Genomic DNA, 57,671 nt, shown 5'->3' with positions numbered 1-57,671 from the left:
GGAGCACATCATCCTCGGCAACGACGGGGGTTTGTACGAGACATTCGACTTCGGGGAGAGCTGGCACTTCTTCTCCAACCTCCCCCTCACCCAGTTCTACAAGGTCGCGACCTCGAACGACGAGCCGTTCTACTACGTGTACGGGGGCACGCAGGACAACAACACGCTCGGCGGTCCCGCGCAGACGGCCGACAACGCGGGGATCCGGAACTCGGACTGGTACGTGACGCTGGGGGGCGACGGGTTCGACCCCGTCATCGATCCCGAGAACCCGGACATCATCTACTCGCAGCTCCAGAACGGCGTCCTGTCGCGCTTCGACCGGGTGTCGAAGGAACGGCTCGACATCCAGCCGCAGGAAGACGCGGACGGGCCGCCGCTGCGCTGGTACTGGGACGCGGCGCTCCACATGTCGCCGCACGACAACCACCGTCTCTACTACGGGGCCCAGGTCCTCTTCCAGTCGGACGACCAGGCCTCGACCTGGCGGCCGATTTCGGGCGACCTCACGCGCAACCTCGACCGCAACCAGCTCGAGGTGATGGGGCGGGTGTGGAGCGTGGACGCGGTGGGCAAGAACCGCTCGACGTCGGTGTTCGGGCACATCGTGGCGGTCTCCGAGTCGCCGTTCGTGGAGGGACTCATCTACGCGGGCACGGACGATGGGCTCGTGCAGGTGACGGAGGACGGGGGCGAGAACTGGCGCGCGGTGGAGAGCTTTCCGGGCGTGCCGGACACGAGCTTCGTGCACGACGTGGAGGCGTCGCTGCACGATCCGAACACCGTGTTCGCCGTCATCAACAACTTCAAGCGGGGCGACTTCCGGCCCTACGTTCTGAAGTCGACGGACCGCGGGGTGACGTGGACTTCGATCTCGGGGGACCTGCCGGAGAACGGACCCGCCTTCTCGATCGTGCAGGATCACGTGGAACCGAACCTGCTCTTCCTGGGGACGGAGTTCTCGGCCTTCACGTCGGTGAACGGCGGCGAGTCGTGGATGGAACTGGGGACGGGGCTGCCGACGATCCCGGTGCGCGAACTGGAGATCCAGAAGCGGGAGGATGACCTGGTGGCGGCGACCTTCGGGCGCTCGTTCTACGTGGTCGACGACTACACGCCGCTCCGGGAACTGGCGGCGCGGTCGGACGAGATCCTCGCCTCGGATGGGCACATCTTCGACGTGAAGGACGGGGAGATGTACCTGCGCTGGAGTCCCGGGGGGACGAGCGGGTCGAGCTTCTACACGGCGGACAACCCGGCGTTCGGGGTCACGTTCACCTACTACGTGGGCGAGACGCTGCGGACGCGGGAGGCGGCGCGGCAGGCGGAGGAGCGGCGGTTGCAGCGGCAGGGGGAGGACACGCCCTACCCGACGTGGGAGGAGCTGGAGGCGGAGGACCGGGAGGAGGCGCCGAGGGTGTTCCTGACGATCCGGGATGCGGACGGGAGCGTGGTGAACACGGTGAACGGCTCGGCCTCGCGGGGCATGCGCCGGGCGACGTGGAACTACCGGTACCCCGGCTACAACCCGGTCACGGGGGGCGGCGGTGGCGGCTTTGGCGGGTTCGGGGGCGGGGGCGGCAACGGGCCCATGGCGCTGCCCGGGAGCTACACGGTGTCGCTCTCGCGGCGCGTGGACGGCGAGGTGACCGAGCTGGCCGGGCCGGTGCCGTTCGAGATCGCGCCCATGGGGGGCTCGGCGATCCCGCTCCAGGACCGGGCGGCGGTGCTCGCCTTCCAGCGACAGACCGGGGAGCTGCTCCGCGCCGTCTCCGGGACGCAGCGTGTGGCGGGGGCCGCGATGGCCCGCATCTCGGCCATGAAGCAGGCCCTGGACCGCTGGCCGTCGGCCGACCCGGCCCTCCGGCAGGAGGCCCGCGCGCTGGAGCTGCGGCTCCTCGACCTGCAGGAGACGCTGAACGGCTCCCGCACGCGGGCCTCCCGCGCCGAGCCGGACATGCCGGGGATCGTGGCCCGCGTGAACCAGGTCGTGCGCGGCCACTGGAACGGCCTGCACGGCCCTACGCAGACGCACCGCGAGCAGTACCGGATCGCGAACGACGCCTTCACCGCGCTGTATCCGGACATGCGGCAGTTGATCGAGACGGACCTGCCGGCGCTCGAGGCGCGGCTGGAGGCGGCCGGCGTGCCGTGGACGACGGGCCGCGCGCTCCCGGACTGGCCGCCGAACGGGTAGGTGCCGGCTTTCACCCGCGGGGTCGGCTCCGGTAACCCGGCGGGCGTCCCCGCGTGAAGATCCTCTCGTACCTGTGGAAGACGATCGGGCCCCGGCGTGTGGGGCTCGTCGTCATGTGCGTGTACACCGCGTGGCTCGTCTTCTTCTACCGCTACCACTGGGTGGACGGGATCAACCTCCTCATCCACGAGGCCGGCCGCCTCATCTTCTCTCCGTTGGCCCGGGTCTCGGCCGGCGGAGAAACGCTTGCCGTCCTGGCCGGGCCCGCACTTCAACTCGCCGTGCCCCTCTACATCACGTACCGGCTGTGGCGGCGGGGGGAGTCGACTCCGGCGGCGGTGAGCGCTCTGTGGTCGGCCGAGAGCCTGATGTACGCGGCGGAGTCCATGGCCGGCGCGAACCGCCTCGCCCTCCCCGTGATCGGCGATCACTCGAACAACTGGCGCCTTCTCCTGGACCGCGCCGGCGCCTTGGAGTCCGCCGAGCAGATCGCCCTCGCCCTCCACCTCCTCGCGTCAATCGCAGCGGTCGCCGCGACCTGGCGGGCGATCCGCCTCGAATCGAAGGCCACCACTTGACCTAGGTAGCTACCAGTAGCTACCTACAGTGACATGAGATCCGTAGGCATCAAGACACTGAACAGCAAGCTGAGCGAGTACGTACGTCTCGCCGAAGCAGGTGAGACCGTACTCGTCACGGACCGCGACCGGGTCGTCGCCGAGATCCGTCCGCCGCGTGCATCGCGGAGCCCTGTCCTCGCTGACGCCATGCTTGCCGATGCGGTGCGGAAGGGTTGGCTGACTCCTGCACTCTCTCCGGGCTCCGAGCCCCCCAGAGGCGGACCGCCGGTGGCTACACTTGCCGAGTTGCTGCGTGAACTCGACGACCTTCGCAGCGATCGGTGATCTACGTCGACACCTCGGTCGCCCTGGCCCACCTGCTCGCCGAAGATCGCCGGCCGCCCACCCCTTTCTGGACGGAAAACCTTGTCTCCAGCCGCCTCCTGGAGTACGAGATCTGGACAACTCTGCACGCGCGGAAGTTGGCGCCATCGCGATCGGAGGCTGCACACGCCGTGATCGCCCGAATCTCGCTGGTGGAGTTGGCACCGCCCGTGCTGGCCCGTGCGCTCGATGCATTCCCGGTTACCGTTCGGACACTGGATGGGCTTCACCTGGCGTCGCTGGAGTTTCTGCGGGGGCGTGGCCAAGCCGTTGAACTTGCCAGCTACGATCGCCGTATGGCGAGCGCAGCAGAAGCCATGGGTATCCCGATTCTGGACCTGCCATGAACCGGCGCACCCTTGCTGTTCTGCGGTGTGCCCACGGGCTCCTGGCATGGTCCCTTGGTGCGGCAGTCGCTGCGGTCGAACTCGGCGGGCAGGGGGTCGATCCGGCCGGGTACGACCGCTTGGTCGAGCCGCGGATCGTGGAGCGGGTGGACGAGCGGGTGCTGGAGGTGCGGGCCATCGGCGATCCGGACGACATCGGCAGCGCTGCGTTCGGGCTTCTCTTCCAACTCTACTTCTCGAGCGGAGCGGCAACCGGCTTCACACCCCCGGTCGCCCGCGCGCGCTGGCAGGACGGGCTCGACGAGATTCCGCGCGGCGAATGGGTCGGCCGCTACGCGCTACCTGTCCCCGAGGCCGTGGAGTCGCTGCCGGAGCACACGCCGCCGGACGGCGTGACCACCTCAATCACGACGTGGGAGTATGGAACGGTGGCCGAGATCCTCCACATCGGCCGCTACGACGCCGAGCAGCCGACGATCGAGCGCCTCAAGGCGTTCGTCGAGGCCGGGGGCTACGAGACGTTCGGCGGACACGAGGAGGAGTACATCGTCGGCCCGAGCATGGCCGGCCCCGGCAACCCCGACGAATACCGCACGATCCTCAGATACCGCATTCGCAAAGCGGATCTGGGCCGTGGTGGTGGGCCGTCCGGTCAGAGAGGTTTCTCGGGCCGAGAGGGATAGCGTGCCACGCCCCGCTGAGCGATACCGAAGGCGGCGGCGGCGAGCAACGTGAAGATGGCCAGCGTGACCACTCCAATGGCGATGGGGGCGTAGGGATGCTCCAGGAATGACCGGAGTGCGGCGCCGATGCCTTCGCGTTGCAGTAGGCCGAGCACCCGCGGGGCGACCCAACCCACAAGAACAACCATCGCTGCGATCGACCAAGTGATGAGTCTGGTCAGTTCGCAAGCCGCAGCGGCCGTCAGGCACCAAGCCGCAAGCGTGAGCAGCGCCCAGTACCCCAGCGCGATCTGAAACGGCGCCACCCCCACAAGCACCCCCCACTCGGCGGGCGGCTCGACCAGCATGAGCGTCACGCCGGTGGCGATCACGCCGGGCAACAACCCCGCGGCCGCCGCAAGGAAACGGGCCGCAACGAGATCGGATACGGTCACCGGAAGGGACAGCAGGAACTCCAGTGTCCCATCGAGCCTGTCTCGCATGACGGCGAAGGGCACCACCACAAGCAATCCCAGCGTCACTCCCATGACGACCGCCAGAACGTTCTCGTCGGTGGCCCGTCCGAAGATGTAGAACAGGACGAGACCTGCCGCCCCGGCAAGATACAGGCGCACCAACAGAGGCTTGGCGCGCTGGATTTCCACGCGGGTCAGGTCGCCGACATGCCGCAGATTCAATGGGCGTCCAGAAGATCGTAGAGGGCATCCGCCAGCGACGCGTGGTCGGCGCGCATGAGTCGCACCGAACGGTCGGCGATCATGGTTCCGTCGACGAGGACCAGCACGCGTTCGGCCAGCCATTCGACATCCTCGAGGATATGAGTCGAGAACAGCAGGACTCTCCCCGGGTCTTCGTCGAGGCTCTCGACGACGACATCCATGAGGCGCCGGCGCATTACCGGGTCAAGGCCGGCCGTCGGCTCGTCGAGGAGCAGGACGCGGGGTCGGCACGCCTCCGCCGACACGAACGCAACCTTCGCCTTGGTACCGCTCGAGAGAGTTCCCAGATTCGCGGCGTCGGAAATCTCCAGCCGCTCCGTCAATCGCGCCTCGTAGTCGCGATCCCAGTTGTCGTAGAAGCGCGCAAGCAGGTCGAAGTGCTGCCGAACCGTCATTCCGGCGAATCCGAGGAGTCTCTCCGGCATCACGCGAACGTGATTGCGCAAGCCGGGCAGGAGCGTGCGCGTATCGACGCCTCCGAACCGCATGTCGCCTTCGTACTCCGGCAGCAACCCCGAGAGCGCTCGCAGGATCGTGGTCTTCCCCGCCCCGTTCGGACCGACGAGGGCCACACGCTCCCCCGCGGTCAATTCGATGCTGAGCGGTTCAAGCTCGAACAACGGGTACTTGACCGAGAAGGAGCGCAGCTCGATGTCGGGGTCTCGCGTAACGATCATCTCTTATGAACCTGGCGTTCCTCCATCCATTGCTCCTCGAGTTGCCGGAAGGTCTTGGTGAGTTCCGAGCGCAGTCTGGCGAACTGCTCGCGGCGATCGGGGCGGCCCTGCAGCCGCAGGAAGACGGCGGTGTCCTCTCGCACCTCGCGGGCGAGTTCCACCCACAGCATCGCCACGAAGCCGCACGCGGGGGGCACCACGGCCGCCACCGCGGCGACCGTCCATCCCCCCACGAGATAGCCCAGCACGGGCCCCAGGATCCAGGCCGCACACGTCCCGGCCAGGAGCGTCCCCAGCTTGACCGTCGCGGTGACCTCGAGCTCGGGTTTCACGAGCCTGACGACGAAGCCGGGCAGCCGGACTATGGGTGCCCAGAGCAGGGATCCGGTCACCGCGAAGGGAAGCCCAAGCGCCAGGAGCGTTCCGCGCACGACGACGTATTTCGCGACCGGGAGGAAGCTGTAGCGGGGAGGCACGTCCCCTTCCCCGGCACGGAGCTCGTCGCTCAGCCGGGCATACCGCGCCACCTTTTCCACCAGGCGGCGGTGCTCCTCGGGGTGCGCCCGGCGGATCCATTCCAGGCCCCGCGCGAAACGCTGCAGGCGGGGGAAGCGCGTCCCCAGCGGCTCCCGGGTCCGCCACGGCACCCACCGCAATTCACGGACGTAGAGCTGCTCCGCCACCTCGACGAGAATCCGGTCTCGGGGGCGGCCGAAGTTCAGCGTCTCGCGGCGCACCCCCCGCTCGATCCGCTCGGTGAGCCTGCGCCCCGCGGCGACGGGATCCTCCCGGTACGCCTCCTTCAGGTCCGCGCACCCGAACGCCTTGCCGAACCGCACGGCGACCTCGGTTCTGGCCAACTCCTTGGCAGCATAGGTGATCCCCACGGGCGCGATCGACAGCCCGAGCCCCCAGTCGGCGCCCTCCTCCGCCTGCAGCGCGATCCGCGCGGTCCCCGTGCGGAACTCCGCCAGGCGCGCCTCGGAGTGGCTCTTGCCCTCGGGATAGATCTGGATGGCGCCGCCCCCGTGGAGCACGTCGACCGCCGACCGGAACATCTCCTCGTTGCGGTGCATTGCCTCGGGATCGTCCTCCCTGCGGTGGACCGGTATGCCGCCCAGCGCCCGCAGCATCGGACCCAGAAGGAACCGGTCGAAGAGCGGTGCGCGACCCAGCGGCCGCGTGATCCGGTCGCTGCACCGGAAGATCAGCATGGCATCGACAAGGCTGTTGGGATGGTTGGCCGCCACGATCAACGGACCGTCCGGGAGCGGAGGCCCATGCCGGTCCACGCGATAGAAGAGCGCGGCCGCGGTTCCGGTGATGCCGGCGATCAGCCTCGGTATCCGGTCCAGGTTTCCGCCTCCATCCCCCGTCGTGGGTCGAGTGCGGCGGCCTCTTCGCCTCCCGTCAGCGGCGGGCCGCGCGCAGGTAGCGTCGCCCGAGGCGAGCCATGCGCTCGTCGCCGAGTCCCTCCGCCTCGCCGATCAGATCCTCGATGTGCGGCGCCAGGGCGGGGTCGCCCCAGCCGTAGCCGGTCGCGGTCTCGGCGCTCTGCGTGTTGCCGATGTGGGCACCCTCGAGCAGGGCCCGCGCGGCGGCCGCGTCGAAGCGCGGCGACTCGCGCGGCGGGAGCGCGTAGCGCGGCTCGGGTTCGTGCGTCGCGTCTTCGTTGACGAAGGCTCGGGACATCGGGTGGGACTAGTGGACGACCGCTCCGGCCCGCGCCTGCACCGGGGCTGCACCGCCCGTGCTCTTGATGTAGGCGTAGGGGTCGTGCTCGAGCGCGCCCTCCGGGAGGAACTCCCACAACGGCCCGAGATCGTGCTTCACCCGGTCGATGTAGAACTGCGGCAACTCCTGCGTCTCGCCCTCGAAGTAGTCGCGGAATTTCCGGTCTGACTTGAGCTTGTCGCGCACGGTCGTGTAGTACGCGATCCTCCCGTTCCCCTCCGACGAGAGGGCCCGCACGGCGTTCAGGAGCCTCGGAATGCCGCCGCGGTTCGCCCTGAGCCGGCGCCACACCGCCCGCTTCGAGAAGCTGTACTGCGTGAGGTCGATGACGTGGTCGTAGAACTCGATCCACTCGTAGTTCTTCGGCTTGAGGTTCATCGCGTGATTGTTGTTGAGGAAGTGGAACGGGAAGCCGAGCACCCGTCCTTCCTGCTGGTATTCGAGGTTGAGCGGGGCCGCTTCTCCGAACGACGTCAGCAGGGAATAGCCGGGGAAGGCGGCGGGCGAGGCATCGAGGAACCGCTTCGTGAGCTCGAAGGGTTCGGGGCCTTCATCGCAATCGAGACCCATCACGAAATTGGTCTGGAGATAGGGGATGTAGCTCGTGATGAGGTTGGAGTGGTCCGACACCTGGCGGACCTTCTCGATCCCGTGACGGTTCCGGGACTTCGACTTGTTCCCCAGCATGTACCACGACTCGACGCCGGGCAGGATCGCGCGGAAGCCGGCCTTCGCGAGTCGCTTGAGCCGCGGCTCCCCGAGGAGGGAGAGGCTGCTCTCGGCGATGAACTCGATCGTGCCGGGGGGGACGGCCTCCTCGATCGCCCCCAGCACGTCGTCGAACCGGACCCCGAAGTTGGGGTCGTGCCAGCCGACGATCGGCCGCTTCATCTTCTTCGCGAGGAAGCGGAGGTCGTCCCGCATCTCGTCGAAGTCGAGCGGCTGGTAGGGGATGACCGAATCGATGCAGAAGCTGCACGTGTACGGGCACCCGAGGCTGCCGAGCATGGGGACGATCTTGAACAGCGGCGCCTTCTGAAGCGTCGGCTCGATGAACTTCCAGCGCGCGCGCACGCCGGGCAGTGACACCGGCTGTGTCTCGGCGGTGACGTGGCGGCCCAGGGGCCGCTGCGGCTGGCAGTCGTCCAGGACTCCGTTGAGCACCGCCTTGTCCGTGAATCCGAACACGTAGTCGAAGTACTTCTGCGCGTCCTGGGGATAGCAGCGAGCGTGCGGGCCCCCGATGCAGGTGACGGCGCCCCGGCGGCGGAACATCTCGCTGATCGCGTAGGCAAGCTGGGCGCCCTGCGAGAAGGCGCTCACGAAGAGCAGGTCGATGTCCTGCGGGAGTTCCTCGACGAGGTCTTCGAAGCCGGTGTAGCAGACGAGGCTCACCTCGTGCCCGGCCTCCTCGCACCACGCGCCCAGAACCTGCGGCATGATGCTCGCGAGGTTTGCGTGCATCACCTTGGCGTACAGGGCCTTCGTGGGTCCCTTCGACACGAGGTCCACGATACCTACGCGGAGCTTGCGCAACGGCGATCCTCTCGGAATGGGTGCACGCGTAGCCGGGTCGAGCGCGTAGCGGAATCGAGCAACCTAGGTGCGGGCCACGCTCGGCGGCAATCGGTGCGGCAATCGGTTACGGGGTTTTGCCGCAGCCCGGGTGCAATCGGCCAGCAGGGACGGTTACCGGCAGGCTTCGGCGTTCACGCGCCGGTACTCGCGCACGAATTCGTCCATCATGCTGGCGACCAGGCTCGTGACGGGGCCCGCGTCGCGCCCGAGATAGAAGCCGATTCCCTGTTGCGGGGTTTCCCACGTCGGGGCCCAGTTCAACCACTCCGGCGCGGCGCCGGGGGAGTCCGCGGACCCGCCCCCGGCCTCTCCCGCCCGGGGATCGCTCTGGCGGTCGTAGAGGAGCTTCAGGAGGCGCAGCCGGATGACGTAGACCGTCACGGCGGCGGTTGGGGAGAGCCTCTGAGCGCTGACGAATACGGACAACTGGAGGGTGGACGCGCCCGGCCGGCCGGCGGGGGCGAGGATCCCGGCGGCCTGCAGCCGGCTCGTCGCCATGCCTTGCACGGCCGGCGTCGTGACTTCGGCCGGCCCGCCCATGTTGGTGACGAAGACCTCCACCGGAACGGGGCTGCAAGCGGCGAACAGAGCGAACCGATCCCGGTCCGAGACGGATCCCTGGGCGGTCGTGCCCACAGGGGAGAGGAGCCCGAGGAGGACCGCGGGAACGACCAGCTTTGCCGGATTCACGAGCGATTCAGGAACGGGGGAACTCCTTGCCCGATGAGTCGTTAATCATGTACGAATGGGACAACCTGATCCCGTCCAATCGTCTCGCGCCAGATTCCACGCCGGACGGCCGCGGATTATGCCGCAGATTTCGCCGCTGGTTTCGCCCCAGGTTTCGCCCCGGACACCGAGGAGAATCGGATGACCGCTTCCGCCGATCGAGAATGCCGCGTCACGAGAACGATCCCCGCGCCTCCGGAGGCGGTGTTCCGTGCCTGGACCGAACCGGATCGGATCCGGCACTGGTCCTGCCCCCCCGGCGGGACGATCCGCGACTCGCAGGTCGACCTCGTGCCCGGGGGAGCGTACCGCCTTCTCATCGAGGCTGAGGGCGGGACGCTCCATGCGGCGTTCGGCGTGTACCGGGAGATCGATGCCCCGAACCGGCTCGTGTACACCTGGGACTGGGAGGAGCCGGAATCCGCGATCGGCGAGACGATCGTCACGGTCGAGTTCATCGCCGACGGAGCGTCGACCGAGGTTGTCGTCGCGCATGAGGGCTTCCCCGCCCCCGAGGCCGCCGAGGGGCACCGCCTCGGGTGGACGTGGTCGCTGGAGCGCCTGGAAGCGCTGTTCAGCTGAGGTTCCGGAGAAGACACGGCTTCATGCCTTCCGAACCCGCGGCCCACGCGACAACGGACCTTTCCCCGCGCCGGATCTTCGCCTTTTGGGCTCCGCTGGCCGCCACGTGGCTGATGATGGCGGTCGAGGGGCCCTACCTGGCGGCGGTCGTGGCGCGGCTGCCGGATCCCACGCTGGGGCTGGCGGCCTACGGCGTGGCGATCGCGCTGGCGGTCCTGATGGAGGCGCCGGTCATCATGCTGCTGAGCGCCTCGACCGCCCTCGTGGAGGACGCCGTCTCCTACCGGCGGCTGCGGACGTTCGCGCACGGGCTGAACGCCTTCTCCACGCTGATGCTCCTCGCCGTGCTCGTGCCGCCGGTGCACCGCGGGCTCATGCTGGGGGTGCTCGGACTGCCGGAGGAGCTGGCGCGCCTGACGTACGGGGCGCTGTGGTGCTTCCTGCCCTGGCCGGCCGCCATCGGCTACCGGCGCTTCTGGCAGGGCGTGCTCATCCGGTCCGGACGCACGCGGCTCGTGGCGGGCGGGACCGTCGTGCGGCTCGTCTCGATGTCGGTCGCCGCGCTCGCGCTCGCCATCGCAACCGACCTGCCCGGCGCCGCCGTCGGGGCCGCCGCGCTCTCGTTCGGGGTGGTGATGGAGGCGGCGGTGGCGCGCTGGATGGCCCGGGACGCCATTCGCGCCCTGCTCGTACCGACGGGCCGGGGGGCGGACGCGGCCGACCCCGTGACCGTCTCTTCGGACCCCCACGACATCGCCGAGATCGGCCGCGTGGGCGTCTCGACCGCCGATCCGGCGGCGGGCGCGGGGACCGGCGGCGGCGAACTGGGCTTCGGTGAGATCGGGCGCTTCTACGTGCCCCTCATGCTCACGTCGCTGATCGGGATCGCGATCCAGCCGATGCTGACCTTCTTCATGGGTCGCGCGGCGTCACCGGTCGAGTCGCTCGCCGTGTTCCCGGTCGTGCACTCGCTCGGGTTCATCTTCCGCTCCGTCGGTCTCAGCTTCCAGGATGCGGTCATCGCGCTCCTGGGCCGGCGGAACGAGGGCTACGAGGAGATCCGCCGCTTCGCGATCGGTCTCGGCGCGACGCTCTCCGGCATCCTCGCGCTGCTCGCGTTCACCCCGCTCTCCCAACTCTGGTTCGTCCACGTGTCCGGCCTCACGCCCGAACTCGCCTCCTTCGCGATTCCGGCGGCGCGGGTGCTCACTCCCGTCCCCTTCCTGGGCGTCATTCTCTCGCTGCAGCGGGGCACGCTGATCCGGCACCGGACGACGGGGCCGATCATCGTCGGGACCGCCGCGGAGATCACGGCCGTGGCTATCGTGTTCGTCGCGGTCGGCTGGGGGCTGGGCTGGGTGGGAGCGACCGCCGCCTTCACCGGCTTTCTGCTCGGCCGCCTGACCGCCAATATCTATCTGACGCCCAAGGTGCGGGCGGCGAGGCATGAAGCGGGATCAGCGATCGAGGAGGTACGAAGATGATCCATCGAATTCGAGGCGGGACGCTGGCGGCGGCAGGATTTGCGGCGGCAGGGTTCGCGGCGTCGGCGTTCGTCGGCTCCGCGGAGGTTGAGGCGCAGGACCACACCGCGTCGACCGACGTGCTTACCATCGAGGAATGGACGGTGCCCTACCCCGACAGCCGTCCGCGCGACCCGTTCGTCGGACCGGACGGCCGCGTCTGGTTCGTGGGACAGGCCGCGCACTACGCCGCCGTGCTGGACCCCGCCACGGGGGAGTTCACGCGCTACGACATGGACGACGGCACGGGACCCCACAACCTGATCGTCGACGATGACGGGCTGGTCTACTACGCGGGCAACCGGGCGAATCACATCGGGATCATCGATCCCGCCACGGGCGAGATCGACAAGATCATGATGCCGGACGAGCGGGCGCGGGATCCGCACACGCTGATCTGGGACGACAACGGGGACATCTGGTTCTCCGTGCAGGGCGGGAACCTGGTCGGCTTCCTCGACAAGGAGTCGAGGGACGTGCGGCTGGTGGAGGCGCCGGAGGTCGAGACGCGTGGCGGCATGGGTTCGAGCCGCCCGTACGGGGTCAAGCTCGACTCGGCGAACCGGCCCTGGATCGCGCACTTCAACACGAACCTGATCGGGATGGTGGAGCCGTCCTCGTTCGAACTCATCGGCTACGACCTGCCCGAGGGGGCGCGGCCGCGCCGGCTGGTCATCGACTCGAAGGACCGCATCTGGTACGTCGACTACAGTCGGGGGAAGATCGGTCTCGTCGAAGAGGGCGGCGGATTCCAGCGGGAATACGACCTGCCGGCTGGCGAGGAGTCGCGGCCGTACGGGGTGGCGATCGACAAGTACGACGTGGTGTGGCTCGTCGAGACGGGAATCCAGCCGAACCGGTTCGTGGGCTTCGACACGGACTCGGAGGAATTCGTGGGCACGCTCGACGTGCCGAGCGGGGGCGGCACGATCCGGCACATGTACTACGATCCGGCCACGGACTCGATCTGGTTCGGGGCGGACGTGAACACGGTCGGGCGGGCGGTGGTGTCGCCGCGCTCGCGCTGATGTCCCCGCCGGGGCCCGCGGCCGCGCTCTGCGCCGCGGGCCTCCTCGCGCTGGCATCGGCGGCCGGAGTCCCCGCCGCGAGCCCGACCGCGGAAATCGAGGGGCCGCCTCCGGGCCACACGGGCGGCTTCGGGGAGCCGACCTGCGCCACCTGTCACTTCGGCGCTCCGCTCAACCAACCGGGGTCCACGCTGCAGGTGGTCGGACTCGACGGCGGCTACCGTCCGGGACAGCGCCACCCGGTGACGATCCGTTTCGAGAGCTTCGACATGCTCGCCGCCGGCTTCCAGGCGTCGTTCCGTTTCAACGAGGGAGAGCGCCGGGGGGCTGGGGCCGGTGAGATCCGACCGCTCGACGACCGCGTCACCGTCGTGCGAGGTGAGAACGGCACCGAATACGTCCAGCACACCCGAGCCGGCTCCACGCCGACGGACGGCGTCGCGGAGTGGACCTTCGAATGGCGCGCCCCCGACGCGGACGCCCCGGTCGTCCTCCACCTCGCCGCAAACTCCGGCGGCGGCGACGACTCCCCCCTCGACGACCTCGTCTACACCCTCTCGATCACACTCACCCCGAGGGTGCACTGAGATGCTGCGTGTGTCGGTAGCGTTTGTTTCGCTGGTCTGGGCGGCCTCGGCTGCCGCTCAGACCGGCGAGTTGCATCTGGTTCAGGAGTTACGTCTCGGACGCGTTGACGGGTCGGGACCCGACGTGTTCGCCGACATCCACGATCTCGCGATCGATTCCTTCGGTCGCATCTACGTGCTCGACCCCGGCTGGAAGGACGTGCGACTGTTCGACGGCGAGGGTCGTTTCATCCGTCGGCTCGCACCGGAGGGCGAGGGTCCCGGCGAGAGGCGACACAGGCCCCAATTCCCCGCTCGGGTGACCTGGGACGCGAGTCGCGCTCGGCTGTGGATTGACGACAGGAGGTTTCTGTCAGTGCTGGATTCGCTCGGTGCGGAGTATTCGCGGGATACGCATGTGCCGAGCTTTAGCGAACGGGGTTCTCCGACCGGTGTGGTAGTGGCTGTCGACAAGGAAGGTCGCGTGTACGAACAGCAGTACAGAGTTCCCGGCGATTCAGTGTACAGCTACGTGGCACGTGGCCGGGATACGACGGGTTATGTGGTATCGGGCGACACGCTCCATCTCGATACGCGGGCCCTGATTCAGAGAGGTTCGCCGCGGACCGACACATCGGGCGGGAACACTCTGACCATCAACTTCCTGGCACCTGAACGCGACCACATCGCCTGGTCGATCTCACCTGCGGGTACGGTATGGCTGGCCGATCCCAAGGAACCCCGGCTACATGAGGTGTCCATCGCAGGTGATACGCTCGGCACGTTCGATATCCCGCGGAAGGATCTGGCAGAACTGGACATTTCACCCGAGGGCTGGATCTGGGCGAGACGCGCCGCCGACCCCGACGAGTCGATCTGGGATGTACTGGACAACTGCGGTGTGTACCTCGGTGCCGCCTCCGTACCCTACGCTGTGACGGTGACCGAGGTCGGCTCTGCCGGCGTCATCCATGTAGTGGCGTCCGGCCACCTCGACATCGAGCACGTGGCGCGCCTGCGGCTCGATACAGAGACTTCCCCTTCCCGCCGAAGCTGCTGATCGGAACCTCTGGAGCAACGGCGACCCTGGCCGTTCTTCTCCTATGGCCTTGGGACGTTAGCCGGGGGGGAGGGCCTTGGGGCGCCAGAGGCCGGCGAGGCGGCCGCGGCGGGCCGAACCGAGTTCCGACCAGTCTTCGATGTCCAGTTCCACGGCGGCGAGGGCGGCGGTCGGCATGTACTCGCCTTCGCCCGTCAGGTGCCAGACGAGGGAGGTGATGCCCGGGTTGTGCCCGACGAGCATGAGGCGCTCCCCCGTTCCCCCCATCGCCTCCGCGACCTCGATGTAGCCGTCGGGAGAGGCGCCGTAGAGGTCGTGCGTCGTCTCGATCTCCACAGCCTCGCCGAACTCCGCCGCCGCGAGTTCCGCCGTGGTGCGCGCGCGGACGGCGGTCGAACTCACGATGCGGTCGGGCACGAGGTCCCGTTCCGCGAGGAAGCGTCCCATGCGGGGGGCGTCGCGGCGGCCGCGAGGGTTCAGCGGGCGGTCGTGGTCGCGGAGGCCGGGGTGGTCCCAGGAGGACTTCGCGTGCCGGAGGATGAGCAGGGTCTTCATGTGATCACGGGGGGCACGGGCGTTACGGGCTTCATGAGCGTCACCAGCGGATCGGGATCACGAGCATGGTCGCGACCCCGAGGAGGATCGTCGCCAGCCAGAGGAGGAAGGCGTAGCCGAAGATCTCGCCGAAGCGGCGCCGCGTCACGGCGAGGATGGGGAGCGCCCAGAACGGGTGGATGAGGTTGAAGGCGGAGTCCCCATACGCGTAGGCGAGGAGCACGGTCATGACGGAGACGTCGAGGGCCTCCCCGGCGGGGATCACGTACGGCGCCTCGATCATCCACTTGGAGCCCGCCGAGGGGATGAACATGCTCATGATCCCCGAATAGACGTAGACCACGAGGGGGTAGAGCCGCGTCGTGGCGACCGCGGCGAACTGCTCGCCGAGCCAGCCGCCGAGGTTCGTGTTCTGGATGAGGCCGAAGATGCCGGCGTAAAACGGGAACTGGAGGATGATCCCCCACGCGGCGCCCACGCCGTCGCGGCAGGCGCGCAGGAACGACGTCGGGCGGCCGTGGAGGACGATCGCGAGGACGAGGAACACCGTGTTGTAGGCGTTGATCGTCCAACTCGCGCCGAAGCCCCGCGTGAGGATGGAGTGGGCGAGCGGGTACGCGAACAGGAGGGCGGCGAGGAGCGACCAGCCGCGGAAGCGGTCGAGCCGCTCGGCGGGCGTCGTCCCGGCCTCAGCGCGCGGCGGGGGCGCGGGGAGGATCTCGTCGACCTCCGCCTCCGTGAGGGTGACGGCGTCGCGGTGCGGGTGGAGCGCCATGGCGGCGACGAGGCCGACGAGCAGCATGGCGGCGGCGTACGCGAGATTGAAGGGGTTGAAGAGCGTCTCGGTGACCGGATAGAGGCGGTCCACGACGGGCGCGCCGGTCCCCGGCTCAAGCAGGGGGTTGCCGGGGGTGGCCATGATGAGCGGGGCGGAGCTGGAGAGGCCGGACTGCCACACGGTCCCGATGCCCATGTAGGCGGCGGCGATCACGAGGCGCACGTCCGCGCGCGGGTTGCGCTTGAGTATGAACGGGACGAAGAGCGCGGAACCGACGAGCCCGAACGCCCAGTTTAGGTAGCCGACCGTCATGGAGAACCCGGCGGCGAGGGCGACGGCCTGGGCGGGGCGCTCCGGGTTCGGGCAGCCCGCGAGGCGGTCGAGCAACCGGTAGACCGGGGGCGACGAGGCGCACGCGTGGGCGGCAACCATGGCGATGGAGAACTGCATCGCGAGCTCGAGCAGCGTCCACACGCCCGCGCCCCACGCCAGCCCCGCCTCCGGGATCGAGGCGCCGCCGCCGGTGACCGCCAGGAGGAGTGCGACCACCGTCAGCGACATGAGGATCACCCAGGCGTCGGGCACCCAGCGTTCCGTGACACGGGAGAGCGCCGCGCCGCTCTCGCGCAGTCGGTCGAGCAGGCTCGCGCTCATGCCGTTCGGCCGGTCGGGCTACGCGTCCGGGGAGGGGGCTCCCGGCGGGCCGGCTTCCGGTCGGGAGGCTTCCGTTCGGGAAGCTTCCGGCGCAGCAGCTTCGGCCGCGTCGGCTTCCGGCCCGGGCGCCGCGTCGGCCTCCGGCACCGGTTCGACGGCATCGGCCCCGGCGGCCGACCCGCCGAACGCCGTGGCCGGCAGGACCTCGCGGAACGACTCGCCGTAGAGTTCCCACACGGTGATGAAGAGCGCCGCGACGATGGGGCCGATGAGCACGCCGGCCATGCCGAAGGCGATGAGTCCGCCGAGGGTGCCGAGCAGGATCATCAGATCCGGCATCCGGGTGTCGCGCCCGACCAGCCAGGGGCGCATGAGGTTGTCCAGCGTCCCCACCACGAGGCCGCACCACAGGATGAGCCCGATGCCGCCAGCGACCTGGTCCGCGGCGAGGAGGTAGATCGCGGCGGGCAGCCACACGAGCGCGGACCCGATCCCGGGCACGATCGAGAGGACCGCCATGACCGTGCCCCAGAAGGCGGCGGACGGAATCCCCACCACCCAGAAGGCGAGCCCGGCCAGCGCGCCCTGCACGATGCCGATGAGAAACGTCCCCTTCACCATCGCCCGCGTCACCGAGACGAAGCGGTCGAGCATGCGGCGTTCATCTTCGTCCGAGAGCGGGAGGTAGTAGAGGACCTTGTTCAGCACGCCGCGGCCGTCCTTCAGGAAGAAGAACATGGCGTACAGCATCAGCAACAGGAGGAAGACGACCCGCACGGTGGCCGTCGTGACGCCGGCGAGCCAGTCGACCGCGAGACTGCCGACGGACCCCGCGACTTCGCCCAGCCTCTGGAGGAGCTGCTCCTGGTACGGCCGCAGCGAATCCAGCCAGGGAATCCGGTCCAGCAGCTCGTCGAGCCCGCCCGGCTGCCGCAGCTGGGCCTGCATGTTCTCGATCCAGGGGCCCGCCGTCTGCGTGACGTGCACGGCCTGGTTCGCAACGATGCCGAGGAACGCCGTGACCGGCCCGATGAGGAGGATCACGAACAGTCCGACCGCGGCGAAGGAGGCCAGTCGCTCCCTCCCCCCGAACCAGCCGCACAGGGTCCGGTAGGCCGGGTACATGAGGCCGCTGAGGATCGCCCCCAGGAAGAGCGCCGTCAGGAACGTCCGGATCATCTGGAGGAAGAGGAGGCTGATCCCGACGACGAGCAGGAGAAGGAAGATGGCGCGGAAACGCCCCGGATGAAGGGGCGGACTCCCGCCCGCGTCAGCCATTCTGTACGTCGGCGCTGAGTGCGGAGTCGAGGTCGGCGCCGACATCGGCGCTGAGGTCGCTGAGGAGGCGACCCGTTGCGGTCACGCGGTGCGTCCAGAAATCCGCGACTTCCGGCGCAGTGGTCCCCCCGCGGTCGTGAAGACGCGTCCAGTCGCGCGCCTCGCACGCGAGCCAGTCCAGGGTCGCGCGCGGCCCCTGCGACATCATGGACCGCAGGATGTAGGCGCGCTCGCCCACGCGGAGACCGAAGCCGAGATCGCGCGCGGCTCTGGCGAGGTCGGCCCGCGTGAGGACAAGTCCGCTGCGGACCGGGCTCAGGAGGGCATTGAAGAAGCTGTCCCCATCGGTCCGGCGCGGGTCGGGCACCGGTTTCGCCTCGCGGAGCGCGAGCGGACGCCGCGTCGGCGGCCCGAGGCGGGCCGACTCGCCGAAGAGGAGGGCCTCGAGCGTGTCGGCCCACTCCCGGTAGAACGGGGGCGCGATCTGCCGCAGCTTCGTCAGAAAGGGGAGGACCCACGAGAGCAGGTGCTCCCAGAGGAAGGCGTGCCGCGCGTCGCGACAGGCCTGGGCGGACTTGCCGTTCCCCCGCTGCTGTGCTTCCACGAGCCAGGCGTAGCCGCCCAGCAGGGCGCGCAGGTGGTCCGGATCCTCGGGGGGCGTTGTCCCGAGCGCGCGCCAGAAGCCGGCGACGCGGTCGCGCGCCTCCCCGCCCATGCGGCCGTCCGTGCCCAGGAAGGCGGAGGCGTACGGGTAGAGCTGGAAGAGGAAGAGGTCGTTGTGCGTGGGCTCGTCCGGCACCGGGCCCAGTTCGAGGAGGTGGCCGATGAGCCGATTCTCCCCGCACGGACCATCGAGAAGCGCGCCGAGGGCGCGAAACAGCTCCATGGCCTAGGATCCCGCGCCGGCGGCGCGTGCGGCACTGTCCACGTTCACATCACGAAGTAGATGGGGGGCTCGATTTGCTGTCAAGTTGCGCCGCATCGGGTTCCTGCGAGCCCGCGTCCGGCGGCTTCGAGCCGGACGGTTCCGGGAGGTCGTACGCCGTGCGCACGGGACGCAGCGGGCGAATGAGCCAGTGCGGCCGGCGCGTCCCGTCGGGAGAGTGCCGGACGGCCCCGCGCGTCTTCGCAAGCCAGCTCCGGTACACCTCGTGCGACCGCTCCGTGTCGACGTGAATATCCCCGTGCCGGTCGCGCCGCGAGGCCTTGACCACGCGCACTGCCTGGTGCCAGCAGTGCATCCCGGACACCGGGTCGGGATGCACCGGGAAGGTGAGGTTCTGATGGACGCCCACGTCCGTCCACCAGATCCGCGACGTGTCCGGATCGTCGGTCTCGTACGGCGCCGCGCCCTGCTTGCGTGACAGCTTCCAGTCGCCGTCCTTCCCCGTGAGGGAGACCGTCGCCATGAGTTGCCGCTGGCCCGCCATCTTTTCCCGCTCGCCGCGGCCGGCCGTCCCCGGTTCCCCCGCCTCCGCGCCCGAGCCCGGGGCGTCCGCCAGCTTCCAGCGCCCCATGTGGTGGCTGCACGCGACGACGCCCGGCTTGATCCCCTCCGTCACCCATGCCTTGAGGACGAAGTAGCCGATCTCGGTTTCGACCCGCACGAGATCTCCCGTCCTCACCCCCTTCCGCGCCGCGTCGGACGGATGCAGCCAGAGCGGGTTCGTGTGGGCGATCTCGTCCAGCCACTTGGAGTTGGCCGAACGCGTGTGGATCTGCACCGGGAGCCGGAAGGTGGAGATGAGGCACATCTGATCCGGCTCCATCGCGGCCGGATGGACATGGCTCCGGATGTAGGCGGGCACGGCGTACTCGGGCCAGCCCCAGCGGACCAGCGTGGGGGAATAGAACTCCAGCTTGCCGCTCGGGGTCGGAAACCCGCGCCGAATCGTGTCGTCCACGCGAACGCCCACCGGGCGCCGCCCCTCGGGATCCGGGTCGGGGGCGCCCATGGGGGCGAGGTTCACGGCGGCCGAGGCGGGGGCCCGCGTGTAGACGCGGCCGAACTCGTCTTCCCGCGCGTCCTCGAGTTCCTCGGGCGGAACGAGCCGCTCGTGAAGCGGGCCGATGTCGCGCGCGACCTCGAAGGCGCCGTAGCGGCGCATGTAGTCCAGCGGCGAGCGTCCGTCCGCCGCCGCCGCCTCGGGCAGGCCGGGAACCGAGTGCTCGAACATCCAGGCGTAGTACTCGTCCACCGTGAGGCGCTGCCCGGGATTCTCCTTCGACTCCACGAACTCGCGGATGCCGCGGCTGCCGTCCGGGTCGATGCGCCAGGAGAGCTCGAGCCAGAACTCGTTCTCCTCCCACACTTCACCAGGGTTCGTGTGGCGCGTGTCCGCCACCCGCTCGCCGAGACGCTCCCGGGCGGAGCGCAGCACCGGCTGGCGGAAGCCGATCCACTGGCCGTCGTGGGTCTCGTAGGAGTGGAGGTCGTGCCGCTCGGGCCCGTGTCCCATGGGAAGGACGTAGTCCGCGAAGTAGGCGGACTCGTTCCAGGTCGGCGTGAGCGCGACATGGAGGCCGACCTTCTCCTCATCGGTCAGGGCCTCGATCCACGCGAAGCCGTCCGGGTTCGTCCACACCGGGTTGTACACGCGCGTGAAGTAGACGTCGAGCTTGCCGCGCCCCTCCCTGAGGAGGTGCGGGAGGAGGAAGGAGACCTCGTACATCGCCAGCGGAAACTCGTCGGGCCACGTGAGTTCGTTCCAGTGCTCCGGGTGCCGCGGCATGCGGATCGGCTTCGGGATGAACTTGTTCCACGTGCTCGGATAGGTGCCGCCGGGGGTCGCCACGGAACCCGTGAGGGCGTTGAGAAAGAAGAGGGTCCGGGCCACCTGCCAGCCGCCCTCGTTGCCGGACGCGGCGCTCCGCCAGTTGTGCGTGGAGAGGCGGGACCCGGCCCGGGCCACGAGTTCGGCGACCTCGCGGATCTGCGCCGCATCGATGCCGGACTCCTCCGCCGCCCACTCAAAGGTGCACGCCTCGTACAGCTCGAGGAGGGCGGCCTCGAACGACTCGAAGGTGCGCGGGAGGTCCGGCTTCTCGGCGGCGAGGTACTCCTCCCAGTTGAACCAGCGCCGGACGAAGTCGCGGTTCCAGGCCCCCGTCGCGATCAGGTGGTTCGCGATCGCGAGGAGGACGGCGGCCTCGGACCCGGGTTGCGTGGGGAGCCAGTGATCCGCGTGTGTCGCCGTGTTCGAGAGGCGCGTATCGAAGACGATGAGCCGCGCCCCCTTCTTGACCCCGTCCAGGATGCGCTGGGCGTGAGGGTTGAAGTAGTGCCCCGCCTCGAGGTGCGAACTCACGAGGAGGATGACGTCGGCGCGGGCGTGGTCGGGGCTGGGGCGGTCCATGCCGAGCCAGAACTGGTAGCCGGCGCGCGCGCTCGACGAGCAGATGTTCGTGTGCGAGTTGTGGCCGTCGACACCCCACGCGGCGATCAGCCGTTCCGTGAACCCGTCCTCGCCCGGACGCCCCACGTGGTACATGACCTCGCGCTGGCGCCCCTCGTCGATGGCCGTGCGGATCCGCGCCGAGATGTCGTTGAGCGCTTCCTCCCAGGAGACGCGCACCCACTTCCCCTCCCCGCGCTCGCCGGCGCGCTTCAGCGGGTAGAGGACGCGGTCGGGGTCGACGATCTGGTTCAGCGTGGCCGGGCCCTTGGCGCAGTTCCTGCCGCGGGAGCCGGGATGCTCGGGGTTCCCCTCGAACTTCTGCACCTGGAGGGTGTCGCGGTCGACGTAGGCCAGGAGCCCGCACGCGGACTCGCAGTTGAAACAGGTCGTGGGCACGAGCATGTAGCGCCGTTCGCGACGCTCGGGCCACGCCTTCGAGTCGAGTTCGACCCAGTCGTCCCAGCGTTCCCGCGGGGGGAAAGCCGCGAGTTGGTTGCGGCTGGGGCCTGGATAGAAGGTCTCGCCGCGGGCCTCGGTTGCCGAACGCGCCGCGCTCACCCGCTCGCTGAGTTCGTGCAGTCGCCGCGAGACGCCATCCGGGCCGGAGCCGTTGCCGCCCGCGCCGGCGCCGTTGCGGCCCGGGCCGCCCGGATCGCTCATGCGAGGGGCACGGACTGTCCGGCCTGAACGTAGGCGTGCTCGTGCGCGAGGAGCCCGGCGAGGGCGGAGGCGCCGATCAGCGGGGCGACCCAGGCGCCGGCGAGCGGCGCCACGGTGAGGGCGGCCGCGAGCGTCACGAGCAGGATGCCGCTCCAGAACCATGGGGCGTAGCGGCCGCGCACCATGTTCCGGGCGGCGAGGGCGGCGTGGGCCGTCGCGTGCGTGAGCGTGAGTTCGGCGAGCACGAGCAGCAGGTGCGCGGCGGCCGTGAGCCCCACGAGCCGGCCCAGCGCGGCGGAGCCGCCGAGCGACGGGAAGAGCATCAGGGCCGCGCCGCCGGCCAGCAGCGCCTGGACGAGGAAGTGCGGCGGCAGGAGCGGATTCTGCCACAGATCGCGCGCCCGGGCCTGCGCGAAGAGATAAGCCGTGTAGACCGCGGTCATGCCGGCCAGGGGCGCCCCCGCCCACGCCATCCAGCGCGTCGTCTCGGCGGCCCCGGCGCCGCCGACCAGCCCCGCCGCGAGGTGCGCGGTCAGCGCCGCGCCGTAGCCCGCGATCACGAACGCCCCCCGCACGAGCCAGCTCTTCATGTGGGGTCTCGTGAAGATGAGCAGGAAGCGCTTCGGGTGCTCGAGATCCCAGATCAGCAGCCCGCCGGTGAGCGCGAGCGCGGCGAGACCGAGGAGCGGCGTGAGGGTGAGCCAGGTCCCGCTCTGCCACGCGAGCCCGCCCAGCAGGCAGAGGAGGAGCACGGCGAGGTACACGCCGGCGGAGACCCCCTTGGTGAGCGTGTACAGGCTCACCCGCCAGTCCCAGGGCGCGGTGTGCGAGATGTCGTAGGAGAGAATCGCGGCGGCCGAGGAGTTCGGGCCGTGCCGTCCGTCCGTTCCCATCGGGTGCGGCTGGCCCGCGCCGACCTCGTGCGGGCCCTCGGGCTGCTCGCTCCACATGTACAGCCCGCCTCCGGGACGGGCCGCCGCCAGCGGGTCAAGCGTGGCCTGGTGCGCCCCCTTGTAGAACAGCTTCGGGTGGGTCTCCTTCTCCGGCCTCCGGACGCTGACCGGGTCGCGCCCGACGTACTGCGAGACCTTCGATTCCGGGTCGTCGAGATCGCCGACGATGATCGCCTCCGTCGGGCACACCGTGACGCAGGCCGGCTCCAGCCCCATGTCGATGCGGTGGGCGCAGAAGTTGCACTTCTCCGCGGAGTGGTCGTCCGGGTTGATGAAGATCGCGTCGTAGGGACAGGCGGCGATGCACGCCTTGCAGCCGATGCAGATCGACTTGTCGAAGTCCACGATCCCGTCGGGGCGGCGGAACATGGCCTGCGTCGGGCACGCGGTCGTGCACGGCGCGTCGTCACACTGGTTGCAGCGCGTGACCTGGAAGGCGCGCCGCGCGGCCGGGAAGGTTCCCACGTCGGCGTACTTCACGTAGGTGCGGGTGACGCCGAGCGGGACCTCGTTCTCGGACTTGCAGGCCGTCGTGCAGGCGTGACAGCCGATACAGCGGGTGTGATCGATGACTTTCGCCCAACGGGCCGTCTCAGGCCCCGTCCCCGCGGACTCCGGCATGCACGCTCCCCGTGAGAGGGTTGGGCGGTCGTGGCCTCGCGCTCGCGCGGACCGGCGGTCTCCGGTTACGTCGCGCTGCTGGCAGGCCGTGGCCTGCTATGTTCCATCGTCGTGCCGGGCCGGGCAAGCCCGCCCGTCGGTCGGCCCGTCGGTCCGTCAGTCGGTCAGGATGATTCCGTCAATCGGTCAGGATGATTGAGAGGCCCGGGAGATCCACGCCCTTCGCCTCCACCCGCCACATGTCGCCGGGGGACAGCGGCTCGAGCGGGGTCAGTGTCCCCGTGCTCACGACCAGGCCATGTTCCGGGATCCCGGCATCGGAGAAACGCGGCCACAGCCGCGGCACGACCTCCAGCGCCTCGAGCGGATGCCCGAGGACATCGCTTCCCCGCCCACGCGCCACGAGGGTCTCGTTGCGGAGGAGGCTGACCTCGAGCCGGTCGAGCCGGGCCACCCGCTCGTCGAAGTCCGGCACGTCCCGGTTGACCGGCAGGCCGACGACGAGCGCGCCGTGGAGCCCGAAGTCGGCCACCGAATCCGCCGGCGTGAGATGCCAGTCCGGATAGTGGCAGTCGACGATCTCGAATCCGAGCGCGATCCAGCCCGGCCGGCCGCCGGTGGGCGCGTCACCGTCCGGCGACCCACCGTTGGGCGCCTCACTGTTGGGCGCCCCACCCTCCGGTTCGATGCCGAAGACGACCTCGACTTCGATCATCGGGGCGCGGAACTTCGCCAGAGAGACCTCCGCCACCGGTCTCGCCACGCGCAGGGTTCGAGCGTAGATGGGAGCGAGGATCGGCTCGTCGAGCCCGAATTCCGGCCAGATCGCGCGGTTCGTGAACCCGACCTTGCAGCCCAGCAGACCGTATCCCTCTTGCTGCAGGCTGCGGTCGAGCGCGGCCCCGACGCGATAGGCCCGGTCGAGACCGAACTCTCCGGTGCGTTGCGTCGGCGGCCGAACCGTTTCGCGCCTGTCGCGGGCGGCAAGCAACTCCCGGGCGAGATCCGCCTCGAAAGCGTCCGCGGCAGCGGAGGCGTCGGCCACAGCGTCGGCCAGAGTGTCGGCCAGAGCGTCGGCTTCGGTCATGTACGGCTCCGGGGCTGGTCCAGCCGGGGCTTGCGGGTCGCGCGCCGAAACCGGACGATTTCGCTAGTTTGGGCGGTGCAATGGTAACGTCTCGTGAGAGAGAACGAGATGCCTTTCGAGAGCATAGACCCGACCACGGAAGAACGGCTCGCGTCGTTCCCCGCCCTCGATGCGGACGGGATCGGCGGGGCGCTGGAACGGGCCCGCGCGGGGTTCGACGTGTGGCGGCGGGTGCCGGTGGCCGAGAGGGCGGAACGTCTCCTCGCGCTGGCGGAACTCGTCGAGCGGGGCAAGGCGGCCTACGGCCTGCTGATGACGCGCGAGATGGGCAAGCCGCTCGCCAGCGCGGTCGCGGAGGCCGAAAAATGCGCCTGGGTGTGCCGGTACTACGCCGAGCACGGGCCCGCGCACCTGGCGCCCGAGCGCTTCGAGTCGACCGGAACGCACTGCTGGGTCGAGTACCATCCCCTGGGCGCGGTGCTCGGGATCATGCCGTGGAACTTCCCGTTCTGGCAGGCCATGCGCTCCGCGGTGCCGACGGTGCTGGCGGGCAACGCCTTCCTGCTCAAGCACTCGCCCAACGTGCCGCAGTGCGCGGTCGCGCTCGAGGGACTGTTCTCGCGCGCCGGATTCCCCGAGGGCGTGTTCCAGAACGTCTTCGTCGAGGTCGGGGACATCCCCCGCGTGCTCGACGACCCGACGGTGCAGGCCGCCTCCCTCACCGGCTCCGTCGCGGCCGGCTCCGCCCTCGCGGCCGAGGCCGGACGCCGCATCAAGACGACCGTGCTCGAACTCGGCGGCAGCGATCCCTTCATCGTCATGGAGAGCGCGGATCTCGAGCGGGCCGTCGCGACCGCCGTCGACGCGCGCATGTGGAACAACGGCCAGTCGTGCATCGCCGCCAAGCGGATGCTCGTCCAGCGTTCGATCGCCGACGAGTTCACCGAGCGGCTCGTCGAACGCGTGTCGGCGCTCCGCGTCGGCGACCCGAGGGAGTCCGAGGTCGAAATCGGACCGCTGGCCCGCCGCGACCTGAGAGATCACGTCGCGGAGCAGGTGGAGGCCACGGTGGCGGCCGGCGCCCGCGTGGCCGCGGGCGGCCGCGTCCCCGACCGCCGCGGATGGTTCTACGAGCCGACCGTGCTCACCGACGTCCCGGACGGATCCCCGGCCACGGACGACGAGATCTTCGGTCCGGTGGCCAGCGTCTTCCCGGTCGCCGACATGGACGAGGCCATCGGGCGCGCCAACGCGACCGAGTTCGGCCTCTGCTCCGCCATCTGGACGAACGATCCCGAGGAACGGGCCCGCGCCGTCCGCGACCTGGAGGCCGGCGGCGTCTTCATCAACGGGATGTCCGCTTCGGATCCTCGCGTCCCCTTCGGCGGCGTCAAACGCTCGGGCTACGGGCGGGAACTCGGCCCCCACGCGATCCGCGAGTTCGTGAACGTGAAGACGGTGTGGGTCGGCGACTGACCCGCCACAATCAAACAGGCCAGGCCCTCACGGGGTCAAGGGCGATCGGTGTCCTTCGCGGGAGAGAAAACCCAGGTAGCGCGAGAACGCCGCATCGACCTCGTCGCGCGTCAGACCGAAGTCGGCAAGGTCGTACTTGTGCCGCTCTTCTCTTTGCCGCTGTTCGGCCTGTACCTCGAGCCATGCATCCATGTCGGCCACCGCCTCCTCCTCCAGCCGCCAGCCGAAATGGTCGTAGATGCGGGCCACCATGGCCATCGGGTCTTCTACAAAATCGTAGAAGCTGACGTCCATCCACCGGTCTTCGAGTTCGGGGTGGGCGGTGCGAAACTCCACCGCGCAATCGAGCATGCGGCTCATGAACTCGAGCTGTTCCGCCCCGAGATCTCCTGACGGGCGGGGCTGGCAGGAGAGACTGCGAACGCGGTCGACGAGGCTGCACCAGGATCCCATGAACTGCGCGGGTTCGCGATGGGTCTGAATGAACAGGGCATCGGGGTACGTCGCGATCAGCGCCTCCAGTTCGAAGAGGTGGAAGGGCGCCTTCAGAACCCACTGCCCCTCCCCGCCGCGTCGCCGCTGCCGCCGCTGATGCGTGTAGCTCTGCATCGCGCGGCGGTGAAAGGCGTAACTCGCCGACATGTCCTTGCCGGCAAGCCAGCGGGCGAAGTCTGGGATGTCGAACCAGACGGTGGCGCCCCAGGCCGTAAACCCCAACCTGAGGAGTCCGAGATCCTCCTCCGGTTCGTTCACGTCGAAGTGATGCACCCCCTTGAACATGTCGACGATTCCCGACGCGTTCAGAAGTTCTTCCGCGAAGGCTCGCCGCGGATCTTCGGCCGAGCCGGCCGGACTGGCGTCGTTGCCTCCCGCCGGGACCGGCTCGACATACTCGTAGCCGCGCAGCGTCCAGAACCGCGGGTCGCGAGACATCAGGCGGTGCAGGAACGTCGTGCCGGTCCGGTTGACCCCGACGATGAAGACCGGCCGCCTGACCTCCTGTTCCGCGATCTGCGGGTAGCGGCGGCGCTCGGCTTCCAGAGACGCGTTGTTGCGCAACCGGCGGGTGAGATCGAAGGCGATGTAGTCGTGTCTCTCGGTGCGGACGCCGGCCTCCGGGGCGTTCACCGCCCGGACGAGCTGCCTGAGCCCCTCAAGTTTCCAGGCGGGGAACGCCACGTCGAACGGAACATCGTATTCGCGCGCGAACGATTCGGCTCGACCCAGAAGGTGGTCGTAGTCGAGGCGGCTCTCGGGTATGCGGTAGGGCCAACGCTCGCGATGGGCCCGCAACCAGTCGAGAGAGCGCCGGAGCATGGCGTACGCGCTCGGCCACGGAATCGGGTCCGGACAATCGGCTTCCAGCGCGCGGCTGCAGACGCGATGGGACGGAGCAGTCGCGTCCCCGCTGAACCAGTAGGGCGCACCGTGATCGATCAGGTTCCAGAAGCCGTGGAGAGGCGACCGTTCTCCCCGGGACAGACAGGCCCGCTTGAACTCATCGTAGGTGACGGTCTTGTAGTACAGTCCGAAGTCCGCGAGCTGCATCTCGTGCCCCAGCGGCGGGTCTTCGGAGTAGTGGTAGATCGTGAAGCGCCGATCCGGATTCAGCGAGATGGCCGCCATGGTGTCGGCAACGACATCGGCCGCCGCCTGGCTCCATTGCAACGTGAACCCTTCGGGCATCCGCCCCGCATCCACTACCGCGGCCACTGTTCGCACCGCGACATCGTCGGCATTGCCGAATCCGGTACTCGCGACGTTCGCGTGCGGCAGTCGGAACAGAGCCACGGGCACCCCGGCCCGTGTCGCATGAAGCAGGGCCTGCTCGACCACCACCTTGGTCCACGGATACCCGAGCATGCCGAGGGGGAAGACGCGTTTCATGCTCCCGGTGTCCGGCTGCATCTGGTGCGTGATGCGGCTGCCGGAATACTCCTTCGCGAAACCGCAGAAGTACTCGGGGAAAACCCCCATGGTCGACGCGAAGAAGATGTGTTTCAGGCGCGTGGTCAGGCACAGGTCGAGCACGGCGCGGATGCTGAACACGTTGGTCCTGCGCAGGGCGACGTAGGGCGTCGCTACGCTCAGGCTCGCGGCAAGATGGTAGACGGCGTCGATCCGCTGGCAGAGTTCCGCGAATTGGGGCGGCTCGAGGCCGAAACGCGGAAGATGGATGTCTCCCGCCAGCGCACGGATGCGCGGCGCGAGTTCGTCATCCTGGACTTCCGCCTCTTTCAGGGAGGCCTGGATACGCGCCAGCGCATGGTCGGAATCATCCGCGCGTACGATGCAGGTCACCGTCAGGTTCGGGTTCCGCCGCAGGAGATCTCTCAGAAGAAAGCGGCCGAGGAAGCCGGTCGCTCCGGTCAGCAGCACCTCCCGGAAGTCCGCGGGATCGGCGGGGGGGGCCGCCCCGGCGCGACCGGACGCCTCGTCGATGAACCGGCGCAGCGCATCGAGATCGTGCCGGCACTGAGGCGGCAGGGTGCCCGTGAGCGGGGGGACTTCGCTGCGCAGAGTGTTCGTTTCAGGCACGGCCCGCTCCACCGGGATCCCGGGTCTCGCCCACAACCGGCAAGCTCCCACGGGTCGCCGGGGTTGGGTGGATCTCGGGATTCAGCGCGAGTTGAAAGGCCGCGACGGCTTCGGAGATCCCGTCTCCGGCGTAGCGGAATTCCTCCGGGATGGCCCTCCGCCGGGCATTGGCCCGGCTGAGCGCCGCCTTTCTGAGCCCAGTCTCCGCGCCCCGTCTCGGCTTCGACCGCGGTCGCGTATCGCGGACGGTCGCCAGTTCCGAGTTCAGGTACTCCTTGAATTCGCGGATGACGGTCTGCTGACGGGTGAACTTCTCGCAGTGATGACCCGTCGCGGCGAGTCGAATCGCCAGGGGCATCATGCGGGGATGGTCTTTGGAGACCTTCGCGACGTACCGTGAGAACGCCGGAAGCTGGTCCGCGGTCAGGCGCCGCCGGATCCCCATGATCCCCGCATAGAGCGCGTGCTCGCTCACCGGCTTGTGGATGTGCGGCACGGGGTTGAGGTGTTTCAGCAAAGTCAGACAGCGTTCAAAATAGTTCTCGAGCGTCGAATCGTAGATCGTCCCGATGACCCGCAGATACCCCTCCACCAATGTCGCGGGATCCATCTGCGGCCTGAAGTTCAGCGAGGTCGCGTTGATCTCGATGGGCTTGTCCAGCAGTCGGCCTTCCTGCTCGAGACGCGCCCAAAGGTTGGTGTCCTTGAGTGCGGTCAGCAGGCCGACCAGCGCGATCGGGATTCCGGTTTCCTGAATGAAGTCGATCTGGGCATCGAACGCGCTCTCGTCATCCTCATCGAGGCCGAGGATGAAGCCGCCCTGCACCTGCATCCCCTTCTGCTGGATCTTGCGCACGGCGGTGAACAGGTAGTTGTCGTCGCGCACGTTGATGTTCTGAGGCTTCTTCATCTTCTTGAGAGCCTTTGGATTGGGCGTCTCGATACCCAGGAAGACGGTGTCGAAGCCGGCCTCGATCATGACGTCCATGAGGTCGTTCATGCGGACCAGGTTCACGCTGGCCTCGGTAGACAGCGTAAACGGATACCCGCGCTCCTTCTGCCACTCGGCGATCGCCGGCAGGAGACGCGTCACCTCGCGCTTGTTGCCGATGAAGTTGTCATCGACGAGGAAGAGCGGGCCGCGCCAGCCCAGTTCGTGCAGGTGATCGAACTCGGCCACCATCTGCTCGGGCGTCTTCGTGCGCGACACGCGGCCGTACAGCTTGGTAATGTCGCAGAACTCGCAGTCGAAGGGGCAGCCCCGCGAGAACTGGAGGCACATGGAGTAGTAGTCGTTCATGTCGATGAGGTCGAAGCGCGGAAGCGGCGTGACGGTCACATCCGGCTTTCGCGGCGCTCGATAGACCTCCTTCGCGGTGCCGTTTTCCAGGTCGTGCAGGAAGGCGGGGAAGGTCTCCTCGACCTCGTCGAGGACGAAGTGGTCGATGCCCTCCATTTCGCGGTGGAAGGTCGTGGGGTGAGGTCCGCCGGCGATGACCGGAATCCCGGCCCGGTTGCAGCGCTCCACGACCTGCTCGAGCGATGGGCGCTGGACGATCATGGTCGACGTGAAGGCGAGATCCGCCCACTCCAGATCGCGGTCCTCGAGCGAGGTGACGTTGAGGTCGACCACGCGGAGGTTGTACCGGGACGGGAACATCGCTGCCACGGTGAGCAGGCCGAGCGGTGGAAAGGCGGCCCGGATGCCCAGAAGGTCCAGGGCGAAGTTGTTGCCCCAGTAGGTGGGAGGGTGCCTGGGGTAGAGGAGGAGCGCGTTCGGCATGGCTCAGGTCGCCCCTTCCAGGAAGTGATCCTCCGGGGCGTTCGCGAACGCGGACGGGGTGCGGCGGGCCCGTGGCCGGGAGACCTCGGCGGTGCGGCCGGATCCGTCCCCGTCCGTCTCGGCTTCATCCTCCCCGGCGGCTTCCTTGCCGTGAATGATGCCCTCCGCCAGCGACAGGGACGAGGCGGTGGTCATGAGCTCGAGCGCGCTGACGCGGTAGTTGAATTCGGCCTGAATGAACGTCCCGAGTTCGGCCACGGAGATGGAGGTCAACCCGAAACTCGACAGTGGTTCGTCCACCTCGCCGTCCTCGTGGCCGCAGAGTTCGGCGACCTTGGCGGCGATCTGCTCCACGACGCTCTCGAGTGTGAGTTCTCCGCCGGAGCCCGCTTCGAAGGCATCGTGATTGTGCATCACCCGCCCGATCCGCATGTAGTCCGGGAAGTCGACCGTCCACGCGGGACGCTCGAAGAGCGAGGTGACGAGGTGGGGTCGGTCGGAGAGCGTGCGTAATGCGTAGTCGAGGTTGGCGATGGCGAGGTCGGAGCTCACCGGCGGCATCCCCGCGGCGCGCATCATGCGCAGTACCGGAAGACTACGCGCGGCCATGCCCGCGTCGGCCACGGCGGGCATGTTGTACGTCAGGCAGGGCAGGCCCTGCCGGTGGCGCGCCCCGGCCAGGCCGTCCAGGAAGCCGTTGGCCCCGCTGTAGTTGATCTGCCCCGGATTGCCCAGCATCGAGGCGGTGGACGAGAAGAGGACGAAGTGGTCGAGTTCGAGGCCGGCGGTGGCCTCGTGAAGATGAAGCGCGCCGGAGGCCTTGGGCGCAAACACTCTCTGCAGCGACTCCATCGACATGTCGTCGAGCAGGCGGTCATCCAGTGCGCCGGCGAGATGGAAGACGCCCTTGAGCGGCCGCTTGAGCTGCCGGACACAGTGTTGAACGTCGGCCTCCACGGCCACGTCCCCGGGCACGATGTCGATTTCGGCTTCGGCTTCCATGTAGACGAGCGCACTCGCGCGCCGGACCCACTCGGCGTCTCGGCGACGCTGGGGGTCGCGGTCCATCAGCGTGAGGTGCCGCGCGCCGGACGCGACCAGGTAGGGGATCAGGCGCAGCCCGAAACCGCCCAGGCCGCCCGTCACGAGATAGGTCGCTTCGGGGTCGAAGAGAGGGCGGATGTCCGCGATGGGAAATCCGGGATCCGTGCTGTCTTGCGGCGCTTTGAGCACCAGCTTGCCCTGATGCCCGCCGGTCGTCATCAGGCGCAACGCCTTGCCGTAGTCCCGGTAGGGAAAAACGGTGACGGGGAGCGGCGGCAGCGCACCCCGCCCCAGCAGGTCCATGCAGGTTTCGGAGATCTCGCGCGTCAGGTCGGGATCGTCCAGCATCAGACGGTCCACGTCGATGGCCGCGAAGCGGAGGTTCTTCCGGAAGATCCGTAGCCCGAGGTCGTTGTCGGCGTAGATGTCGATCTTTCCGATTTCGCAGTGCCAGCCGCCCGGACGGAGCGCCCGCAGACACAGTTCGATGTGCCTCCCGGCCAGGGAGTTCAGCACGACATCCACCCCCTCGCCGCCGGTCGCCGCCATCAGGTCGTCGTACCAGTCATAGCTGTGCGAATCGAAGGCGCCTCGCACTCCCATCGCCAGGAGTTGCTCACGTTTGCTCGCGCTGCCGGCCGTCGCGTAGATCTCGGCGCCAACGTGCCTGGCCAGGGCGATCGCGGCCTGTCCGACCCCACCCATCGCGGAGTGTATCAGGACACGCTGGCCCTCCCGGAGGCGGGCCAGGTGAATCAGCGAGTAGTACGCCGTGACGTAGACCGACAGCGTCGACGCGGCCTCCTCCGTGCTGAGCCGATCCGGCTTGGCGAAGACGAGGTATTCGGGGACAACCGCGTGGTTGGCAATGCAACCGCCGGCGATGAACGCGACCCGGTCGCCGACCGCACAGTGCCGCACCTCCGAGCCGATCCGCCGAACCGTGCCGCTCCCCTCCATCCCCACCTCGCGTCCGAGTGCCGAACGCTCGTATGCGAGGGCGGGCAGCAGCCCCAGCGTGACCATCACGTCGCGGAAGTTGAGCGCCGCGGCCTCGACGTCGATGTGCACATCGTTCGGCCCGAGGGGAGGGAGTTCGTACGTCTTCATCTGGAGGCCGGCGATCTGACCCGGGTTGTCCAGCGTCAGCCGATACTCCGCGTCGTCGCCCGCGGCGACCTGGGAGTACCGCTTCCTGATGCTGGAAATGCGCGGCACCCACAGCCGGTTCTCCCGCACGGCCAGTTCCCGCTCGCGCAGGTCGCGCCGCGCCAGCCGGGCGAGCGTCCGGAGATCATCCGCGTCGCCAAGGTCCACCAGGCGAAAATCGAGCTTCGCCTCGTCGCCGACCTCCATGGCCATGCTGCGCACGGCGCCCCACAGCGCACTTCCCCGCGGGTGTTCCACGTCGAGGGCCGCACGGCAGGTGACCACGCTGAGACGACAGACATGATTTGCGTCGGCCCGACGGGTGGACACGAGCGCCTGGACGAACCCGATGAAGTGCGCGGCCGCCCTTTCGCCCGTCGGATCCTCGGGGTCGGTGCCGCAGAAGTAGTCGACCGCACGCAGGTCGGCCGCCTGCGACCAGGCCTCGAGCGTCTCGAAATGTCCCCTGACGACCGCCTCGTGCGGAATGGGTCGCACGGTGTCGGGGGCGTCCAGCAGCGCGGTCCAGCCGGACGCCCAGCTTGACGGCTCCCCCAGCACCCAACGCGGTCCCGGAAGCGGGCGGTCCGCGGTTTCGGCGTCGTAGGCGTGCGGAGCCTGCAACAGCGTGGTACGCCGACCGGCCCTGACGATCGTCCACCCCTCTCCGGGCTCGATGCTGTCGCCGTCTGTGTGACGGACCAAGGCCAACCCTCCCTCGACGCTCAGGCGTTGCAGGAACTGCCAGCCGTCCGAGCCGGGGAAGTCGTCCGACCCGTGCAGGAACATGATCTCGACGCTGCCGGGGCGAAGGAGCCCCTCGTCTGTTGAGGACCCGCATGCCGGGTCGAGACCCTGGAAGCGCAGCGCCGCATCCTGCTGGTTGAAGGCGTCATAGTGGACCCGGGCCGTCTCCTCGCTGTCGCTCACGAGCCAGAACTCGGATCGGGCGTCCGGGCGCGTCAAGTGGTCCAGACAGTCGGCGAGCATGGTCCGGTCGGGTTCGCGGGATCCGGAAAACTCGACCGCATGACAACTGTATCCTCCGTCCCCGTCCGCCCGTTCGAGCGCCGCGATCAGGGCGGCCGGCTCGATCTCTCCATCGGGCAGCCAGTCCTGCAGTGCCTTGCCTCGGGGGACGAACTTCGGTTGCCACGCAATTTCGTGCTTGCTCTTCGGCAGGTCGTTCCAGCGCGGATTCGAGGTGAAGTACGTGTACTGTCCGATGTGGGCGATGAGATGCCCGGTGTCGCTGTCGTAGAAGCTGATCGCGCCGGCGGCGCGCTCGCCACGCTGAACCGAGTACTGCCCGCGCTCGTTCGCATCCATCCAGTCTTCGCTCGGCCTGGTCACGTGGCAGGTGATCCGCGGACCGGTGGGCGGGCGCAGGAACGTCGCCCGCTCCGCGCGCTGAGGGATGGCGAAGAGGTGGGAAGCGGTCAGGAGGTGCGACAGGAAGATCTGCAGCCCTCCGTCGAGCAGTGGCGGGCACCCGACGTAACCCTCTTCCCGGCCCGTCGCCCAGAGTTCTTCGTCCATCTCGATGTCGACGATCAGGGCCCTGGATTCAGGGTTGAGTTCGAACAGCCGGATGGTCTGGAAATAGGGACCGTACTGGAAGGTCTCGCTGAGAACCGCCTCGATCCGTTCGTAGAAGTCACTCCGCCGGGCGAAGACGGTCTCGCAGGAGGAGCGGTCGATTTCCTCCAGGCGGGCCGGGACGCCGGCGGGGTGCTCGTCCTCGATCAGGGCCACCCGGCCACGGCAATGGATCTCGCTCGTGGCGTCCACATCGTACGACCGGGACGAGATCGTGAAGGTGAACTCGTCGGGCGCGGTGGGAACCGGATGGAGGGCCGTCTGCAGCCGCACCGGCGTCCCGGGCACCGGGCACGGCTGCAGGAATTCGAGGACCTCGAAGTGAACGGGAACGCCCCCCAGCGCCTGAAGGACGAGTTCGATGTAACCTGCGGCCGGCATGATTGCGGCGTGGTGAACGCGATGGTCCGTCAGCCAGGGAAAGTCCTTCTCGGACAGCCGCGCCTCGAAGAGCAGGTGGTCGCTCGGCACCCGGTGGCCCACCAAAGGGCCGTGAGAGTACTCGCCCTGCCGGACGAAGAACTCGTTGTCGGTCAGGGGATCGATCAGCGCCTGCTCGTCGCGGGGATGGCCGGGAAGGAGGTGGGCGATCGGCTGTGGCCGCGGATACTGAACCGCGAAATCGAGAGCGACGCCGGACCTGAACAGCGACGCGAGAGCCTGCTGAAAACCAAGCCGGTCGTCCGAGTCGCGCTGGAGGCTCGGAATGCTGACCGGCATCGGCGAGATCCGTTCCAGACACTGGACCACCGCCGATTGGAGCGCGCTGTGGGGGGCGATTTCCAGGAACAAGTCCGGACGAAACTCGCGCACGATCGTGTCGATCGCGCGCGCGAAGTGCACGGGTTCGCGGATATTCGTCCACCAGTAGGCGCCATCCAGGCGTTCCGTGCGATCGCCGGTCACGGACGACACGAAGGGGACCCCGGCGTCGAACGCGCAGTCATCCAGGAACGCCAGGGCCTCGCGCGCGTCCTCCCGGATGGGATCCATGGCTGAGGAATGGAACGCGATATTCCCCGCAAGCAGCTGGTTCTGCACGTTGCGGCGATCCAGCTCCGCCATGACCGGTCTCAACTCCGCCTCGGGACCGCAGGCGACGACGCTGGCCGGTGCGTTCTCGCAGGCAATCTCCACCTGCATCGGTCGATCCCCGCCGGGCCGAAACGCGATGTCGAGCGAGTCGAGCACGTCCTCCACGCCAGTGAGATCGAGGCCGATCGCCAGCATCCTGCCCGAACCGGCCCTGCGCTGCTGCAACGTCGCGCGGTGGTAGACGAGCCGCGTCGCTTCGGCGAGCGAGAGGGCCCCGGACGCGTAGGCAGCCGCGACCTCGCCCGAACTGTGCCCGACGACGCATTCCGGATGCACGCCCCAGGTCTTGAAGAGTTCGAAGAGGGCGCACTGGATCATGAAGATCGCGGGCTGGGCGAGCCGGACCTCGTTGAGCTCCTCCTGGGGTGCGTTGAAGCAGGCGTCGCGCAGCGAAGTGTCCGAGTGTGTTCGCCAGTGGTCTTCGACGGCGTCGATCGCCCTGCGGAAGACGGGGTCGGCGTCGTAGAGTGCACGGCCGCAACCCGCCCATTGGGTCCCCTGGCCCGCAAACACCATCGCAATTCGGCGTTCACCATCGTCGGTCGTGCTGACGTTCGAGGGGTTTTCGGCGAATTCGTCGAGCGACGCGAGCAATTCCTCCCGATTTCGCACCGCAAAGGCGGTTCGGGCGGCGAAGTGCGTGCGACGGCGGCTGAGATTGCCCGCCACCGTATAGAGGTCGGTGCCGTTCTCGGCCAGTTGTTGCCGCAGCCGCCGGGCACCCTGCGCCAATGCGCCGGCGGTGCGGGCCGAAAGCGGGATCATGAACCCGCCGCGCGAAGCCGGATGCGACGACCAGACGCGCGGCTGCGGGGGCTGGTATTCCCGGACCACGCAATGGCCGTTGGCGCCGCCAAAGCCGAACGAATTGATGCCAACCACGACCGGCCGGTCCGGGAACGGTTCGCATTCCGCCTGCACCTGCATCCGGCCGCTATCGAAGTCGATCTCGGGATTCGGGACGACGAAGTTCCTTGAAGTCGGCGCGAAGGTGCGCCGCTGCATCATCAGAATGACTTTCAGCAGCGCACAGTGGAATGCCGCCGCCTCCATGTGCCCCAGATTGCTCTTCACGCTGGAGACCCGCAGCGGCACGTCGCGGTCGGCCGCCCCGAAGGCCTCCAGGATCGCGTTGCCCTCGATGCGATCTCCGACCACCGTGCCCGTCGCGTGCGCCTCGATGTAGTCGAACTCCGCCGGCGTGCGCCCGGCGCGCGCGCAGGCCGTGCGCATCAGGTCTACCTGCGCGTGACGGGTGGGGGCGGTGATGTACCGGCCCTGCGCGAGCCCGGAACTCCCATCGGCCGCACCGGCTGCGTTGACGGCGGTCCCTTCGATCACGGCATGGATGTGATCCCCGTCCCTCTCGGCCGCCACCAGGGGTTTGAGTGCGAAGATGAACGCTCCCTCCGAACGGATGTAACCATTTGCGTCGGCATCGAAGGAATGGCACTTGCCATCGGGGCTGATGACGCCCAAGGCATTGAACGAAGCGCTGAGCCGCGACGTCCCGAGGTAGTTCACCGACCCCACGACAGCCTGTTCACAGTCGCCGCAACGCAGCGCGGTCATGGCCGAATGGAGGGCGGTCAGGCTCGCCGAGCAGGCCGTGCAGTACGTGATCGACGGCCCCATCAAGTTGAAGTGGTACGACACCCGGTTGGCCAGCATGGCGAGACTGATCGTCGTGACATCGAACGGCCCCGCGCCGTGCATGGGGCGCCAGCTGGCCACGGCCGGGACCTGCGCCCCGATGAAGACGCCAGTGGAGCTGTTGCGCAGTGAGTGAAAGTCCCAGCCGACACGCTCGAAGGTCTCCCAGGAGCAGTTCAGCAACATGCGCACCTGCGGATCCATCGACAGCACTTCGTCCTGCGACAGGCCGAAGAGCTTGGGATCGATCAGCTTCTCGCCGTCCTCACGAATGAGACCTTCGTGAGGACTCGCAAATCGCCCCGGACCGGAGAAACGGCCAACCGGCCGATAGCCTCTGCCGTACCTTTCGGCAACGGGCTCCTGGACGATCTCGCGTTCGCGCAGCAACCGCCAGAAGTCGGAATCCGTCCGGATCCCGCCCGGCATTCGATAGCTGTACCCCACGATTGCAACGGGGGACTCCCGCGACGTAGGGGTCATCCTGCTGCCGCGACCGCTTCGGGCAGCTCCCGGTCAAAGCCTGCCGTTTGCATGGATTTCATCCGCCGACTGCCGGGTGCGAAACGTGCCGGGAACGACCCGGTCGCCTGGGCCTGCTACGGACCGCTACACCGGCTCCGGAACCGGACTTCGTCGTTGAATCAGGAGTCCGCGACGTAGTCCCGCACCGCCTCGTCGGCGGTGTCGAACAGCTGCTTGCGCATTTCCTTCCGCCGATTCCTGAACGCCTTCACCATCTCCCACAACGCGTCGCGCACGCGTTCCACCGCTGCCTCCCGCGCTTCCTCGGGCAGAGTGGTGCCGCTCGTGAACTCGTACTTCTCGATGGCGAAGTCGGCGATGTCCAGGATGTTGTCTCCGACGATGCCGAAATCGACCGCGTTCCTCATTGCAGGGGCCGGGCGTGGCTCGCTCATCCGCTGCATCCTCGCTGAATGGGGGTTGGGGTTGCTGCTGGCTTACGCCACAGGATGTACGAAGCAGCCATCGCGGTCAACTGTGCCAGGCACGGTTCACGTGCACGGTCAGCACATCGGCGTTGTGGTACTGGTGATGTTTGACGGACGAGGCGTGGTGCCGCAGGAGCGCCAGCGACAGGTCGCGTTCGCTCGTCGGGTCGGGGCGGTCGCCGAGCAGGGCCAGCTGGTTCTCCAAGTTCCCCTCGTTGGTGGCCGCGGTGAACTCCAGCCCGGCGCCGAAGCGGAGGTTCCGGGCCACGACGCGCAGCCGGCGCTCCGCGCGGGCGGGGGCCTGTTCCCCCTCTTCCTCGCGCAGGAGACTCAGGAGCGCCTCTTCGGCCGCCGCCCGCAGGCGGTCCGTGGCCTTGCCGCTCCACTTGTACCTGGCCGCGAAGTCCTCGAGGAAGCTGTCGAGTTCCGCGAGGCTCTCCGGGCGCAACGCCAGTTCGATCCTGTGGCGGCGGGGCCCGGTCACGTCGAGAAACAGGTTCAGCAGCAGGATGGACAGCCCACCCACGGTGAGGCCGTTCGCCAGCATGCGGCCCATGGGCGTGGCGAGGTAGGCTGGGAAGATCGCCTGGAACTGGATCCCGGCGCCGATCCAGAACGCCAGCCCCGCGATCAGCGAGTACTGCCGGTCGATCCCCTCCTGGAAGAGGATCCGCATGCCCTGCACGAAGATGAGGCCGAAGACGACCATAATGTAGGCGCCCAGTACCGGTGCCGGGATCGACAGGATCACGGCCGTGAGCTTCGGCACGAAGGCGAGGGCGATGAAGCCGGCCCCGATGACGACGCCGATTCTCCGGGCGGCGACGCCGAGACCACTCGCCAGGGCGATCCCGGCGACGTACGGCCACGGCGGCAGCACGCCCGCGAGCCCGGACAGGAGCGTGCCGGCCCCGCAGGCGGCGACGGACCCCTGGACCCGGCGGAAGTCCACCGCCCGCGGCTCGCGCCGCGAGAGGTGCTGCATGCGGACGTTGTCGCTGACCTGCCGGATCGTGATCACGAACGACACGAAGAGGAACCCGGGCAGGAGCAGCCAGAAGCTCGCGTCGAAGCTCAGGTCCAGGCCGGCGGCCGGGGGGCTGGGGATCCCGATCCAGCGGGCCTCCGCCACGCGACCGAAGTCGAGAATCCCGAACAGGGCGGCGGTCACGCAGCCCGCGGCGATTCCGATGATGGCGTTCCAGGCCCGCACCCAGCGTTTGCCCCGGAGCAGCAGGCCGACGACGCACAGCATGGTGACCGCGGCGACGGTGGGGGCCGCGGCCGGCGGCGCGTTTTCCGGCACCCGCGTGAGCATGGCGAAGGCCAGCGGCATGATCGTCACGGCCACGAGCGCCGTCAGCGTGCCCGACACGACCGGCGTGATGATGCGCCGGAGCAGCGCCAGGCGGGCCGCCAGCGCCAGTTGGCACAGCCCCGCGGCGAGCACCAGCACCCCCAGCAGCGCCGGGCCGCCCGCCACGAGCGCGAGCGCGCCGACTCCGATCGAAGCCCCCGAGGCGCCCATGACGGTCAGCGTTCCCCCGCCGATGCCGGCCACGCGCCTGGACTGGACGATCGTGAGCAGGCCGCCGATCACCATGCTCGCGAAGATCGCCCAGCGGAGGTAGTCGGCGCTCTGGTCCGCGACGCGCGCGACGATCGTCGTGACCACCACCAGGGGCAGGCAGACGAGGATCGCCGTCTGCGCGCCGATCACGAGGCTCATCGCCCGCGGGGGGCGTTCGTCGGCCGCGAACCGCAGCTTCGCGACGTCCAAGAGAGGTCCGTTCGCCATCAGCGATCCTCCGTCACTGAATTCCGGAACTCGCGATCGAGTTTATCCGTCAACAGCTCCACGCACTCCGCCGGGGAGAGTTCCTCCGTATCCAGGCGCAGGTCGGGGTGTTCGGGCCGTTCGTAGGGACTGTCGACTCCCGTGAAATTCCTGATCTCTCCCCTTAGCGCCTTGGCGTAAAGTCCCTTCGGGTCGCGCTCCGCGCACGCCTCCAGAGACGCGTCCACAAAAACTTCCATGAAGTCGCCGGGCGCGAACAGGCTTCGGGCGTAGTTGCGTTCCGACCGGAACGGGCTGATGAAGGCGACGATGACGATCAGCCCCGCATCGACCATGAGGCGGGCCACCTCCGCCACTCGGCGGATGTTCTCCACCCGATCCGCCTCCGTGAAACCCAGGTCCCGGCACAGGCCGTGGCGCACGTTGTCGCCGTCCAGAAGGTACGTATGCCGCCCTTCGATGGTGAGGCGGCGGTCGAGCAGGTTGGCGATGGTGGACTTCCCCGAAGCGGACATCCCGGTCAGCCATACACACTGGGCGCGCTGGAGCTTGAGCCGCGAGCGGACATCCTTCGAGACGTCCAGCTCCTGCCATTTCACGTTCGCCGCCCGCATGAGCGGGAAGAGGATCGTGCCGGCGGCGGCCGTCGCGTTCGTGGCGCGGTCGATCAGGATGAAGCCGCCCAGTGCGCGCGACTCGTCGAAGGGAGCGAAGGGGACGCGGCGGTCGGTCGCGAGGTTCACGGTGCCGAGGTCGTTCAGGCGCAGCACGGAAGCGGCCAGCTCGTTGCCGTTGGACACATCCAGCCGGTGCCGGATCCGGGTGACGGCGGCGCCCACTTCCCTCGAGTGGAGCTTCATCGCGTACCGGCGGCCCACGGCGAGCGGCTCTTCGTGCATCCAGACGAGACGCGCCTGGAACTGGTCCGCCGCCTCGACGGGTTCGTCGGCGTCCGCGACGACGTCGCCCCGGGTGACATCGACACCGGGAGCGAGGGTCAACGTCACGGAGTCGCCGCGGGCGGCGCGGTCGCGGGTCCCTTCCCCCACCACGATCGATGCCACGCGGCTCTCGGTCCCGGCGGGCGAGATGCGGACGGCATCACCCACCGCCACCGCGCCCGCGGCCACGCGCCCGCAGTAACCCCGGAAGTCGGTGTGCGGCCGATTCACATACTGGACCGGCATCCGAAACGGCCCGTCGGCGCCGGCCCCCTCGACATCCACGGTCTCGAGGTGGGCGAGGAGGGTCGGGCCGTCGTACCACGGCGCCGACGTGCCGTGTCGGGTGAGGTTGGCCCCGGTCAGCGCCGAGACCGGAATCGCCTCGACCGCGGCCAGGCCGATCTCGTCGGCGATCGCGCGCCAGGAGGCGCGGATCGATTCGAAGACGTCCCGGTCCCATTCGACGAGATCCATCTTGTTCACCGCGAGAACCGCGTGGCGGACGCCGAACATGGCCGCGATCCGGGTGTGCCGCGCCGTCTGCGGCAGAACTCCCTTGCGCGCGTCCACCAGGACGACGGCCAGGTCGGCGGTCGAGGCGCCGGTGGCCATGTTGCGCGTGTACTGCTCGTGGCCGGGCGCGTCGGCCACGATGAATCTGCGGCGCGGCGTCTCGAAGCTGCGGTACGCGACGTCGATCGTGATGCCCTGTTCGCGCTCGTCCCGCAGTCCGTCGACGAGCAGGGCGAAGTCGGTCGCCTTCCCCTGCGTGCCGTAGCGGGCCGAGTCGTGTTCGACGCGCGTCAGCTCGTCCGAGAAAACCTGGCGACAGTCGTACAGCAGCCGGCCGATGACGGTGCTCTTGCCGTCGTCGACGCTGCCGCAGAGCACGAAGCGCAGGGTCGGCGGCATCAGAAGTAGCCCTGCTTCTTCTTGCGTTCCATCGAGCCGTCGCGGTCATGGTCGATGAGACGCCCCGCCCGTTCCGAGCGGTCCGTGCAGAGCGTCTCGGCGATGACCGCGTCGAGCGTATCCGCGTCGCTCTCGACGGCGGCGGTCAGCGGGTAGCAACCCAGCGTCCGGAAGCGGATGCGCCGTTGCCGCGGCGCCTCGCCCGGGAGCAGCGGCAGTCGGTCGTCGTCGACCATGATCCACCCGCCATCCCGCTCGACGACGGGACGTTCGGCGGCGTAGTAGAGCGGTACGATCGGGATCTCTTCCGCGCGGATGTACCGCCAGACATCCGCCTCGGTCCAGTTGGAGAGCGGCGACACGCGCAGGGATTCTCCGGGCCCCAGCCGGGTGTTGTACAGGTTCCACGGCTCCGGACGCTGCGTCTTCGGATCCCATTGGTGGGCCGCGTCGCGCAGCGAGAACACGCGTTCCTTGGCGCGCGACCTCTCCTCATCCCGCCGCGCGCCGACGAAGATGATGTCGTACCCGCCCTCGTCGAGCGCCTGCCGCAGCGCGACTGTCTTCATGACGTCGGTGTAGCGTTCCGATCCGTGGTCGAACGGATTGACGCCTTCGCGCAGCCCGTCCTCGTTGGTGTGAACGCGGAGTTCCACGCCCGCTTCCGCTGCGGTGTGGTCCCGGAACGCGATCATCTCCCGGAACTTCCACGTCGTGTCGATGTGGAGCAGCGGGAAGGGCGGCGCGGCCGGCCAGAACGCCTTCCGGGCGAGGTGCAGGAGCACCGAGGAGTCCTTCCCGATCGAATACAGCATCACGGGCCGCGACGCCGCCGCGAGGCCCTCCCGGAGGATTTCGATCGCCTCGGACTCCAGCGACGCCAGCCAGGCGCCCGAGAGATCGCTCAGCGCTCGACCCCTCCCGCGGCCAAGCCGAGTCGGGGCTTTCGCCGCCAGCGAACGAAGGCCCGCTTCGCCCGCATCGTGAACGTGTAGTTCATCATCGCCAGAGCCGGCACGGCGAGCATGATGATGAAGGTCGCGAACAGAATCCCGAACCCGAGGCTCACCGCCATGGGCGAGAGGAACTGCGCCTGCGTGCTGCGCTCCAGGATGATCGGCGAGACCCCCAGGAAGGTGGTCACGGAGGTCAGCATGATGGGCCGGAAACGGACCTTCGCCCCCTGCACGATGGCCTCCGACATCGGAAGCCCCGACCGATGGCGTTCGTTGATGAAGTCGATGAGGACGAGCGAGTCGTTCACGACCACGCCCGACAGGCCCACGAGCCCGAACATGGAGAGCATGCCGAGGTCGAGCCCCATGATCAGGTGTCCGATCGCGGCGCCGACGAGCCCCAGCGGGATCGAGGCCATGACGACGAGCGGCTGCAGGTACGAGCGGAAGGGGATGGCGAGGAGCGCGTAGATCGCCAGCAGGGCGAGCAGGAAACCGCGGGCGATCCCCTCGAAGGCCAGCGTCTGCTGGCGCTGCTCGCCGCCGAACCCGTAGCGGAGGCCCGGGTATCGGGCCTGCAGTTCCGGCAGGATCGCGGAGGTGATCTCCGTGTTCACCTCCTGTCCCGTGATCACGGCCGCGTCCACATCCGCCGTGACCGTCACGATGCGGCGCCCATCGATCCGGTTGATGGTCGATGAGGCGACCCCGAAGGACACATCCGCGACCTCCGACAGCGGCGCCTCACCGCCCGTCGGCGTGCGGATCCGGTAGTCCTGGAGGTCGGCGAGCGTGTTGCGCTCCGATTCCGGGAGCCGCACGTAGACGCGCACCTCGTCGCGGCCCCGCTGCAGGCGGTAGACCTCGTTTCCGAAGAACGCCCCGCGCACCTGGCGCGCCAGGTCGTCGAGCGTGATCCCGAGGGTGCGGGCGGCGGGCCTGAGTTCCAACTCAAGCTCGCGCTTGCCCTGGCCCCGGTCGTCGCGGACCTCCGTCACGCCCGCGATGCGCACCAGGCGGTCCGTGAAGGCCGGCACCGCCGCGTTCAGCATCGCCGTATCCGGATGGGAAAGCTCCACCTGCACGGGCGAACCGAGATCGATGAGGATGGAGCTGAACGTGAGTTCCCGCGCGCCGGCGACCGGCCCGACGCGCTCCCGCCAGGCCCGCTCCACCTCGGTGGCCGGCAGGTCCCGGATCTCCGGGTCGGTCAGCCGCAGGCTCACCTCGGCGATGTTCGACCGGACGAAGCTCGCTTCGGCAGCCATGCCGGGCCCACCCGCCTGGGAGGGACGCTGCCCGACGCTCGTGAAGACCGCTTCGACCAGGGGCGGCTCGTCATCCGGCAACTGCGCCTCGAGTTCCGCGATCGCCGCGTATCCCTGCCCCTCCACGTAGCTGGCGACTTCCGCGGTGCGCTCGCTCGTCGTCCCCTCCGCCATCTCGATGTAGGCGACGACCTCCTCGCCCTCGATCACGGGCAGAAGGCTGAACCGCAGATGCCGCCCCGCCACCAGCCCCCCAACGATCATCAGGGAAGAGACGGCTCCGAGCACGGTCAGCCCCGGGCGCCGCACCGCGAAGCGCACGGAGCGCTCCAGCGGACCGTCGATGAAGCGCTGCAGGTTCGTCTGGACGAGCGTCTGCAGGCGGTAGACGGGCCCGAGCAGGCCTCCCTTCCCGCGGCTCGCGCCCGGCGCCGGGAGGTGCGAGAGGTGGTAGGGAAGGATGAACAGGACCTCGACGAGCGAGAGGAGCAGCACGGAGATCACGATCGCGGGGATCACGTAGAGGAACTTCCCGAGGCTGCCCGGCACGAACAGCAGCGGGGTGAACGCCGCCACCGTCGTGAGCACGGCGAAGATCACGGGCACGGACACGCGTCTCGTGCCCTTGATCGCCGCCCGCAAGGCGGCCGTTCCTTTCTCCCGTTCGGCGAAGATGTTCTCTCCCACCACGATCGCGTCGTCCACCACGATCCCGATCGCGAGGATGAAACCGAACAGCGCCATCATGTTGATGGAGATGCCGGCCCACGCCATCACCGCGAACACGCCGGCGAAGGAGAGGAAGATCCCGACCGCGGTCCAGAACGCGAGGCGCAGGTCGAGGAAGAGGGCCAGCGCGATGAGGACCAGGATCAGACCCAGCCGGCCGTTCTTGATGAGAAGGTCGATGCGGCTCTGCAGGTACGAGGCTTCGCTGCGCCAGATGCTGTAGTCGACGCCCCGCGGCAGGGAGCCGGCCAACTCCTCCTCCAGGTAGCGCTCGACTTCGTCGGAGATCTCCAGCACACGCTCATCGCCCGTCCGCAGGACCTGGACGAAGGCCGTCGGTTGCCCGTTGTAGGCGTTGATGAGGTCGACGTCCTCGAAACCGTCCCGGATGTCCGCAACGTCGGAGAGGCGGAGCATCGACCCGTCGACGTTCGCCCGCACGACGATGTCTGCGAAATCCGCCCGGGTGTAGTTCTGGCCCCGGATGTGAACGAGAATCTCCTCGCGGTCCGTCTCGACGCTCCCGCCGGGAAGGTCGAGGCTGCCCCGCCGCACCGCCGCGGACACTTCGTCGAGGGTCAGACCGTGCGCGCGCAGGGCCGCCTTCGACACTTCGATCGAGATCTCGTACTGCCGGACGCCGGACACGCGGACGAGCGAGATCGTCGGCAGCGAGGTGAGGTCATCCTTGACCCGGTTCGCGATCTCCTTGAGCGTCCGCTCGGGAACGTCGCCGAAAACCGCGATCTCCATGACGCGGCCCTCCGCGGTCAGCGCGACCACCTCCGGCTCCTCCGCGTCGACCGGAAAGCTGGTGATCCGGTCGATGGCGGACTTGATCTCGTCCAGCGTCTTCGACTCGTCCGTGCCCAGCGACAGTTCGGCGAGCACGATGCCGACACCCTCCGAGGCGGCGCCCGTCACGCGGTCGACGCCCTGGATGCCCGTGATCCGCTCCTCGACCCGCCGCACGATCGCCTGCTCGACTTCGTCGGGGGACGCTCCGGGGTACTGGACCTGTACCTGGATCGTGTCGAGGGAGATCTCGGGGAACGTCTCCTGGGGCAGACTGATGAGGCTCACGAATCCCGCCAGGATGATCAGCACCATCAGCAGGTTCGCGGCGACGCCGTGCTTGGCCATCCACCCGATCGCCCGCCTCATGAGCCGTCTCCTTCCCGCTCGTCGCCGTTGGCGCCGCGCTCCCACGGCTCGGCGCTCTCCAGCAATTGAACCGGCCGCACCGTCATGCCCTCGGTGACGAAGAGGAGCATCGAGACGATGACCGGGGTGCCGTCCGGGATCGGTCCGAGCACGACGGCTTCATCGTCCACTTCCTGGATCGGCTCGACCGGGGTCATGACGAGCAGCGTGTCGTCCGCCACCGTCCACAGGACATCGCCGTCGCGGACGGCGGCGGCCGGGACGACGGCGTATTCCTCGAAGCTCGTGCCTTCGATGTCCACCGTCGCGTAGCTGCCGATCAGGAGCGGCGGGCGGCGGGGGTCGTTTTCCGGGGGCGTGAACGGTTCAGGGACGGTGACGACCACGTCGACCGTCCGAGTCTGCTCGTCGAGCGCCGCCTCCGCCCGGTCCACGTATCCCGACCACGCGTACTCGACGCCGCCGTACTCGGACACGATGTCGACCGGGATGCGGGTCGCCGCGTCGCCCGCCCGCGCGTTCCACAGGCGCTCGATCAGGGCCGCCTCGTTGTCGCTCAGCGGCACGACGATCTCCACCGCGTCCGTCGCGTACAGGCGGCCGACGGACTGTCCGGCCGCGACGAACTGTCCGAGGTCGACGGTCTCTTCACGCACGATGCCGTTGAACGGAGCCCGGATCCAGGTCCGTTCCAGCGCCAGCCGCGCGTCTTCCAGCCTGGCCCGGGCGCTCCTGAGGGCCGCCGCGGCCGCATCGAGCTGCGGCTGCCGCGTGACGAGCGCGTTCGGCGGCGTGGGGTCGAGGTTCTCGCGGGCGGCGAGCCGCCTCCACTCGTCGAGGGCCAGCCGCGCGTTTTCCTCGGCTTCCAGCAACGCCACCTCGCGCTGGGCGACGTCCGCCTCCGCAGCCTCGACGGCGTTCTCGTAGTCGGCCGGGTCCACGCGCAGGAGCGGCTCGTTGGCGACGAAGCGCCCGCCGCTCACGAGGGCGGGCGAGGTCCAGACCACCCGCCCGCCGACCTGCGAGGCGATCGTGACTTCCGCGCTGGGACGGACGGTGCCGCCGCCCCGCACCTTGATCGCGCCCTGGGTCACGCGGGCCGGCACCGTGCTGACCGTGGGGACCACGCGCGGAGGCTCCACCTCCGCCGGTTCGGCGCGCATGCCGAACAGCAGCGCGAAGCCGAACACCCCCACGCCGATGACGATCGCCCCCTGCACCAGCCGCTTCGTGAACGCGGGCGGGGCGACGGGCGCCCCCGTGTCCCCGGCCTCGTGCGGGGTGTGCGGCGTGTGCCGCGATCCGTCTTCCATCGTTCCGCCCTATCTCCGGTCTGGGAGCGACGCCGCGCCCCCCGGGTCTTCATTCGTTTCGATGTCCTCGACATCCTCCGCCACCCACGCGCCGCCCAGGGCCCGGTGCACGGCGAGCCGCGCCTCTCCGATGCCGCGTTCGGCGAGCACCCGGGTGGTTTCGGCGCCGTTCAGATTGACTCGCGCGTCCAGGTACTCGACGTAATCCCCCACTCCGCTCTGGTAGCGCTCCAACTGGTTCTCCAGCGAGGCGCGGGCGTCGGCGACCTGTTCCACGACCTGCGCGTACCGCTCCCGCTCGTTCTCGAACTGCCGCAGACTCGTCCGCACCTCCCGGTAGGCGCCCAGGACCGTGCGCGCATAGGCGATCAGCGCCTGGTCGTACTGCGCCCAGGCCGCCCCGACGTTGGCGCGCAGGCGGCCGCCCTGGAAGATCGGCGCGACGAGGCCGCCGATCAGGTTCGTGAACCACTGGTCGACCAACCGCAGATCCCCGAGTTCGCCGGCCTGGCGGCCGGCGGCCCCGTTCAGGGAGATCGTCGGGAGCAGTTCGGCCCGGCGCGCCCCCACCCGCCGGCGCGCCGCCTCGACGCGCTCGAACGCGGCCATGACGTCGGGCCGGTCCTCGAGCAGCGACACCGGCAGCCCGCCGGGAATCGGGGTCGTATCGACCGCCGGCTCGAGTGTCGGCGGCAGAAGGTCTTCGATCATCCCCGCGTACCGTCCGACGAGGAGGGCCAGGCGCCCCTCGGCGTCGTCCACGGCCGTGCGCAGCCCCGGCAGGTTCGACTCGGCGGTCCGGTACTGCTGGCGGATCGCATAGAGTTCGAAGGTGTTCGTGACGCCGGCCTGGTAGCGCTCCCGGGTGAGTTCGGCGCGCTCCCGCAGCAGGTCGACGTTATCCTCGGCGATGGCGAGCTGGGCTCGCGCCGAGACGACCTCGAGATACGTCGAGATGGTGGACGCGATGACCGTGAGCCGCACGGTCTCCGCGTCCGCCCGGGAAGCCAGGAAGTCGCGGACCGCCGCCCCGGATTCGTTGCGCAGCCGGCCCCAGAAATCGAGTTCGTAGGCGAAACCGAGCGAGGCCGAGTAGGTCGTGAACTCGAACCGGTCGGGGAAATCGAAGCTGAACCCCGGGAAGGGGCTGTCGCCGCCGTCGCCGCCATCGTCGCCTCCGAACTGCGACCCCAGGCCCGTGTTGGCGGGCGTGCTGGACCGGTTGCCGTTCGCGTCGAGCGTCAGCGCCGGGAAGAGCGGCGCCCGCGCGATCCGGTACCGGTGCCGCAGTTCCTCGAGCCGCGCGACGGCCTCGTGCAGGTCGAGGTTGGCGACGAGCGCCGTCTCGATCAGGCCGTCCAGCGTCGCGTCGTCGAACGCCCGCCACCAGTCGCGGGGCTCGGGCGCCGCTTCGGCCGGGGGGGCTTCCGCATCGTACGCCGCGGGGAGTTCGGCCACCGCGGCCGGGAGCCGGGGGCCCGGCGCGAACGAACACGCGCCCGCCGCCGCGAGCAGGAGAAACCCGCCCGCTCGTGCGAATCCGGACGCGCCGACCCCGGCGAGCGACGTCGCGGCGCTCACGCGAGTTCCTCCGTCCGAACCATGCCTTCGGCCGGCCGCAGGCCCGCGAGCAGGAGGTCGACGATGTGCGCCTTCCGTTCCTGCAGGAAGCGGTCGAAGTCCTCCACCGCGCGGGAGTGGAAGAGGCGCACCGTCGGCAGGGCGACGAACGGAAACAGGCAGGCGGACACGATCGTGAGCAGCGTGTGCCGGAGGTCGATCTCCCGGATCTCGCCCGCCCCGATGGCCGCGCGCAGCCGGTCCTCGAGCAGGAGCCCCGGCACCTCCTCGCGCGCCTCGATCGCGGCCGCGAGGTGGCGCTCGAGAACCCCGCCGCCGCACAGGCATTCGTTCAGCATGAGGCGGGCCATGTCCTGGTGCTCGTAGATGTAGTCGATGTAGCCGTACACGAACGCGCGCAGGCTGTCTTCGACCCCCTCCTCCGCGCGCAGCGACTGGCTGAGCCCGGCCATGAACTGCCGGCATCCGTGCTCGAACACGGCCTCGTAGAGCTGTTCCTTGGTGCGGAAATAGTAGTGCAGCAGCGCGCGATTGATCCCCGCGTGATCGGCGATCTCCTGCAGTCGGGCGCCGTCCCGCCCCTTGCGGGCGAAAACCGTCAGCGCGGCGTCGAAGATCCTCTGTTCGGTATCCGGCGGCCGTTGTTCGGTGTCCGGCGGTCGTGTGGCGGCCGGTGCTTGCGGCACCATCGCGGTCCTCGCGTTATCCAAATCGTTTAACAATCTTGTCAAGAAGGTTCGGACCCTAGTCACGGCTCGTACCGCGCGCAAGTTTCCCGCGGGCGGGATGTTCGGCCGCTGGAGCCGGGCAGGACCTTTCGCCACGGGCTTGGCCACGCGCTGTTGGGACCCAGGAGACCGACGGAGGATCCATGAAGTCAGGAATCCGGATGCACGGCACGACCGTTCTCGCGATACTTGCGTTCGCGGCGGTTCCGCCCGGTCTGGGCGCGCAGAGTGCGCCCCAGGTCGCGCGCTCGGCGGATGGAGTCGTCGTCGCAGCGCAGCCGCTGGCCGCGGCCGCGGGCGCGCGGATGCTGGAACTCGGGGGGAACGCCGCGGATGCGGCCGTCGCCGCCGCGTTCGCGATCTCCGTGGTCGAACCGAGCATGAACAGCATCGGGGGGCGCAACCAGATCCTCATCCGGACGCCCGACGGCGGGGTCGCGGGCATCGACGGGACGACGTCGGTCCCGCTCGGCTACGACCCGGCCACGGCGCCCCGCGCCGCCTACGGCTATCCGACCGTCGGCGTGCCCGGGTCGGTCGCGGGCCTCATGCGCCTGCACGAGGAATACGGATCCCTCCCGCTGACCACGATCATGGCCCCGGCGATCGATTACGCGGCGCACGGGTTCCGGCTGTTGCCCGGCGAGGCGCGCCGCCAGGCGGGATCGCGCGACCAGGTGGCGGAGACCGAAGGCGCCCGGCGCTACTACCTGAAGGCCGACGGATCACCCTACCGCCCCGGCGACCGGCTCGTGCAGTCCGACATGGCCGAGACGCTGAGGGCGATTTCCCTCGGCGGCGGCGACGCCTTCTACGGCGGGGAGATCGCCGGCCGCATCGCCGACGACATGGCGGCGAACGGAGGTTTCCTGACCCGCGAGGCGCTGGCAGCCTACGAAGCGGAGGACTCGCGCATCGTGCGCGGATCCTACCGGGGGTTCGAGATCGTCGGTTCCGACATCCCGGCCTCCGGCGCGATGGCGATCCTTGCCCTCCAGATCGCCGAGGTCTTCGATCCCGACGGCATGAGCGACGAGGCGTGGGCCTCCGTCATCGCCCAGTCCCTCGCCCTCGCCATGACGGAATACCGCCGGCCGAGTTCTGACTCCTCCGCCGTGCGCGTGACGTCAAAGACCTTCGCCCGCCAGCTCGCGGAGCAGGTCCGGGTGCCCGCGGAGGCCGCCATCGAAGCCGGCACGGAGTCCTGGGCGGCGTTGGAGGCCGCGTCGGGGGCCGCGTCAGGGCCCGCAGCTTCATGGTCTGCGGCCGGCGGTGCGGCGTTGCACCTGCCGCCGGAGGACGGCCACACGACGCACCTCTCCGCCGCCGACGGAAACGGCATGGCCATCGCGCTCACCCAGACCATCGGCCCCGGCATGGGCGCGAAGGTCGCCACCCCCGGACTCGGCTTCCTCTACGCCGTGACGCTGGGCGGCTACCTCGGGATCAGCGAGCCGGGCGAGCGCGCGCGGTCCGGCATCACGCCCTTCATGGTCCTCGACGACGGCGAGCCGTTCCTCGTCCTGGGCGCGGCCGGGGGCATCCGCATCATCTCGGCGGTCGTGCAGGCCGTGACTCGGGTCGTCGACGACGGTCTGGCGCTACCCGCCGCGCTCGCGGCCCCCCGCGTGCACCCCGACATGGGTCCCGACGGGCTCGCGGGCTTCTCCGTGGAAGCAGGCCCCGAGGACGGCTGGTCCGGGGCTTCGGTGGAGGAATTCCGGGAGATGGGATTCGAGATCACGCCCACGCCGCGGCAGGGCGCGTTCGGGCGCATCCACGGCCTGCAGTACGACGCCGCGACGCGCACCTGGATCGGCGCCGCCGACCCCGACTGGGAGGGCGCCGCCGTGGCGCCCCGCCCGGCGGGGCCGACAGGAGGTCGAGACTAGCGGGAGGCGGACATCCGGCTGGCCGCGCACGCTGACAGCCGGCTGGCCGCCGGCGTCTAGCCCGACTGCATACCCGGGCAGCCGGCGGCCTCGGCCACAGCGCGCGCGATCAGCACCTGCGCGAGGTGGACGCGGTATTCCGAACTCGCGTTCTCATCCGCGGGCGGCGTCTCGAGTTCCGACACCTTCGACGCCGCCGCGAGGATCTGCGCCTTCTCGGACGCGCCGGTGAGGGCCGCTTCGACCCCGGGCGCGCGCAGCGGCGTGCCGCCCATGTTCGTGAGCCCGATCGCGGCGCCCGCGATGCCGGACTCGGTCCAGTTCACGACCGCGGCCACGCCGACGATCGCCCAGTCCTGCGCGCGGCGCTGGAACTTCCGGTAGGCGCTGCCCCAGCCCTCCCGCTTCGGCACGCGGACGCCCGTCACGATCTCCCCATCGGCCGCGGCCGACATGAACGGACCGACGAAGAAGTCCGACGCCGCCACCGAGCGCGTGCCGCCGCGCCCCGCGAGCGTGACCTCGGCATCGAGCGCGAGCAGCGCCGCCGGCAGGTCGGAGGCCGGATCCGCGTGCGCCACGGAACCGCCGAGCGTGCCGCGGTGCCGCACCTGGGGATCGCCGATCCCCTCCGCCACCTTCGCGAGGAGGCCGCTGCCGCCCGTGAGTTCGGACGCGCCGGCCACCTCGTGGTGCGTCGTCAGCGCGCCGATGACGACGGAGTCGCCATCCGCGTGCACGCCGCGCAGTTCGTCGAGGCCGCCGATATCGACCAGCAGGGAGGGCCGCGCGAGTCGCAGCCGCATGAGCGGGAGCAGCGAATGTCCGCCGGCCAGCGGCCGCGCGTCCTCGCCACCCTCGGCGAGCAGGCTCAGCGCCTCATCGAGAGACGACGCGCGCTCGTAATCGAAAGACGCGGGAATCATGCCTCACCTCCCTGGGCCGCTTGAATCGCTCGCCAGACCCGCTCCGGACTCGCCGGCATCGGGACGTCCGTCACGCCGAGGTGCGAGAGCGCGTCCACGATCGCGTTGATCACCGCCGGCGCCGACCCGATCGTGCCCGCCTCGCCGATCCCCTTCACCCCCATGGGGTTCGAGGTGCTCGGCGTCACCGTTCGATCCGTCTCGAAGGACGGGAACTCCGCCGCGGACGGCACGAGGTAGTTCACCATCGACGAGGTCTCCAGCGTCCCGTCCTCCGCGTACGTCGCCTCCTCGTACAGCGCCGCCGCGATCCCCTGCGCCACGCCGCCGTGCACCTGCCCGTCCACGATGACGGGGTTGATCACGGGCCCACAGTCGTCCACCGCGATGTAGCGGACGAGGTCCACGGCGCCCGTCTCCGTGTCCACCTCGACCACGGCCACATGCGTGCCGAAGGGGAAGGTGAAGTTCGGCGGATCGTACACGCAGCTCGCCTCGAGCCCGGGCTCGGAATCCTCCGGCAGGCTGTGGGCCGTCCACGCCGCGAAGGCGAGTTCCGGCATCGACTTCGTGCGGTCCGGGACCCCCTTCACCGAGAAGGTCCCCGCCTCGTATTCGAGGTCCTCGGGCGCCACTTCGAGCAGGTGCGCCGCGAGCCCCCTCGCCTTGTCGACCACGCGGTCGCACGCGTTGTGCACCGCGACCCCGGCCACGGCGAGGCTGCGGCTTCCGTAGGTGTTCATCCCGTGCGGCGCCACGTGCGTGTCCCCGTGGAGGACCGTGACGTCCTCGTACGGAATCCCGAGCGCGTCCGCCGCGATCTGCGACCAGGAGGTCACGTGCCCCTGCCCGTGCGGCGAGCTGCCCGTCACGACTTCGGCCTTTCCGGTCGGCAGCATGCGCACCGTGGCCGCGTCCCAGCCGCCGGCGGCGTACTTGAGCGAGGCGAGCACCTGCGAGGGCGCGAGCCCGCAGATCTCCACGTACGAGGAGAACCCGACCCCGATCTGCTTGCCGCCGCCTCCTTCCCTGCGCTCCGCCTGGTCGCTCCGGAACCCGTCGTAGTCCAGCAGTTCCAGCGCCCGGTCGAGCGCGGGCTCGTAATCGGCCGAGTCGAAGGCGAGCCCGCCCGGGCTCTGCACCATGTCGCCGGCCGGGAGGAAGTTGCGGCGCCGGATCTCGGCCGCGTCCACGCCTACCTCGCGCGCGAGCGCGTCGATCGCCCGCTCGATGGCGTACGTGGCCTCGGGCCGGCCGGCGCCCCGGTAGGCGTCCGTCGGGGTCGTGTTCGTGAACACGCCCGTGCACTCGAAGTGGTACGCCTCCCCGCCGTAGCAGCCGCAGTAGAGGAAGGCGCCCAGGAGCGGGACCCCCGGCGCCACGAGCTGGAGGTAGGCGCCCATGGCCGCGACGATGTTCACGCGGTACCCGAGGATGTCTCCATCGGAGGTTGCCGCGATCTCGATCTGCTGGACCTGGTCCCGGCCGTGGATCGTGGCGAGGTAGCCCTCGCTCCGGCCGGCGACCCACTTGACCGGCTTCCCCAGGCGGCGCGCGAGGGCGATGCAGAGCGCCTCTTCCGCGTAGACGTTGAGCTTGGACCCGAAGCCGCCGCCCACGTCGGAGGGCGCGATGACCCGGATCTGGCCCTCGGGGATGCCGAGGGTGAGCGCGAACAGGACTTTCGCCACGTGCGGAATCTGCGTCGTCGACCACACGGTGAAATCGCCCGTCGAGGGGACGGACTGCGCGACGACGGCGCGCGGCTCCATCGCGTTCGGGATCAGCCGCGGCTGCGTGTAGCGCTCCTTGACCACGACGTCCGCCTTCGCGAAGGCCGCGTCCACCTCGCCGTTGGTCAGCGCCCACGTGTAGCTCTTGTTATCGTCGAACGACTCGTGCACGCGCGGCGCGTCGTCGGCCAGCGCCGCCTCCACGTCCACGACGGCCTCCAGCACCTCGTAGTCGACCTCCACAAGTTCCGCCGCGTCGAGCGCCGCGTTGCGGCTCGTCGCGACCACGACCGCCACCGCGTCGCCCACGTAGCGCGCCACATCCTGCGCCACCGGCCAGTGGTCGGGGATCTTGATGTCGTCGGTCACGGGCCACGCCATGGGGAGTCCCGCGGCCCATTCATCGGCGAGGTCGGCCCCGCTGTACGCGGCCACCACGCCTTCGGCGGTTTCGGCGGCGGAAACGTCCACCGAGTTGATGCGCGCCGATCCGTGCGGGCTGCGCACGAGCGCCGCGTGAAGCATGCCGGGCAGCGTGAGGCCTTCCAGGAACGTGCCCTGCCCTGTGAGAAGCTTGGGATCCTCTTTCCTCGGGACCCCGCCGCCAACGTATTTCTCAGCCGTCGCCATGTTCTCTCTCCTCTTCGTCTAAGAGCCCATGTCGTCGGCGGCCGCGAGCACCGCCTTGACGATGTTGTGGTAGCCCGTGCACCGGCAGAGGTTGCCCTCCAGCGCGAGCCGGACTTCGTCCTCCGTGGGCGCGGGGTTCTCATCCAGGTATCCCACCGCGGCCATCATCATCCCCGGCGTGCAGAACCCGCACTGCAGGCCGTGGTTTTCGTGGAACGCCTTCTGCACCGGGTGCCAGTCACCGTTCGACGCGAGCCCCTCGACCGTCGTCACGTCCGCGCCATCCGCCTGGACGGCGAGCACGGTACACGACTTCACCGACTGACCGTTCATCAGAATCGTGCAGGCGCCGCACGAGGACGTGTCGCAGCCCACGTTGGTGCCGGTCAGCTCGAGTTGTTCGCGGATGAAATGAACGAGGAGGGTGCGGGGTTCGACGTCCGCCTCGTGCCGAACCCCGTTCACGGTCATGGAGATGCGCTTCATGCGGCCACTCCTGATCCTGTGCCGGCGGGAGCGCCGGCGGAGCTCCCGGAACGGGACTCATCCGGCCGCCCGTCGGCCGGGGGGATTCAGTCTAGAACGGGTTGCGGGGAGGGTGCAAGCTGACCTCGCGGACATCGGGCGATCTCAGCGGGCATCCCCGGGGATGGAGTCGAGCAGTGCGTCGATCATGGCGCTCATCGTGTCGTGGTTGGATGCCGCTCCCTCCACCTCCAGGCGCCATTTTGCGCGGCCGCGAGTCCCATCCTCGACCGCGATCACGAAGCGCGTCACCCCGTCCGTGCTCACGCCGATTCCGAGTCTGCGGAGCGCGCGGCGCGTCCACTCCGCGACCAACCCGGAGCCCTCAACGCGCACCCCAACCCGCTCCGGACCGGCCATCCTGAAAGCGCCTTCCCACGGATCGAACTCGACACCCTCTCGGTGGAACACGTGCGCCAGCGAGCCTGAGAGCACGAGATCTTCGGGCGTCCCCACCTCGAGGTTCCCGTTCGAGTCCATGAGCCAGATCCGGTCCGCCGTGCGGAGTGCGAGGTCAAGGTCGTGCGTGGACAAGAGGAGCGCGCGGCCTTCCGCCCGCGTGAGATCCCGCAGCATGATCATGAGGTCGATGCGAGTCGGCAGGTCGAGGAAGGCGGTGACCTCGTCAAGGACGAGCGCGCGGGGCTGCTGGGCGAGCGCCCGGGCGATCATGACCCGCTGCCGCTCTCCGTCGCTCAACTCCGCCACTTGGCGAGCCGCGAACGGCTGCGAACCGGTGGCGCGGAGCGCCTGATCCACCGCGTCGTGATCTTCTGCGCCAAACCGACCCCACCAACCGGTGTGAGGCTGACGGCCCAACTCGACCAGAGCACGCCCGGTGAGCCCCCACACGTTTACCGACGGAGTGAGCACCACGCCGATCACGCGCGCGCGACGCCCCGGCTCCATGGCGTCGATCGCCTCTCCGTCGAGTAGCGCCGTCCCGCCCAGCGGGGGCGTGAGGCCGCACACCGTGCGCATGAGCGTGGACTTTCCAGCCCCATTGGGCCCGAGCAAGACGGTGAACTCGCCTGCGCGCAACGTCGCGCTGAGCCCGGCCGAGACCTGTCTGGACCTGCGTCCGGAGCGATACCCGGTGGCGAGATCATCGAGCGCCAGGACCGTCATCGTCAGTTCTCAAAGCGACGCACGCCGGCACGTCGCAGGAGAAGCACCAGTACCACCGGGGCCCCGATCAACCCCATGACCGCATTCATGTGGAGGACGTGCCGGCTCCACGGCAAGTGGGTGATGAGATCCGCCAAGGCGGCCAGCGCGGCACCCGTGACGGCGGCCGCCGGAACCAGGGCTCGGTGGTCCGCCGTCCCGAACAGCGCGCGTGCCAGATGGGGCGCCAACAGTCCGAGGAAGGCGATCGGCCCGCAGAACGCCGTTACGACGCCGGCCAGGAGCGCGGCGGCGGCGAGGGCCTGGATGCGGGCCCGCTTGACCCGGAGCCCCAAAGTCCGCGCGTAGTCGTCGCCCAGCATCAGGGAGTTGAGGGACTTGGTCCGACCCAGGGCTGCAACCAACCCAACCAGGGTGAGCGCACCCATGATCGACCACTGCGACCACGAGACGGTCGTGAACGTGCCGTCGTTCCAGGAGGCAAACGCACGAGCCTGGGCTTCGGTGGTGAAGTGAAGGACGACGCTGATCAGCCCCTCGGCGGTCTGGCCGAGCATGAGTCCGCTAAGTAGCAGCGTCACGGGCCCCACACGGGGAGCGAGCGCCATCAGGATCAACGTCATGACCAGCGCGCCTGTCGCCGCCGCGACGACCAGGCTGAGGTTGGACAGGACGCCAAGGCTCGCGAGCACGGTCTGGCCTGCGGCGGCTGACGTTACAACGAGCACGGCTACGCCCAGCCGGGCGCTGTGCACGAGTCCCAGGAACCATGCATCGGCGAGGGGATTGCGGAAGGTCGTCTGGAGCAACATTCCGCAGACCCCCAGCGAAGCGCCGGCCACGATGGCGGTGAGCATGCGCGGCACTCGGAATTCCAGGAGAATCCGTCCCAACACGGCATCGCTCTCGGTGCCCGCGAGGAGTCCGAGGACCTCGCCCGGCGGGATCCACACCGCCCCCAGTGTCAGCTCCAGGCCCACCAGAATCAGCAACGCCGCTCCCAGAAGCAGCCAGAGCACCAATCGCCTGCCGGGGGACCCCCTGACGCCGGACCGGGCGGCCGACCCTCGGCGAGCGGCTTCAGCGACTTGATGCATCGGTCACCTGCAGACCCGCGAGGGAGCGGTAGAAGGTCATGTCGCCAGGCGGGAGCAGCCCGGGATGGATCATGCGAACGTGATCGGCCAGCTCGAAGTGCGGAGAGATCAGGCTATAGTCCCACCAAGGGTTGGGACCCGTCGGCCAATTGATGTTGGCCACCCAGACCCGGCCATTTCGAACGGCCGGGATATAGTCGTAGCGCGGGTCCAGAACCGTCGTCTCGAAGATGCGCGAGCCGAAGGAAGTGTTTGGACCGACGATCCATAGCTCGGCCTCGCGGGCCCTGGCGAGCGCATCCTCGAAGTGCGTGTAGCGCCCGCTATCCGTCTCGACGTCATCTTCCCAGAGGTAACGCCCTCCCGCGTCTTCGATCATGCGCGTGTGCACATTCCTTCCCCCGTACATCCGCCAGCCGTCATCTTCGGGTGCGCCGACGAGCACGCGGGGTCGCTCCGCAACGGCGGCCACGCGGGCCCGCAGGGCATTGTACCGGACCTCCATCTCACCGAAGGCCGACTCAGCTTCGGCCTCCTGATTGAAGAAGAGGGCGAAGAACTTGATCCACTCGCTGCGGGCCAACGGCGTGGGCTCCAGGTGCTCGGCCATCTCGACGAGAGGAACACCCATGAGCGAGAACGACTCGTTGAGCCGGGTCAGCGCCGCGTGATAGTGCCAGTTGAAGTGCGCTTCGCTGCGGCGGTT

The 57,671-nt window shown here is 69.1% G+C and carries 42 protein-coding genes (1 of these 42 running past the window's edge); 12 read left to right on the top strand and 30 right to left on the bottom strand.

Annotated elements, in window-relative coordinates:
• The 5 genes in view from RN743_RS12420 to RN743_RS12400 are tightly spaced (at most 53 nt apart) and all read left to right on the top strand, a layout consistent with a single transcriptional unit that may run on beyond the window.
• On the top strand, nucleotides 1-2,197 hold the 3' portion of the coding sequence (locus RN743_RS12420; protein ID WP_310780214.1) for a hypothetical protein. The gene continues 1,166 nt to the left of window position 1, outside the view; only the last 2,197 of its 3,363 coding nucleotides appear in the window; its start codon lies off the left edge, out of view; it ends in the stop codon at nucleotides 2,195-2,197.
• Nucleotides 2,198-2,250: 53 nt separating this feature from the next.
• The gene (locus RN743_RS12415) at nucleotides 2,251-2,775 is read left to right on the top strand and encodes a hypothetical protein (RefSeq protein WP_310780213.1); all 525 of its coding nucleotides are present in this window, start codon (nucleotides 2,251-2,253) and stop codon (nucleotides 2,773-2,775) included.
• 33 nt (nucleotides 2,776-2,808) lie between these two features.
• Entirely contained in the window at nucleotides 2,809-3,102 is a 294-nt protein-coding gene (locus tag RN743_RS12410; RefSeq protein ID WP_310780212.1) for a hypothetical protein, read from the top strand.
• Nucleotides 3,099-3,488 carry a PIN domain-containing protein gene (locus RN743_RS12405; protein WP_310780211.1) on the top strand — a complete coding sequence of 130 codons (390 nt, stop codon included), beginning with the start codon at nucleotides 3,099-3,101 and terminating at the stop codon, nucleotides 3,486-3,488. Before RN743_RS12410 ends, RN743_RS12405 begins: the two co-directional genes overlap by 4 nt.
• Nucleotides 3,485-4,171 carry a GyrI-like domain-containing protein gene (locus RN743_RS12400; protein WP_310780210.1) on the top strand — a complete coding sequence of 229 codons (687 nt, stop codon included), beginning with the start codon at nucleotides 3,485-3,487 and terminating at the stop codon, nucleotides 4,169-4,171. Before RN743_RS12405 ends, RN743_RS12400 begins: the two co-directional genes overlap by 4 nt.
• Here the strand turns inward: RN743_RS12400 and RN743_RS12395 are convergent.
• From RN743_RS12395 to RN743_RS12370, 6 genes are all read right to left on the bottom strand, one after another.
• On the bottom strand, nucleotides 4,141-4,848 hold the full coding sequence (locus RN743_RS12395) for a hypothetical protein (protein ID WP_310780209.1): 708 nt from the start codon (nucleotides 4,846-4,848) through the stop codon (nucleotides 4,141-4,143). The genes RN743_RS12400 and RN743_RS12395 overlap by 31 nt on opposite strands.
• Nucleotides 4,845-5,567, bottom strand: coding sequence for an ABC transporter ATP-binding protein (locus RN743_RS12390; protein WP_310780208.1), 723 nt, complete (start codon nucleotides 5,565-5,567; stop codon nucleotides 4,845-4,847). Before RN743_RS12390 ends, RN743_RS12395 begins: the two co-directional genes overlap by 4 nt.
• On the bottom strand, nucleotides 5,564-6,859 hold the full coding sequence (locus tag RN743_RS12385) for a 1-acyl-sn-glycerol-3-phosphate acyltransferase (protein ID WP_310780207.1): 1,296 nt from the start codon (nucleotides 6,857-6,859) through the stop codon (nucleotides 5,564-5,566). Before RN743_RS12385 ends, RN743_RS12390 begins: the two co-directional genes overlap by 4 nt.
• 118 nt (nucleotides 6,860-6,977) lie before the next feature.
• On the bottom strand, nucleotides 6,978-7,259 hold the full coding sequence (locus tag RN743_RS12380; RefSeq protein ID WP_310780206.1) for a hypothetical protein: 282 nt from the start codon (nucleotides 7,257-7,259) through the stop codon (nucleotides 6,978-6,980).
• Between the two features lie 9 nt (nucleotides 7,260-7,268).
• Nucleotides 7,269-8,837 (bottom strand): hypothetical protein, encoded by a 1,569-nt coding sequence (locus RN743_RS12375; RefSeq protein ID WP_310780205.1) that lies wholly within the window; start codon nucleotides 8,835-8,837, stop codon nucleotides 7,269-7,271.
• 153 nt (nucleotides 8,838-8,990) lie between these two features.
• A complete protein-coding gene (locus tag RN743_RS12370; protein WP_310780204.1) occupies nucleotides 8,991-9,569 on the bottom strand; it encodes a hypothetical protein in 579 nt (192 codons plus the stop codon).
• A 180-nt stretch (nucleotides 9,570-9,749) separates the two neighbouring features.
• Here RN743_RS12370 and RN743_RS12365 point away from each other — a divergent pair, with 180 nt between their 5' ends.
• Genes RN743_RS12365 through RN743_RS12345 form a run of 5 tightly spaced genes read left to right on the top strand, consistent with a single transcriptional unit; the run spans nucleotide 9,750 to nucleotide 14,367 of the window.
• Complete coding sequence (locus tag RN743_RS12365; protein WP_310780203.1) at nucleotides 9,750-10,190, top strand: SRPBCC domain-containing protein; 441 nt, start codon at nucleotides 9,750-9,752, stop codon at nucleotides 10,188-10,190.
• A 23-nt stretch (nucleotides 10,191-10,213) separates the two neighbouring features.
• Complete coding sequence (locus tag RN743_RS12360) at nucleotides 10,214-11,674, top strand: hypothetical protein (protein WP_310780201.1); 1,461 nt, start codon at nucleotides 10,214-10,216, stop codon at nucleotides 11,672-11,674.
• Entirely contained in the window at nucleotides 11,671-12,741 is a 1,071-nt protein-coding gene (locus RN743_RS12355) for a hypothetical protein (RefSeq protein ID WP_310780199.1), read from the top strand. Before RN743_RS12360 ends, RN743_RS12355 begins: the two co-directional genes overlap by 4 nt.
• The gene (locus RN743_RS12350; RefSeq protein WP_310780197.1) at nucleotides 12,741-13,328 is read left to right on the top strand and encodes a choice-of-anchor V domain-containing protein; all 588 of its coding nucleotides are present in this window, start codon (nucleotides 12,741-12,743) and stop codon (nucleotides 13,326-13,328) included. Before RN743_RS12355 ends, RN743_RS12350 begins: the two co-directional genes overlap by 1 nt.
• Nucleotide 13,329: 1 nt before the next feature.
• A complete protein-coding gene (locus tag RN743_RS12345; protein WP_310780196.1) occupies nucleotides 13,330-14,367 on the top strand; it encodes a hypothetical protein in 1,038 nt (345 codons plus the stop codon).
• A gap of 57 nt (nucleotides 14,368-14,424) precedes the next feature.
• Here the strand turns inward: RN743_RS12345 and RN743_RS12340 are convergent, their stop codons facing one another.
• The 7 genes from RN743_RS12340 to RN743_RS12310 all read right to left on the bottom strand — a co-directional run bounded on the left by RN743_RS12340 (nucleotide 14,425) and on the right by RN743_RS12310 (nucleotide 24,351).
• Complete coding sequence (locus RN743_RS12340; protein WP_310780194.1) at nucleotides 14,425-14,922, bottom strand: histidine phosphatase family protein; 498 nt, start codon at nucleotides 14,920-14,922, stop codon at nucleotides 14,425-14,427.
• A gap of 40 nt (nucleotides 14,923-14,962) precedes the next feature.
• The gene (locus RN743_RS12335) at nucleotides 14,963-16,354 is read right to left on the bottom strand and encodes a TIGR00366 family protein (RefSeq protein ID WP_310780192.1); all 1,392 of its coding nucleotides are present in this window, start codon (nucleotides 16,352-16,354) and stop codon (nucleotides 14,963-14,965) included.
• An 18-nt stretch (nucleotides 16,355-16,372) separates the two neighbouring features.
• Entirely contained in the window at nucleotides 16,373-17,632 is a 1,260-nt protein-coding gene (locus tag RN743_RS12330; RefSeq protein WP_310780190.1) for an AI-2E family transporter, read from the bottom strand.
• Nucleotides 17,625-18,518 (bottom strand): molecular chaperone TorD family protein, encoded by an 894-nt coding sequence (locus RN743_RS12325; RefSeq protein WP_310780188.1) that lies wholly within the window; start codon nucleotides 18,516-18,518, stop codon nucleotides 17,625-17,627. Before RN743_RS12325 ends, RN743_RS12330 begins: the two co-directional genes overlap by 8 nt.
• A 49-nt stretch (nucleotides 18,519-18,567) precedes the next feature.
• Complete coding sequence (locus tag RN743_RS12320) at nucleotides 18,568-21,690, bottom strand: molybdopterin-dependent oxidoreductase (protein WP_310780187.1); 3,123 nt, start codon at nucleotides 21,688-21,690, stop codon at nucleotides 18,568-18,570.
• A complete protein-coding gene (locus tag RN743_RS12315; RefSeq protein WP_310780185.1) occupies nucleotides 21,687-23,264 on the bottom strand; it encodes a 4Fe-4S dicluster domain-containing protein in 1,578 nt (525 codons plus the stop codon). Before RN743_RS12315 ends, RN743_RS12320 begins: the two co-directional genes overlap by 4 nt.
• Nucleotides 23,265-23,442: 178 nt before the next feature.
• A complete protein-coding gene (locus tag RN743_RS12310; RefSeq protein ID WP_310780183.1) occupies nucleotides 23,443-24,351 on the bottom strand; it encodes a hypothetical protein in 909 nt (302 codons plus the stop codon).
• Between the two features lie 108 nt (nucleotides 24,352-24,459).
• Here RN743_RS12310 and RN743_RS12305 point away from each other — a divergent pair, with 108 nt between their 5' ends.
• Nucleotides 24,460-25,827, top strand: coding sequence for an NAD-dependent succinate-semialdehyde dehydrogenase (locus RN743_RS12305; RefSeq protein ID WP_310780181.1), 1,368 nt, complete (start codon nucleotides 24,460-24,462; stop codon nucleotides 25,825-25,827).
• A gap of 27 nt (nucleotides 25,828-25,854) precedes the next feature.
• Here RN743_RS12305 and RN743_RS12300 read toward each other — a convergent pair whose 3' ends face one another.
• From RN743_RS12300 to RN743_RS12250, 11 genes are all read right to left on the bottom strand, one after another.
• Nucleotides 25,855-28,365: an SDR family oxidoreductase gene (locus RN743_RS12300; protein WP_310780179.1), complete on the bottom strand. Its 2,511-nt coding sequence runs from the start codon at nucleotides 28,363-28,365 to the stop codon at nucleotides 25,855-25,857.
• On the bottom strand, nucleotides 28,358-30,148 hold the full coding sequence (locus tag RN743_RS12295; protein WP_310780177.1) for a B12-binding domain-containing radical SAM protein: 1,791 nt from the start codon (nucleotides 30,146-30,148) through the stop codon (nucleotides 28,358-28,360). The genes RN743_RS12300 and RN743_RS12295 overlap by 8 nt, the downstream gene beginning before the upstream one ends.
• Before the next feature lie 3 nt (nucleotides 30,149-30,151).
• Nucleotides 30,152-37,171, bottom strand: a complete 7,020-nt coding sequence (locus RN743_RS12290) for an SDR family NAD(P)-dependent oxidoreductase (protein ID WP_310780175.1) — start codon at nucleotides 37,169-37,171, stop codon at nucleotides 30,152-30,154.
• A gap of 161 nt (nucleotides 37,172-37,332) precedes the next feature.
• On the bottom strand, nucleotides 37,333-37,608 hold the full coding sequence (locus RN743_RS12285; RefSeq protein ID WP_310780173.1) for a hypothetical protein: 276 nt from the start codon (nucleotides 37,606-37,608) through the stop codon (nucleotides 37,333-37,335).
• 76 nt (nucleotides 37,609-37,684) lie between these two features.
• Nucleotides 37,685-39,439, bottom strand: a complete 1,755-nt coding sequence (locus RN743_RS12280; RefSeq protein ID WP_310780171.1) for a solute carrier family 23 protein — start codon at nucleotides 39,437-39,439, stop codon at nucleotides 37,685-37,687.
• A complete protein-coding gene (gene cysC, locus RN743_RS12275; protein ID WP_310780169.1) occupies nucleotides 39,439-41,295 on the bottom strand; it encodes an adenylyl-sulfate kinase in 1,857 nt (618 codons plus the stop codon). The genes RN743_RS12280 and cysC overlap by 1 nt, the downstream gene beginning before the upstream one ends.
• Entirely contained in the window at nucleotides 41,295-42,179 is an 885-nt protein-coding gene (cysD, locus tag RN743_RS12270) for a sulfate adenylyltransferase subunit CysD (RefSeq protein ID WP_343219029.1), read from the bottom strand. Before cysD ends, cysC begins: the two co-directional genes overlap by 1 nt.
• A gap of 20 nt (nucleotides 42,180-42,199) precedes the next feature.
• A complete protein-coding gene (locus RN743_RS12265; RefSeq protein ID WP_310780167.1) occupies nucleotides 42,200-45,412 on the bottom strand; it encodes an efflux RND transporter permease subunit in 3,213 nt (1,070 codons plus the stop codon).
• Nucleotides 45,409-46,725, bottom strand: coding sequence for an efflux RND transporter periplasmic adaptor subunit (locus tag RN743_RS12260; RefSeq protein ID WP_310780165.1), 1,317 nt, complete (start codon nucleotides 46,723-46,725; stop codon nucleotides 45,409-45,411). The genes RN743_RS12265 and RN743_RS12260 overlap by 4 nt, the downstream gene beginning before the upstream one ends.
• 9 nt (nucleotides 46,726-46,734) lie before the next feature.
• Nucleotides 46,735-48,306, bottom strand: a complete 1,572-nt coding sequence (locus RN743_RS12255) for a TolC family protein (RefSeq protein WP_310780163.1) — start codon at nucleotides 48,304-48,306, stop codon at nucleotides 46,735-46,737.
• Nucleotides 48,303-48,995: a TetR/AcrR family transcriptional regulator gene (locus RN743_RS12250; protein ID WP_310780161.1), complete on the bottom strand. Its 693-nt coding sequence runs from the start codon at nucleotides 48,993-48,995 to the stop codon at nucleotides 48,303-48,305. Before RN743_RS12250 ends, RN743_RS12255 begins: the two co-directional genes overlap by 4 nt.
• A 182-nt stretch (nucleotides 48,996-49,177) precedes the next feature.
• On the opposite strand from RN743_RS12250, the gene RN743_RS12245 reads away from it, so the two are divergent.
• Nucleotides 49,178-50,926: a gamma-glutamyltransferase gene (locus tag RN743_RS12245; protein WP_310780159.1), complete on the top strand. Its 1,749-nt coding sequence runs from the start codon at nucleotides 49,178-49,180 to the stop codon at nucleotides 50,924-50,926.
• 56 nt (nucleotides 50,927-50,982) lie between these two features.
• Here the strand turns inward: RN743_RS12245 and RN743_RS12240 are convergent, their stop codons facing one another.
• The 6 genes from RN743_RS12240 to RN743_RS12215 all read right to left on the bottom strand — a co-directional run.
• On the bottom strand, nucleotides 50,983-51,852 hold the full coding sequence (locus RN743_RS12240) for a xanthine dehydrogenase family protein subunit M (RefSeq protein ID WP_310780157.1): 870 nt from the start codon (nucleotides 51,850-51,852) through the stop codon (nucleotides 50,983-50,985).
• On the bottom strand, nucleotides 51,849-54,215 hold the full coding sequence (locus RN743_RS12235) for a molybdopterin cofactor-binding domain-containing protein (RefSeq protein WP_310780155.1): 2,367 nt from the start codon (nucleotides 54,213-54,215) through the stop codon (nucleotides 51,849-51,851). The genes RN743_RS12240 and RN743_RS12235 overlap by 4 nt, the downstream gene beginning before the upstream one ends.
• Before the next feature lie 18 nt (nucleotides 54,216-54,233).
• Entirely contained in the window at nucleotides 54,234-54,701 is a 468-nt protein-coding gene (locus tag RN743_RS12230) for a 2Fe-2S iron-sulfur cluster-binding protein (protein WP_310780153.1), read from the bottom strand.
• Between the two features lie 144 nt (nucleotides 54,702-54,845).
• Entirely contained in the window at nucleotides 54,846-55,868 is a 1,023-nt protein-coding gene (locus RN743_RS12225; RefSeq protein WP_310780151.1) for an ABC transporter ATP-binding protein, read from the bottom strand.
• 2 nt (nucleotides 55,869-55,870) lie between these two features.
• Nucleotides 55,871-56,887, bottom strand: coding sequence for an iron ABC transporter permease (locus RN743_RS12220; RefSeq protein WP_310780149.1), 1,017 nt, complete (start codon nucleotides 56,885-56,887; stop codon nucleotides 55,871-55,873).
• A gap of 61 nt (nucleotides 56,888-56,948) precedes the next feature.
• On the bottom strand, nucleotides 56,949-57,671 hold a 723-nt coding region (locus RN743_RS12215), incomplete at its 5' end, for an ABC transporter substrate-binding protein (RefSeq protein WP_310780146.1).

The organism is Candidatus Palauibacter scopulicola (genome assembly GCF_947581915.1).
Lineage (GTDB): Bacteria > Gemmatimonadota > Gemmatimonadetes > Palauibacterales > Palauibacteraceae > Palauibacter > Palauibacter scopulicola.
The sequence above is the reverse complement of the archived record's forward strand: the minus strand, read 5'-3'. Positions and strand labels throughout refer to the sequence as shown.

What these genes read in the sequence shown, in the direction of transcription:
- RN743_RS12340 (WP_310780194.1), bottom strand. Translation starts at nt 14,922, where the DNA reads ATGAAGACCCTGCTCATCCTCCGGCACGCGAAGTCCTCCTGGGACCAC.
- RN743_RS12330 (WP_310780190.1), bottom strand. Translation starts at nt 17,632, where the DNA reads ATGGCTGACGCGGGCGGGAGTCCGCCCCTTCATCCGGGGCGTTTCCGC.
- RN743_RS12280 (WP_310780171.1), bottom strand. Translation starts at nt 39,439, where the DNA reads ATGGCGAACGGACCTCTCTTGGACGTCGCGAAGCTGCGGTTCGCGGCC.
- RN743_RS12325 (WP_310780188.1), bottom strand. Translation starts at nt 18,518, where the DNA reads ATGGAGCTGTTTCGCGCCCTCGGCGCGCTTCTCGATGGTCCGTGCGGG.
- RN743_RS12360 (WP_310780201.1), top strand. Translation starts at nt 10,214, where the DNA reads ATGCCTTCCGAACCCGCGGCCCACGCGACAACGGACCTTTCCCCGCGC.
- RN743_RS12380 (WP_310780206.1), bottom strand. Translation starts at nt 7,259, where the DNA reads ATGTCCCGAGCCTTCGTCAACGAAGACGCGACGCACGAACCCGAGCCG.
- RN743_RS12320 (WP_310780187.1), bottom strand. Translation starts at nt 21,690, where the DNA reads ATGAGCGATCCGGGCGGCCCGGGCCGCAACGGCGCCGGCGCGGGCGGC.
- RN743_RS12250 (WP_310780161.1), bottom strand. Translation starts at nt 48,995, where the DNA reads ATGGTGCCGCAAGCACCGGCCGCCACACGACCGCCGGACACCGAACAA.
- RN743_RS12290 (WP_310780175.1), bottom strand. Translation starts at nt 37,171, where the DNA reads ATGACCCCTACGTCGCGGGAGTCCCCCGTTGCAATCGTGGGGTACAGC.
- RN743_RS12295 (WP_310780177.1), bottom strand. Translation starts at nt 30,148, where the DNA reads ATGCCGAACGCGCTCCTCCTCTACCCCAGGCACCCTCCCACCTACTGG.
- RN743_RS12355 (WP_310780199.1), top strand. Translation starts at nt 11,671, where the DNA reads ATGATCCATCGAATTCGAGGCGGGACGCTGGCGGCGGCAGGATTTGCG.
- RN743_RS12225 (WP_310780151.1), bottom strand. Translation starts at nt 55,868, where the DNA reads ATGACGGTCCTGGCGCTCGATGATCTCGCCACCGGGTATCGCTCCGGA.
- RN743_RS12345 (WP_310780196.1), top strand. Translation starts at nt 13,330, where the DNA reads ATGCTGCGTGTGTCGGTAGCGTTTGTTTCGCTGGTCTGGGCGGCCTCG.
- RN743_RS12230 (WP_310780153.1), bottom strand. Translation starts at nt 54,701, where the DNA reads ATGAAGCGCATCTCCATGACCGTGAACGGGGTTCGGCACGAGGCGGAC.
- RN743_RS12305 (WP_310780181.1), top strand. Translation starts at nt 24,460, where the DNA reads ATGCCTTTCGAGAGCATAGACCCGACCACGGAAGAACGGCTCGCGTCG.
- RN743_RS12365 (WP_310780203.1), top strand. Translation starts at nt 9,750, where the DNA reads ATGACCGCTTCCGCCGATCGAGAATGCCGCGTCACGAGAACGATCCCC.
- RN743_RS12245 (WP_310780159.1), top strand. Translation starts at nt 49,178, where the DNA reads ATGAAGTCAGGAATCCGGATGCACGGCACGACCGTTCTCGCGATACTT.
- RN743_RS12335 (WP_310780192.1), bottom strand. Translation starts at nt 16,354, where the DNA reads ATGAGCGCGAGCCTGCTCGACCGACTGCGCGAGAGCGGCGCGGCGCTC.
- RN743_RS12260 (WP_310780165.1), bottom strand. Translation starts at nt 46,725, where the DNA reads ATGGAAGACGGATCGCGGCACACGCCGCACACCCCGCACGAGGCCGGG.
- RN743_RS12390 (WP_310780208.1), bottom strand. Translation starts at nt 5,567, where the DNA reads ATGATCGTTACGCGAGACCCCGACATCGAGCTGCGCTCCTTCTCGGTC.
- cysC (WP_310780169.1), bottom strand. Translation starts at nt 41,295, where the DNA reads ATGCCGCCGACCCTGCGCTTCGTGCTCTGCGGCAGCGTCGACGACGGC.
- RN743_RS12400 (WP_310780210.1), top strand. Translation starts at nt 3,485, where the DNA reads ATGAACCGGCGCACCCTTGCTGTTCTGCGGTGTGCCCACGGGCTCCTG.
- RN743_RS12315 (WP_310780185.1), bottom strand. Translation starts at nt 23,264, where the DNA reads ATGCCGGAGTCCGCGGGGACGGGGCCTGAGACGGCCCGTTGGGCGAAA.
- RN743_RS12235 (WP_310780155.1), bottom strand. Translation starts at nt 54,215, where the DNA reads ATGGCGACGGCTGAGAAATACGTTGGCGGCGGGGTCCCGAGGAAAGAG.
- RN743_RS12350 (WP_310780197.1), top strand. Translation starts at nt 12,741, where the DNA reads ATGTCCCCGCCGGGGCCCGCGGCCGCGCTCTGCGCCGCGGGCCTCCTC.
- RN743_RS12265 (WP_310780167.1), bottom strand. Translation starts at nt 45,412, where the DNA reads ATGAGGCGGGCGATCGGGTGGATGGCCAAGCACGGCGTCGCCGCGAAC.
- RN743_RS12410 (WP_310780212.1), top strand. Translation starts at nt 2,809, where the DNA reads ATGAGATCCGTAGGCATCAAGACACTGAACAGCAAGCTGAGCGAGTAC.
- RN743_RS12285 (WP_310780173.1), bottom strand. Translation starts at nt 37,608, where the DNA reads ATGAGCGAGCCACGCCCGGCCCCTGCAATGAGGAACGCGGTCGATTTC.
- RN743_RS12310 (WP_310780183.1), bottom strand. Translation starts at nt 24,351, where the DNA reads ATGACCGAAGCCGACGCTCTGGCCGACACTCTGGCCGACGCTGTGGCC.
- RN743_RS12240 (WP_310780157.1), bottom strand. Translation starts at nt 51,852, where the DNA reads ATGATTCCCGCGTCTTTCGATTACGAGCGCGCGTCGTCTCTCGATGAG.